This window comes from Pseudomonas sp. 14P_8.1_Bac3 (assembly GCF_025466085.1).
Classification (GTDB): domain Bacteria; phylum Pseudomonadota; class Gammaproteobacteria; order Pseudomonadales; family Pseudomonadaceae; genus Aquipseudomonas.
Genome location: NZ_JANLOD010000062.1, coordinates 1 through 42,379 on the forward strand (window position 1 = coordinate 1; position 42,379 = coordinate 42,379).

Genomic DNA, 42,379 nt, shown 5'->3' on the forward strand with positions numbered 1-42,379 from the left:
AAAAAACAAACACACCCCCCCCCCCCCCCCCCCCCCCCCCCCCCCCCCCCGCTCCCACAGGGATCCATAGCGCTGCGCAGTTCTATGCTCGATCGCAAAAAGAGCACGTACATTCAATTTTCCCCACGCCCACACCGGCACTATCGAATGAGGTCCCGGTGCATCGTCGCCGGCGGTTTTCCAATTGTGCAGGTCACCCATGAACGCTTCGCGATGGGATCAACGAACCCAGGATGCCGGACTGTTTTTTCTGCGGGTCAGCGGCAGTCTGTTTCTGCTGTGGGTGCACGGTTTGCCGAAGCTGCTTAACTACAGCGCTCAACTGCAAGTCATCGAAGACCCGTTTCACCTGGGCGCGAACGTTACGCTGATGCTGGCGATTTTCGCCGAGGTGCTGTGTCCGCTGCTGATCATCGCCGGGGTGCTGGTGCGGTTGGCGTGCCTGCCGATTCTGTGTGTGCTGCTGGTCGCGTTGCTGGTCGTGCACCCGCAATGGAGCCTCGATGAAGGGCAGTTCGCCTGGCTGCTGTTGATCCTGTTCAGCAGCCTTCTTATCGCCGGGCCGGGACGGCTGGCGCTCAATGTCCGATTCGCCGGAGCTTTGCGTTATGCCTGAATCCAACCGTTTCGAAGAAGTCGTGACCCTGGTCATCAAGCACCGGGTCAAGGTCGGCTTTGAAGTGCCTTACGCCGCCTGGTTGCGCAATATCGTCAGCATCGCCGGGCAGCAGGAAGGGCACCTGGGCGTCGACGTGATCCGCGGCAAAAGTGCCGGCCTCGACCTGTACACCTGCGTGCTGCGCTTTTGCACCACGGAAGCGATGCAGCACTGGCTCGATTCGCCGCAGCGCCTGGAACTGGTCAGCGAAGCCACGCCGATGCTCGCCGACGGCGACCAGACCGAGGTCAACCCGATCAACGAATTCTGGTTCGCGCCGCCGGCTGAAACCAACTCGCCGCCACCACGCTGGAAACAGGCCGTGGTCACGCTGCTGGTGATTCTGCCGCACACCTTGCTGGTGCCACTGCTCTGGGGGCCGCTGCTGCGGCTCAACACGTTTCTGTCCAATTACGTAGTCGCCACCTTTCTGATCACGCTGACCATCGTGGTCTCGGTGGTGTACCTGTTCATGCCGATGGCGACACGCTTGTTCGCGCCTTGGCTGTCTTCTTCCACTCAGCCCAAGGAAACGCGATGAACGCCGATCTGATTTTATTCAATGGCCAATTTCATACCGTTGACCGCGAAAACCCGCGCGCCAGTGCCGTGGCCATCCACGACGGCCGTTTCGTCGCGGTCGGCACCGACGCCGAAGCCATGGCCCTGCGCGGTTCGGGCACCCAGGTCATCGACCTTAAAGGTCGATGCGTCATTCCCGGCCTCAACGACTCGCACCTGCACCTGATCCGTGGCGGTTTGAACTACAACCTCGAACTGCGCTGGGAAGGGGTGCCTTCGCTGGCCGATGCCCTGCGCATGCTCAAGGAGCAGGCCGACCGTACGCCGACGCCACAGTGGGTGCGTGTGGTCGGCGGCTGGAACGAATTCCAGTTCGCCGAAAAGCGCATGCCGACCCTGGAAGAGCTCAACCAGGCGGCCCCGGATACGCCGGTGTTTGTGCTGCACTTGTACGACCGCGCCTTGCTCAACCGCGCCGCGTTGCGCGTCGCCGGCTACACCCGCAACACGCCGAACCCGCCGGGCGGCGAGATCGTGCGCGATTCCAACGGTGAGCCGACCGGCATGCTGGTCGCCCGTCCCAATGCGATGATTCTCTATTCGACCCTGGCCAAAGGACCGAAGCTGCCGCTGGAATACCAGGTCAACTCGACCCGTCAGTTCATGCGCGAACTCAACCGCCTGGGCCTGACTAGCGCGATCGATGCCGGTGGCGGTTTCCAGAATTATCCCGACGATTACCAGGTGATCGAGCAGTTGGCCAAGGACCAGCAACTGACCATCCGCATCGCCTACAACCTGTTCACCCAGAAGCCCAAGGAAGAGCTGACCGACTTCAAGAACTGGACCAGCAGCGTGACCCTGCACCAGGGCGACGATTACCTGCGGCACAACGGCGCCGGGGAAATGCTGGTGTTCTCGGCGGCGGATTTCGAGGACTTCCTCGAGCCCCGTCCAGACTTGCCGCAAACCATGGAAGCCGAGCTGGAACCGGTGGTTCGCCACCTCGTCGAGCAGCGCTGGCCGTTCCGCCTGCACGCCACGTACAACGAATCCATCAGCCGCATGCTCGACGTCTTCGAGAAGGTCAACCGTGACATTCCGTTCAACGGTTTGCCGTGGTTTTTCGACCACGCCGAAACGATCACGCCGCAGAACATCGAGCGGGTGAGGGCGCTGGGCGGTGGTATCGCGATCCAGGACCGCATGGCGTTCCAGGGTGAATATTTCGTCGAGCGTTATGGCGCCAAGGCTGCCGAAGCGACGCCGCCGATCAAGCGCATGCTCGCCGAGGGTGTACCGGTCGGCGCGGGCACCGATGCCACCCGAGTGTCCAGCTACAACCCCTGGACCTCGCTGTACTGGATGGTCAGCGGCCGTACCGTCGGGGGCCTGGAACTGCACGCCGAGGGCTTGTCCCGGCAGACCGCACTGGAACTGTTCACCCATGGCAGCGCCTGGTTCTCTTCCGAACAGGGCAAGAAAGGCATGATCAAGGTTGGCCAGCTGGCGGACGTCGCGGCCCTGAGCGCGGACTTTTTCGGCATCGACGAAGAAGCGATCAAGTGGATCGAGTCGGTGTTGACCGTGGTCGGCGGCAAAGTGGTGTACGCCGCCGGTGATTTCGAAAAACTCGGACCGGCCAGCGTGCCGGTGCTGCCGGACTGGTCGCCGGTGGTGAAGGTGCCGGGTCACTGGCGGCCGACCTCGCCGATGCAGGCGCAGGTTCACCATTGCAGCGGGCCGTGCGGCGTGCATGCCCACAGCCATGATCGTGCGCGTTTGTCGAACGCGCCGGTCAGCGATTTCGCCGGCTTCTGGGGCGCCTTTGGCTGCTCGTGCTTCGCGTTCTGACGCTCACAAAAAAGGTGCCGGCCTTGCGTGTCGGCGCCCCGCGTAATACCCATCCATCGAGGAGTTTCACATGAGCAACGTTCCGTACAAACGCCTGAACAAAGACGATGCCGTTGTCCTGTTGGTCGACCACCAGACCGGTCTGATTTCGCTGGTCCAGGATTTCTCGCCGAACGAATTCAAGAACAACGTACTGGCCCTGGCGGACCTGGCCAAGTTCTTCAAACTGCCGACCATCCTCACCACCAGTTTTGAAAACGGCCCGAACGGCCCGATGGTGCCTGAGCTGAAAGAGCTGTTCCCGGACGCGCCGTACATCCCGCGCCCTGGCCAGATCAATGCCTGGGACAACGAAGATTTCGTCAAGGCCGTTAAAGCCACGGGCCGCAAGCAGCTGATCATCGCCGGTGTGGTGACGGACGTGTGCGTGACCTTCCCGACGCTGTCGGCACTGGCGGAAGGCTTTGAAGTGTTTGTGGTGACCGATGCTTCCGGCACCTTCAACGAAACCGTGCAGCAGGCCGCCTGGGCGCGCATGGCAGCGGCCGGTGCGCAACTGGTCAACTGGTTCTCGGTGGCCTGCGAGCTACAAGGCGACTGGCGCAACGACATGGAAGGCCTGGCCAACCTGCTGTCGCCGCGCATTCCGAATTATCGCAACCTGATGAACAGCTATTCGGTGCTGACTTCGAAGTAATCCCGTCAGGAATACTTGTGGGAGCGGGCTTGCTCGCGAAGAGGGTGTCAGGCACTGCCATTGTTGCCTGACACACCGCCTTCGCGAGCAAGCCCGCTCCCACATTTGTTGGTGTTTACACCTGACGTTTTTGCAGCCAGCTGAGAAACCCACCTTTCTTGATCGGCACCGGCTTGGTCATCAGCGCCAGCCGACTGTTCTGCTGCCGCACCGCTTGCAACTTGTTCAATGCCCGACCCACTTCAACCCGTTGTTCCATGCAATGGCGGGTCAGGGATTTGTCGATGCGGTAGATGATGCACGAGGTCAGGGTGGTGAACGTCGCCTGAGACGGCGTGTCGGTAAGGATGCTCTGTTCACCCATCACTTCGCTGGGCCCCATTCGACCGGCTTCGATCATCTGGTTACCGTCGGGTACGGTGGCGCTGACCACCCCCGTGGCGATGATCATCAGGCTGTCCGGCACCTCGCCCAGATTCAGCACCACCTGACCCGCCGCGTACTGCTGCGCCACCATCGACTGCGCCATCTGATCGCGTTCGTCTTCGCTCAGGGAACGGAAGATTTTCACTTCATCGAGCAGCGCCCGGGCGCGGGTCGTGGGTTCGATCACGCCATCGAGTTGCCGCGATATACCGGCCGCTTCAAGGTGTCGGTGCGCCAGGTCGAACAGCTGATTGCGCACTTCGCTTTTCTTGCCCAACTCGGCGATGAACCCGCTGGCCACGTATTCGGACACGGTTTCGCCGGCCTCTTTCAGCACGGCTTTCGGAGCGGGGTTCAACAGCAAACTGCTGCTGCCTTGAAGCGTACGATCCAGCGCATCGAGCACCCGACGCGGACGAACGTGGTTGGGCACTTGAATGCTGATCGACACGCCGTGCATGTTGTTTGGCCGGCTCAGGTTGACGATCTTGGCCTTGGCGGCAACCGAGTTCGGCACCACCGCGGTACTGCCGGCGCTGGTCAGCAGGTGCGTGGCGCGCCAGTCGATGTCGAGCACCTTGCCTTCGACGCCATCGATCACGATCCAGTCGTCCACCTGATACGGCTTGGTGGTGTTGAGCACGATCCCGGAAAACACGTCGCTCAAAGTGCTCTGCAACGCCAGGCCGACGACGATCGCCACCACGCCGGAGGTCGCCAGCAAGCCTTTCACGGGCAGCTCCAGCACATAACCGGCGGCCGCGACGATGGCGACCAGGAACACCAGCGCGCCGATCACGTCCTGCAGCAACCGCCCGCTGTGACCAATGCGCCGCATGAGCACCAGGCCGATGACTTCGGTGAGCACCCGCGCGGCGTACAGCCACCAGAGAATCCCCAGCGCCGTGGCGCCCAGTTGCGCCACGCGGTCATCGGCAAACAGCGGCGCCTGCAACGGGCTGACGCCGGCGTTGATGATCACCGCGCTGAACATCACGAACAGGGCCAACCGCACACCGACCCGCGTGACGCGATGCTGGAACGGCGCGAGGTGCCAGAGCACGGCGTCGATCACCAGCAGCAGGGCGCCGAGGATCAACAGGTGGGCGAGGATGAAGGTCATGGGCCAGACTCCACGATCAATGGGTGCAGACAACTGTAGGAGCAAGCTCGCTCCTACAGAGAGATTATCGAACGGTATCTCAATTCAGATGAGTCTTGAGCTCCATTGCTGCCTGACGCACCGCCGCCTTGACTTCCGGAATCTGGCTCAGCGGATTCAACAGGCCGAAGTCGTGGATCATGCCGTTGTAACGCACCGCCGTGACCGGCACACCGGCCGCATCGAGATGGCGGGCGTAGGCTTCACCTTCGTCACGCAACACGTCGAACTCGGCGGTTTGCACCAGGGCGGTGGGCAAGCCTTTGAGCTGGTCGGCGCTGGCCTGCAACGGCGACGCGTGGATCTGCGCACGCTGGGCCTGGTCGGTGGTGTAGTTGTCCCAGAACCAGTTCATCATGCCTTTGGTGAGGAAGTGGCCTTCGGCAAATTGCTGGTACGAGCCGGTATCGAACTGCGCGTTGGTCACGGGCCACATCAACAGCTGGAAGCGCAGTGCGGGGGTTTTCTGTTCCTTGGCCATCAGCGCCACGACCGCTGCCATGTTGCCGCCGACGCTGTTGCCGGCCACGGCGAGGCGCTTGCCGTCGACGCCGATGTCCTTACCGTGTTCCGCCACCCAGCGAGTCGCGGCGTAGGCCTGGTTGATCGCTGTCGGGTAGTGCGCTTCCGGCGATGGCGTGTAATCGACATACACTGCGACGGCACCGGAGCCGACCACCAGATCATGAATCAGCCGCTGGTGGGTCGGGTAATCGCCCAGGACCCAGCCGCCACCGTGGAAAAACATGAACACCGGCAACTCGCCCTTGACCTTGGCCGGACGCACGATTTTCAGGTTGATGGTTTGGCCGTCGACCTGGATCGCGCGGTCGCTGACCTGCACTCCTGACAGATCAACCTTCACCGAGTTCTGCGCGCCGGTCAGGACCGCACGGGCCTCCTTCGGGCTCAGTTGCTCGAGCGGTTTGCCGCCACCGGCAGCGAGAGCGTCGAGGAAGGTCTGGGTGGTGTGTTCGACACCCGGGCTGCCAGCGGCGAAAGCGTTGCCGATGGAGAGGGCCAGGAGGGAAGCGGTCAGGGTTTTGGTGAGAGCGGTCATTGGGCAAATCCTTTTTGATTAATCGTTTTATAGGAGAGTCGGCGCGCTGTTCGCGCTGTGGTTCAGGCCTCAGCAGCACCGTGGACACAGATTAATAGGGTGCCCGAGAGGGAAAAAGCGGCTATAAAGCGTTTAACTGTCAACCAAGGCGTGACAATGAACCCGTTTGAAGATATGCGTATTTTTTGCCAGGTCATGGACTCTGGCAGCTTTACTGCGGCGGCCGATCAACTGGGGCTGTCCAAGCAGTTCGTCAGCCGGCGCCTGATGCAGCTCGAGGAACGCCTGGGCGTACGCCTGCTCAACCGCTCGACGCGGCGGCTGGACGTCACGCCGTTGGGCCAGAGCTATTACGAGTCGGCCCTGCGCCTGCTGGGCGAAGTCGAACAGGTGGAGCAGGGCATTGCCGGCCAGACCACCGAACCGCGCGGCACCCTTCGGGTGAGTGCGCCGTTGTCGTTTGCGCTGGCGCACCTGGGTTGCCTGCTGCCGGTGTTTTTGCAGCGCTATCGGGAGGTCACGGTGGAAGTGGACCTGAGTGACCGGCCGGTGGACCTGCTGAGCGAGGGCTTTGACCTGGCGCTGCGTATCGGCGTGCTGGAAGACTCGACGTTGATCGCCCGCCGCATCGCCTCGATCCCGCGGGTGTATTGCGCCAGCCCGGCGTACCTGGCGGAGCGTGGCGTGCCGCTCAAGCCCGAGGATTTGCTCGCGCATGACTGTCTGCCGTATGGCCACGGTCGCCAGGTGCAGTGGCGCTTTGCGGGGAGGGGCAAGCCGCTGGTGGTCAACGTGACGGGGCGGATGCGGGTGAATAACGGGGAGTTGCTCAAGGATGCGGCGATTGCCGGCATGGGGATTACCTACCTGCCAACGTTCATTGTCGGGGCGGCGTTGAAGGCGGGACGGCTGGTGCCGGTGCTGGATGAGTTCCGCCCGGAGCCGCTGACGTTGTCGGCGGTGTACCCGCAGCACCGTCAGAGTTCGCGGCCGGTGCAAGCGTTGATCGAGTTTTTGCGGGAGCGGCTGGATCAGTCTGAGGGAGATCTTTAGCTGGCACCGATTCCTGTGGGACGTCAGGACCTTTTGTCATCGCCCGGCTCAACGCCGACGTGCACGCCACGGTCATCGCCCCTGATCCAGGCGGGTGCAGGAGAGAACGGGTGCGTGGTCGGGTCCGCAATCGTCAACGGACAAAAACCATGCAGGGCCGCTATCCTTGCCCCATGCCCCTCAAACAGGTTCGCTCATGCTTCAGGTCCAAGGCGTTTTCAAAAGCTATGCCACCCCGCAAGGTCCGCTGCCGGTGCTGCAAGGCGTCGACCTGACGCTGAAACCCGGCAGCAGCCTGGCGCTGATGGGCGAGTCGGGCAGTGGCAAAAGCACCTTGCTGCACCTGATCGCCGGGCTCGACAAGCTTGATCGCGGCAGCATTCGCAGTGGCGCACAGCAACTGGAGCAGATGAACGAAGCGCAACTGGCAAACTGGCGGCGCACTGAAATCGGCCTGGTGTTCCAGCAGTTCAACCTGATCGGCAGTTTGCGCGTAGAGGACAATCTTGCGTTTCAGGCGCGGCTCGCGGGGCGCCACGATGCGCGGTGGCAGGCGCACCTGGTCAAGCGTCTGGGCCTGGGTGATGTGCTGCGGCGTTATCCGGAGCAACTGTCCGGCGGTCAACAGCAGCGGGTGGCGCTGGGCCGGGCGTTGGCCTCGCAACCCAAACTGCTGCTGGCCGACGAACCCACCGGGAGTCTCGACGAAGCCACCAGCGATGACGTGCTGAAATTGTTGCTGGAGTTGCTCGATGACACGCCAACCACTTTATTGATGGTCACCCACAGCCCGCGGGTGGCGGCACGGCTGGCGGAGAAAGTGGTGTTGCAGCGTGGTCGCCTGGTTGGCGTGGACGAACACTGACGTGCAAGTTTTTTGCGAAACCTTGCGCGCATTGCTCAGCCATTGGCGCCAGCACCCGGTGCAGTTTTTCAGCGTGTTGACCGGACTCTGGCTGGCCACCAGCCTGCTGACCGGCGTGCAGGCGCTGAACAGCCAGGCGCGGGATAGTTACGCCCGGGCCAGTCAGTTGATCGGCGGCGAACCCCAGGCCAGCCTCGCTGCCCCGGGAGGCGGGACGTTTCCCCAGGCGTTGTTCGTTGAGTTGCGTCGCGCCGGGTGGCCGGTGTCGCCGGTGCTGCAGGGCCGGGTGACGCTCAAGGGCCATGAAGACCAACGTCTGCAACTGATGGGCATCGAGCCGGTGTCGCTGCCGGCCGGTTCTGCCGTGGCCGGCCGGGCGCTGGCGATCGAGCAGGTGGTCGGGTTCTTCATCCCGCCGGGGAGTACCTGGATTTCGCCGCAAACCTTGCAGGCGCTGGGGTTGCAGGAAGGCGAACGTCCTACCAGTCTCGACGGTGTGGCATTGCCGCCGCTGCAGGTGCAAACCGACATGGCCCCCGGCGTGTTGCTGGTGGACATCGGTTTTGCCCAGCAGATTCTCGGCTTGCCAGACCAACTGTCGCGGCTGCTGTTGCCCAAGGATTTCAGTGCGACAGTACCCGATCAGTTCAAAGGCCAGTTGCAACTCAGGAGCAGCGGCGAAGAGAACAATTTGTCGCGCTTGACCGAAAGCTTTCACCTCAACCTCGATGCCCTGGGGTTTCTGTCTTTTGTCGTGGGCCTGTTCATCGTGCACGCGGCGATCGGGCTGGCGCTGGAGCAACGTCGTGGATTGCTGCGAACCCTGCGCGCCTGTGGGGTCAGCGCGCGGCTGTTGATCGCGTGCCTCGCCGTTGAACTGGGTGGTCTGGCGCTGATCGGCGGTCTCGCCGGCGTCGCCAGCGGCTATCTGTTGGCGAGCGTGCTGTTGCCGGACGTCGCCGCCAGCCTGCGCGGCCTGTACGGTGCCGAAGTGCCGGGACAGTTGAGCCTGAGCCCGTGGTGGTGGCTCGGCGGCATCGGCTTGAGCCTGCTCGGCGCATTGCTGGCCGGCGCCAACAGTCTGTTGCGGGCCGCACGTTTGCCGCTGCTGGCCCTGGCCGATCCGCAGGCCTGGCATCAGGCCCATGCCCGCTGGTTGCGGCGGCAGGGTTGGGTCGCGGCGCTGGCCGGGGTCATCGCGCTGCTGGCGTTGCTCGTTGGCGACAGCCTCGCCAGCGGTTTCGTGCTGATGGCGGCGCTGCTGATCGGCGCCGCGCTGGCGCTGCCGGTGGTGCTCAATACGGTGCTGAATCTCGCGCTGCATCGCAGTCATTCGGTGCTCGGTCAATGGTTCCTCGCCGATTGCCGCCAGCAACTGCCGGCCCTGAGCCTGGCGCTGATGGCCCTGCTGTTGGCGTTGGCGGCGAACATCGGTGCCGGCAGCATGACCGCCGGTTTTCGTCAGACCTTCAACGACTGGCTCGAACAACGGCTGACCGCCGAGCTGTACGTAAACCCGCAAAACCCGGCCCAGGCCCGAGAGTTGTCCACCTGGCTGAAACAACAGCCATCCCTTTCGGCGGTGCTGCCCAACTGGCAAGTGTCGATCCAGCTGCAGGGCTGGCCGGCGGATGTGTTTGGCGTGATCGATCACCCGACCTATCGCCAGCACTGGCCGTTGCTGGAATCGGTGGGCGATAACCCGTGGGATCGACTGGCCAAGGACGATGCGCTGATGCTCAGTGAACAACTGGCCCGCCGCCTGAAGGTGCGCCTCGGCGATCGCCTCACGCTAGCCACCCCGACCGGGGCGTGGTCGCCGCGCATCGTCGGCATCTACGCTGACTACGGCAACCCCAAGGGCCACATCCTGGTCAACGTCGATCATCTGCTGCGCGGCTGGCCGCAGCTGACGCCGAACCGTTTCAACCTGCGCATCGAGCCGCCATTGATTCCGGCGTTCCTGAAGGCCCTGCAAAGCCGCTTCACACTGGATGACAGCCGCATCGTCGACCAGGCCCGGCTCAAGGGCTGGTCCACCCAAGTGTTCGAGCGCACCTTCGCCGCCACCGCCGCACTGAACAGTCTGACCCTTGGCGTCGCCGGCGTTGCGCTGTTCATTAGCCTGCTGACCCAGAGCCAAAGCCGCCTGGGGCAACTTGCGCCGTTGTGGGCGCTGGGCGTCACGCGGCGGCAACTGATGCTGCTGAACCTCGGGCAAACCTGGCTGTTGGCGGTGCTGACGCTGGTGCTCGCATTGCCGCTGGGCATCGCGCTGGCGTGGTGCCTGGACGCGGTGATCAACGTTCAGGCGTTCGGCTGGCGCCTGCCCTTGCGGGTGTTTCCGTGGCAGCTGGCGCAGCTGATGGGGCTGGCGTTACTTGCGACGTTGCTGGCCTCGGCGTGGCCGCTGTACTCGCTGTATCGCACGCAACCGGCGGATCTGCTGAGGACGTTTGCGCATGAGGATTAAACTCGGCGTGGTCCTGCTGGCCATGCTCCTGAGCGGCTGCGATGACCCGGCGCCGGCTGAAAAAGGCTTCGCCGGCCTCGGCGGTGAGGCGCTCGCCTTTACGCCGGTGGTGCCCGGCCGCGTATTCAGCTTTCCAGCGGATCACGGGGCGCACGAAGGTTTTCGCATCGAGTGGTGGTACGTCACTGCCAACCTCAAGGACGATCAGGGACGGGAGTTCGGCGTGCAATGGACATTGTTTCGCAGCGCATTGAAAGCCACCCCTGAAGTGCCAGGGTGGGGCAACCAGACCCTCTGGCTCGGCCACGCGGCGGTGACCTCGGCGACGACGCATCACGCGGCTGAGCGCTATGCTCGCGGCGGCGTAGGGCAGGCCGGGGTGAACGTCCGGCCGTTCAATGCCTGGATCGACGATTGGCAGTTCAGCAGCCAGGGTTCAGGTGGGCTGGATGACCTTAAACTCAGTGCCCGCGACAAGGGCTTCAGCTACCAATTGCGACTGACGTCCACGGGTCCACTGGTGCTGCAGGGTGACAAGGGTTTCAGCCAGAAATCCGAACAGGGCCAGGCGTCGTACTACTACAGCCAGCCGTTCTTTCAGGCGCGGGGCTCATTGGAAATCGACGGCAAGACCTATCAGGTCAGCGGCCCGGCGTGGCTCGACCGCGAGTGGAGCAGTCAGCCACTCACCGCTGACCAGAGCGGTTGGGACTGGTTTTCCCTGCACCTGGACAACGGCGAACAGGTGATGCTGTACCGCATGCGGCAGAAGCATGGCGCTCCGTATCTCACTGGCACCTGGATCGACGCCCAAGGGCAGACTCGGCTGTTGCACGGCGCCGAGATCAGCCTTACGCCGCAGGACAGCGCAAAGGCTGCCGGGCGCTCGGTGCCGGTGAGCTGGTCGATCAAGATCCCCGACAAGCAACTCGATATCGTCATCACCGCGCTGAACCCTGACGCCTGGATGGATTTGCGCATTCCATACTGGGAAGGCCCGGTGCGCCTGAGCGGCAGCCACGCAGGGCAGGGGTATCTGGAAATGACCGGCTATTGACCCGGAACTCTCGGTGGCGCGGCGTCCTCCTAATTCAACGATACCCGTTCCCAGGAGCCCGCCATGAGCGACGACCTCACACCCCCCGACCTTGCCTCGTGGCAGCGCCTGTTCGAAGACAAGGCCTACTGGCAACAATCCCCCGATGCGCATTACGCCGAATTATTGCGCGTGGCCGACGACTTGCTGGGGCAGGGTGCCATCGACCTCGATCAGTGGCAGGCCTTGAAGACCAAGGCCGAACACTCCCACAAAGACTCGCCTGACGTGAACGTGGCCCATGAAGTTGACGATCCCGAAGCCTGAGGAGAACCACCGTGAAACCTCGTACCCCCGACACTGAAAAACACCCGGACGAACCGCGCCCACCGGGCGAAGTCGAGCGCGACAACGACGCCCTGCGCCCCACCGATCCAGCCCGACGCAAGGAAAGCGGCAAAGGCACTGACAGCGGCGAATCCACCGCGCAAGAAACCGCGGACAAACGCTGAACAGCGTCTATGCTCAACCGCACGGACGGTGCTGAGCCTTGATTCAGAGCCGTCCGCTGCCATTTATCACAGGGAACGTACTGCTTATGAAACTTCACGCGCTGACCAGAGCCATCACCCTCGCCACTGTATTGTCCGCTGCCAGCTTCAGCGTCATGGCCGCGGATATTCCGCTGTCGGCGACCGTGGAAGCCGACCAGGTCACCACCAAAGTCCTCGCCGTCGACGCCGCCAAACACCAGATCGTCCTTGAAGGTGCCGAAGGCCGTCAGGTCCATGTACAACTCAGCGACAAGGCCCAGGACCTGGGCAACCTCAAGGTCGGCGATCAGGTCAATGTCGAAGTGACCCACTCCGTCGCGGCGTTCCTTGATACCGACGTTGACAAAGGCCTGCCAGGTTCCACCGAACGCAGCGGCGAAATCCGCGCTACAAAAGACAATCCCAACCCTGGCGGCGAGGCCTATCGCCAGGTTCAGGTTCAGCTGAAAATCACTCATATCGACCTGGAGAAAAACCAGCTGACCTTCGAAAACCCGGCTGGCCAGTCAAAAACCGTCAACATCGAAAAACCTGAAATCCAGAAAAAACTCAAGGATCTGAAGGTAGGGCAAAGTGTTGTTGTGACTTACACCGATATATTGAAAGTGACCAGCCAGCACGAAAGCTGAATATTAGTTTTATGCGTTGATTGTTCTTGTACAGCTTTTTGTACAGGAATAATCAACGTATTGATCGAACTGGTGAGTTTGGGCGGTGTATGTAAGTCATTCGTTAGTGATATCAAAGTCATCGTTCGATAAATTTCACGTTATAACGCGGACATATTGAAAAAGTTCTACTAAAATGCTCACCGTTCGCCCAGTGGCAAGGCTCTTTACCAGTGCATGGATTGCCGAGGCCATTACACTGGGCGGACACCTTCTTCAAGTGCCACCAGCACTTCAATGATCTCGTCGGAAATTTTTCAGGTTCGCAGTGATCAATTCAATTCAGTGCTACGAAGTGTCAGAGCAAGTGTCACTTAAGTAGTATTGCCTTCAATAGCCGTTTTTTCTTTTGTATTGGTTCAAGGTCAAGACCTGCAGATTGTTTAAAGGTGGCATGTACTCGCTAATGCGCTTTTGCCTGTCTGTGGCGCTTGACAGTGCAACGAACCCCACCGCCCCATGGTCAAACCCAGCGCCAAGATGACTGACTTCCCCCTGATTCAAGGAGCGCGACATGAAAATCCTGATGGTTTTGACGTCCCACGATCAATTGGGTGACACGGGTAAGAAAACCGGCTTCTGGCTGGAAGAATTCGCCGCACCGTATTTCGTTTTCAAAGACGCCGGCGCGCAGCTGACGCTGGTTTCGCCCAAGGGCGGCCAGCCGCCGCTGGACCCGAAAAGTGATGAGCCGGACGCACAAACCGCTGCCACGGATCGCTTCCGCAAAGACTCCGCGGCGCAGTCCGCATTGGCGTCCACTGCGTTGCTGAGCAGCGTGCGCGCCGAGGATTATGATGCGGTGTTCTACCCGGGTGGGCATGGCCCGCTGTGGGACCTTGCTGAAGACAAAACGTCGATCGCCTTGATCGAGGCGTTGTACAAGGCGGGCAAGCCGGTTGCGGCGGTCTGCCATGCGCCGGGGGTGTTGCGTCACGTCAAGGGCGCGGACGGCCAGCCGCTGGTCAAGGGTAAGCGAGTAACCGGCTTCACCAACTCTGAGGAGGAAGCGGTGCAACTGACCAAGGTCGTGCCGTTCCTGGTGGAGGACATGCTCAAGGAGAAGGGCGGGATTTATTCCAAGGGGGATGACTGGGCAAGTTATGTGGTGACGGATGGTTTGTTGCTGACGGGGCAGAATCCGGCGTCGTCGGAGGCCGCGGCGCAAGCGTTATTGGCGCAACTGAAATAAAGCCGTGACCGGTAGGCGCTGTCGAGTCGACAGCTCCTACCGTGATGTGCAGTGCCTCAAGCGTTGAGCGTGGCCAAACACGCTTCGATCGAGCGTCGCTGTGTCTCGGCGTACAACCCCAACTCGTCAATGGTCGAGCGTCCCAGCGCTTTCTCGAACGCTTGCTGGTTCGAGTGCTCGCCATAATGGGTTTGCGCTGCATCCCCCAGGTTCGACTGAAAAATCCCCGCGGCGCTGACCGGCAGGAAATCTTCGTACACCAGCGGCTCCGCCTTCACATGGCCATTGCTGAGCAGATCTTCCAGCGATGCCTGGCGAGTGCCCTCCGCCGACCGTCCTTCTTCCGTCACGAAATAGCGAAAGTACGCCAGTTCCTGTTCGCGCATGCTGTCAAAATTGTCAGGGAATTCGCCAAAGTGCTGGGTCATCAACGCGTTATAGCGTGCGGCGTTGGCTTCGTTGGGGAAGTCCTTGAGTTCGTCGCGGGCAGCGTTGAGCAGGCGGTCATACAGCGCTCGACCTTTGGGGGTAAGGGCGGCGCCGCGTTGTTCGATCTCGCCGAAGCGAGCGCTGTGGCTACCGCGGCTGTCGGCCTGATCCGTGAACGCAACGGGCTCGTCCAGAGCCTTGAAGCTGGTCTGGCGCAGCAGGATCGGACACTGACGGCGTGGTGGGCCTTCGATCACCGCTTTCGGCGTGATGCCATGGGCCGGCATCTGTGCCTGCACGATGTCGATGTCCAGCGTGCGCGGCGTCAGGTGGTTGATGTGCGGGCCCTTGAACGCCACCACATCGGCGATCAGGCGATGTTGGGCGCTGAGTTGCCGGTACTGCTCGGCGGTCACGGTGGCGCTGTGGTGCCAGCGGAAGGTTTCCAGCGCCTGCAGCACGAAATCCTGCGCTTGCTGTTCGGTCAGGCCACCTTGGGTTTCGGCGTGTTCGATGAGAGTCAGCGCCTGGGGCGTGAAGATCGAGCGCTTATCCAGCACCGATTGGGCAAAGTCGCGCAGTTGCGGGTCTTCGATCAGCTCCAGGCGCAGCAGCGAGGTGAACACCCGGAACGGGCTGACCTGCAGAGCGGCTTCATGCACCGCGCGGAACGCCGTGGAATGCACCGGCACGCCGGCCGGGGTCAGGTCGTAATAGCCGACGGGCTGCATGCCCATCACCGCGAAGAGGCGGGCGAGGGTGGCCAGTTCCTTCGCAGTGCCAACGCGGATGGCGCCATGGCGCTCCAGGTCCAGGCGCTGGATTTCACCGGTGCTCTGCAACTGTCGGGCGATCTGCGGATCACTCTCCAGCACCTGGCGGTTGGTGTGTTCCACCAGTTCCATCAGCGCGCCGTACAGCGGCACCTCTTCGCGGTACATGTCGGACATCGCTTTGGAGAAGCGTTGGCGGATCAGGTCGGGGCTGACAAAGTTTGGGTGGCTCATGAAAGAATTCCAGGCGCGGTGACATGAAGGATGGTGGAAAAGATCGCAGCCTTGCGCGACGCCGACAAACGAAGAATCTTACGGACTTCATTCTGCAAAGGACTGCTGACTCAATGCATGCGCTGGTCGTGAGGGCTCTCCGAGCGCTGGGATGCCAAAAACTCCCGATACAGCCGCGCCGCGCCCGCCGGAGCTTCGACCATCGGCATATGGCCCACGCCTTCCCAGATTTCCACCCGCAGGTCTTCAATGCCCTTGCTCCAGACGGCCACGCTGCTGACGTCGATCAGCCGGTCCTTGCGCCCCCACAGCAACAGCGCCGGGCACCTGATGTCGGCCAGTCTCGGCTCCATCGGCGGGCTGGCGCGCAAATCGCGGAAAATTTCTTCCAGCTCGTCCCGGGCCTGTTCGTAACGCTGGGCGATGGCGTCCAGCACGACGCCGGGCACCCATGGCGGCTCGGCCATGGTCATGGCGTAGAAGCTGCGGAATTCTTCACGGGAGTTGATCAGGAACGGGTTATGCCCCTTGGCCAATTGGCGCTCCAGATCACTGATTTCGGGGGCGGTCACACCCGCGGGGTCGATAAGGGCGACCGACGCGATGCGGTCGGGGTATGTCGCCGCGAGCCACGCCGCCATGTAGCCGCCCATCGAGTTGCCGATCACGTGCACCTTCTCGACGCCGCAGACGTCGAGCAACTGGATCATCCGCTTCGCCTGCAGGGGGATGTCATAGCCGCCGCCCTGCTTGAACCCGGTTTCTCCGTGCCCGGCAATGTCGGGAATGATGACCCGGTAAGTGCCGACAAAATGCCGGGCAAAGCGCAGCCAGATGTTCTTGTCAGCGCTGAAGCCGTGCAGCATCAGCACGCTGCTCGACGCTTCGTACGGCCCGCCTTGCCAAGTCGAAACGGTCATTTCAGCAATCGGCACGACGATCTTGTGCAGCCGATACAGCTTGGCTTCGGCCGCCATGTTCAAGTCATAGAGCCAGTAGCCGATGGCCGGGTAGCTCAACCAGCTCCAGGCCACGAACACCGCAATTGCGACAACCAACAAAAGCATCAGGCGTCTCCTTTCTTTCTGCTCAGGACAGGATGTGATCGGCGGGTTTCAGTGACCGGGTCAATCGGTGGTAGCTGAAACTGAACCCCGGAAACATGGCAATCACATGACCGCTCTTGCTTTGATACCAACTGTGGCAGCCTCCAGACTTCCACACCGTGCGTTCCATTTCCCGGTGGATCATTTCAGTGTAGGTATGTTCTGCCTCGGGGCGAACTTCGATGCTGCGCAAACCCTGATCTTTCAGCGTGCGGATGCAATCAAGAATGTAGTTCATCTGGGATTCGATGATGAACAGCGCCGAAGTGTGGCCGATCCCGGTGTTGGGACCGGTGACGATAAACAGGTTGGGAAAGTCTGGCAGGCTGGTGCCGAGGTAGGCGCGTGGGTAAATCGCCCAGAAGTCCCTGAGCTGCTTGCCGTTTCTTCCGCTGACGGGGTAGGAAATCACCCCGTCGGTGGCGTCGTAACCGGTGGACCAGACGATCAAGTCAACATCGATATGCTGTCCGTCCCGGGTGACGATGCCGGTTTCGTCAATCGACGCGATGCCTTGCTCGCGGCTGTGCAACGTCACATTGGGGCGGCCGAGTGCGGGGTAGAGGGTGCTGGAGACAATGACCCGCTTGCAGCCGATGGCGTAATCCGGCGTCAGTTTTCGCCGAAGCTCCGCGTCAGGGACCTGCCGTTTCAGGAACCGCAGGGCGTGTTGCTGGACCATGCGGATCGCCGGTTTCGAGTATTTGAAAGCAATCACGCGGGTCTCGAATTGCCAGTAAATCATCCAGCGCAGCAGTTTGTACGCCGGTTTCAGACCCAGCAGCCAGCGCTGGAACGGCCCAAACGCGCGGTCGGCTCGAGGCAGCACCCAGTGCGGCGAGCGCTGGAACACGTGCAAATGCCCGACATCCGGGGCAATCGCCGGAATCACCTGGGCGGCACTGGCGCCACTGCCGACGATGGCCACGCGTTTTTGCCGATAGTCGTAGGTGTGATCCCAGTTGTTCGTATGAAACGTCGTGCCCTGAAAGCGCTCCTGGCCCTCGAAGTGCGGGATGACGGGTTGGCTCAGCGGGCCGGTGGCATTGATCAGGAACTGAGCGTGGTACGTGCCCTTGTTCGCGGTGTGTACTGCCCAGCGCTTGGCTTCGTCGTCCCATTCGACGCGTTCGACGTTGGCCTCCAGTTCCACTTTGTCGCGCAGCCCGAAATGCTCGACCACGTAGCGGGTGTAGCGGTGCAGTTCGGCCTGTTCGGCGAACATCTGCGTCCAGCGGTACGGGGCGAAAGACAGCGAATAGAGCGGCGAGGGCACGTCGACCGCCGCACCGGGGTAGGTGTTCTGGCACCAGGTGCCGCCAAAGAAGTCCCGCCGTTCCAGCAATCGAAAATCGTCGATGCCCGCCTTGAGCAAATTGATCGCCGCGCACTGCCCGCCAAATCCGCTGCCGATGATCAACACCTGAAAAGTCTGCATGGGCCTCCTTTTTTATCGTCATGGGCTTAACCCTCTCTTCAGGTATAGCCAAACTGGACCGCGACGCATGGGCCTGCAGCCGGTAATGGCAATTTGACGTCGCCCTGTTAGACTTCGTGCACACCAGAACGCCGGTGTCAGCAGGTTCCGTCCAGTGGCGCAGAGGCTCCTATGAGAAAAACGGGAGGAAGAGGACTTTCACTGGCCAGAAGGCTCTATGCATCGCGAACCCTGGGGCTGGCCTTGGGGTTGCTGTGCGTGGGCACCGCGGTGTACCCGCTGGACCCGGCCCCGTGGGTCTGGGTGATGATGCTGCTCAATGCGATCCTCTGGCCGCATGTCGCCTACCTGTGGGCACGCCGGGCCAAGGTTCCCTTTCACGCCGAACACCGCAACATCCTGGTGGATGCTTTTCTCGGCGGATTCTGGGTCGCGGCCATGCAATTCAATCCGCTGCCCACGGCGGCCACGCTGGCCATGATGGCGATGAACAACGTGGCCATCGGCGGCTTGCGATTCCTGCTGGTGGGCACGGCCGCGCAACTGCTCGGCATCGCAGTGGGATGGCTGGTGTTTACCCCGGCCTTCGTGGCGCAGACCACGCCGACGCAGTTGTACGCCTGCCTGCCGCTGCTGATCTTCTATCCGATGGCGCTGGGCTGGATCTGTTTTCGCCAAGCCACCACGCTGGGCCGGCACAAGCGCGAATTGCTGGCGCTCAGTCGCACCGACAGCCTCACTGGCCTGCTCAATCACGGTGCCTGGAAAGACCAGTTGGAGGTCGAATACCAGCGCTGCAAGCGCCAGCATCAGGGCGGGGCGATTGCGCTGATCGACATCGACCATTTCAAAACCATCAACGACACCTACGGTCATGTCGCTGGGGACATCGTGTTGCGCCAGCTGAGCAAAATGCTCAAACAGAACCTGCGGGCGACCGATGTGGCAGGGCGTTACGGCGGCGACGAGTTTTGCGTGATTCTCCCGGACCTGACGCTCGATCACGCTGCGGCCGCCATGGATGCCCTGCGTGATCGCTTCGCCACCCTCGGCTACGAGCAGAGCCCGGCGCTGACCGTCAGCCTGAGCATCGGCCTGGCCGCCTTCAACCCGGCACACACCGAGGCGACGCTATGGCTCAATGATGCCGATCAGGCGCTCTACGAAGCCAAGACCACCGGGCGTAATCGGGTGATTTGCAGCGGTGATGGCAAGCCGCATCATGAGCTGCTCGATTCGGGCTACCCAACTTGCGGGAGTGGGCTTGCTCGCGAAGGCGGCCTGTCAGGCGACCTGAACGCGGGTTGACCCGCTTTTGCGAGCAAGCCCGCTCCCACAAGGGGTTGCATAACCCCTGTAGGAGTCAGCTTGCTGGCGATGATGTCGAAACCCTCAACACCCTTCCCGAACCCTTACTCCTTGACGCTCATGAACTCTTCTGCAAAGCGGATATATTCCTCAGGCTGCGTGTACGTATGCGTCAGTTCCGTCGCATTCAGGTCCGAGGCCTGGGTGAAGATCTGCCGTTGTTCACGCAAGCTGTCGTACGTCGCCTTGATCGCGGCGAAGTAAGCGCCATGCCCGTCGATGACGACACGCACGCCCAGTTCGGCCAGGCGATTGTCGTCGCGCAACAGGGGGTTGCCGTAGGTGACGAGCATCAGCGGCACGCTCAGGTGCTCGGCAATCTGTTCCAGGTGATCGAAATCACGCACGCCCACCATGCAAATCCCATCGGCACCGGCTTTCTGGTACTGCCGGGTGCGGCTGATGACTTCCTGCACCGGCAGGATCCCGGCGTTGGTGCGGGCGACGATGGCCATTTCGTTATCGACCCGGGCTTCCAGCGCGGCGCGAATCTTGCCAACCCCTTCGGCCACGCCGATCAGGTCGGTGGATTTGCGGCCGAATTGCGCTGGCAACAGTGTGTCTTCGATGGTCAGGGCCGCCACGCCAGCGCGTTCGAGTTCGACGATGGTGCGCATGACGTTCAGCGCGTTGCCGTAGCCGTGGTCGGCGTCGGCGATGAATGGCAGTTGGGCCACGCGGCCGATCCGGGTGGCCTGTTCGGCGAATTCGCTGAGGGTGATCAGGGCGAAGTCAGGGGCGCCCAATACCTGCAACGAGGCGACCGATCCCCCCAGAATCCCTACTTCAAAACCCAGGTCCGCGGCGATGCGTGCCGACATCGGGTCGAAGACCGATGCGGTGTGGTAGCACTTGTTGGAAGTGAACAGCTCGCGGAAGTTACGGCGCAAATCCTGATGGGAAAGCCTGGACATATAAGTTCCACCAATACAAAGGAATGGAAAGGCTTGAGCAAGAGTGTCAACGCCGAAGATACAAAAGGCTATCACGCCACAGGGGTAAGAATGATGACGAATTTGCAGCTAGCTTAAACGAATCCGCTGCCGTGGGGCGGGCGCCTGCGCTTCAAGCGGCGACAGCTTGCTGCTGTTGGTTGGGCAACGGCACCGCCCGGACCGAGTTGCCGGGCTGCAATTGCAGGCGTTTGGCGGTGAGCCGGTCGACGATCAGGCTGTCGCCCACCCGCCTTGCCGGGGCAGCGGTGACGCGGCAATTTTCCAGTCGGCGGTTGTGGATCAACCAGATGGGGGCCTGATCGTCCGGCGTGCCGATGGTCAATTCCAGCGCCAGGCTGTCGCGCACGGTGCGGATTTTCGACAGCGGCGCCTCGATCACCGGGCCGGCGTCGAAGATGTCGATGTAGCCCTGGTGGGTGAAACCTTCGGCGGTGAGGATTTTCAACGCCGGTTCGGTGTTGGGGTGCGCTTTGCCGATCACCGCCTGGGCCTGTTCGGTGAGCATGCAGGTATAAAGCGGTTGGCGCGGCATCAGTTCGGCGATGAACGCTTTGCTGCCCAGACCGGACAAGTGATCCGCGTGGCTGAAGTCCATCTTGAAAAAGTGCCGGCCCAGGCTGTCCCAGAAGGGCGAGCAGCCTTGCTCATCGGCGCTGCCGCGCAGTTCGGCGATGAGTTTTTCGCCGAACAGGTGAGTGAACTCGGCCACAAACAACAGGCGTCCCAACGACAGTAATCGGCCGTTGCTGCCCTGGCGTTGATCCGGTCGCAGGAACAATGAGCACATTTCCGATTGCCCGGTCATTTCGTTGTTCAGGAATAGCGTCGAGATCTGTCGCTGGATGCCCAGGTCCGGCGACGAACTGACCGTCAGCCCGACCCGATAGTTGTACCAGGGCTCGCGCAGCCCGACGGCACCCGTCAGTGCGCTGACGCCCACCACTTGCTGGTCGTCATCTTCGAGCACGAACAGGTAATCGGCATCGGCCCGCTCGACCTGTCCGGCGAACGTGCGTTGCGCCCAGCGCACGCGGTGGAGCAGGCGATCTTCGTTGACCGGCAGGGTGGTGAACCCCGGGCCTGCCTGCCGCACCAGTGCCAGCAGGGCGGGCAGGTCGGAGACGTGAACCGGACGGACAATCATGAGGCAATTCCTTCTGCGGGCTGGCGCGGTCGCGGTGCCTGGGGCCGGAGGGGACTCACAGGGCTATCACCCGGACCGGACTGCCATCGGTGACCTTCAACGCGGCGCACATTTCGGCGCTCAGGGCCACGGGGCGTCCGGCGCTGTAGTCCAGGTCGGCGACGATGGCACGATAGTCCTTCAACGAGTCGTTACTTACCAGGTAGCGGCCGCGAGCGTCGATGATATCGACCGCTGTTGCCGTGTCGGTGCGGCTTTGCGCAATGGAGCGGATGCTGGCGAGACGCGCGTACAAGGTCGGGCCGCCGTCGAACAAATCGATGTAGCTGCTGGTTTCGAACCCCTCGCGTTCAAGGATATCGAAGGCGTCCTGGCCGTCGGCATGGATGCGGCCGATGCAGTCCTGTGCTTCCTGGGACAGCATCGGCACGTAGATCGGGTAGTGCGGCATCAGCTCAGCGAGGAACGCCCGGCTCTCCAGCCCGCAAAGACGCTCGGCCTCGACGTAGGGCAGGTCGAAGAAGTGTTTGCCTACCGCATCCCAGAAGGGCGACTGTCCTTCATCGTCGCTGTAACCGACGATTTCGGTGATCACCGCCTCGGCGAAGCGTTGCGCATGGGCGGCGATAAACATCAGCCGCGCCCGTGACAGCAGTTCTGAGGATGGTGTACGTGCCAGCGCCCCGTCGATGTGAAAACCCCGCAGCAAGGTATGGCCATTGAGGTCATGACACAACGACAGTGCCGGCACGCCATGCTTGATGTTCAATTCCCGCGAGGCGCTGGTGAAGTTGCGATGGCGCAGGCTGTAGAAGGGCTCTTTGAAACCGGCCGTGGCGAGGATTTCCGAGCAGCCCGCGAGACGCCGGGTTGTCAGGTCTTCCAGCACGAAGAAGTAGTTTTCCGGGCCATGGGCCTGGACGTTTTTATCGAATGAGGCGCACGAATCGAGAATCCGCTCGCGCAGGCGTTCGCTATCGTCCGGCAAGGACGTGACGCCGACCAGGCTTTCGCGCGCGAGTCGCTGTAGCTGAGGCAGATCGGTTAACTCCACTGGGCGTAAGACCAGCATGGATGCACTCCTGTATCAAAGGGTTCGGCATTCGGCACGAACCTGACTATCACTGTCGGTTTCCACGCGTTGAATCGGCGGTCGCTGGCTGGCCTGGCGCCGCTCTTTTTCTAATCAATCATTATTTGAGACAGCACTCGATCGACCCTCGGAATGTTGAGCGGCCGGTCGGTTTGTCGGCAATGGAGGCGATGTTTCATTTCGCTGAGAGAAGGCATCCGGGCTCCTGCTGGATGGGGGGGGCGTGTGTACATTTCATAATCCGTTACAGCAGTATTTATTTAACCCGCGCCCTATGTCTAGTGAATTTTTGTGCGGTCTTTTCAGCCCTGAAAAAGGGCGAAGTGCCCGTAAGTCGGGACCTACGCACATGTCGATCAATCTTGTAGGCCCGCGCTGACAAGGTCGTCGGATATCACTGTTTTTCAAGCAGACAGGTGGGATTAATCGGTGAAACGAAACGCCCGCCATCGCTTTTCTTACGGCACAATTGCCAATGGATGACAGCTCATGCTGTTGGTTCTTACTTCAACCGAGTGATCTTTTCGTGCAGGCGACCCGTTTAACTCTAATGTGCCACGCTAGAACCGTCGCACAGAAATTGGCGCGCTTTCCTACGGATGAGCCGCTGGAGATGGATTGGCAATCGGCGAAAGATTCCCTCCGTGACCGGTTCAAAAGCGCGCCGCGGCTTTTTAGCGCTCCGGAACGGCGAGCCCGGCAAACCGCCGCGTTGTTTGGCAGCGAGGTGGAGATCATCGAAGCGCTGCGTGATTGCGATTTCGGGCGCTGGAATGGCGTGCGGATCGGCGACCTGCAGAAAACTGAAGCCGAGACGCTGCAGGCCTGGCTCGATGACCCGCATTCGGCGCCTCACGGTGGCGAGTCGGTGGTGCAACTCGGCGAGCGGGTGGCCGCGTGGCTGACGACGCTGGAAGCCACCCCGGGCCACATCGTTGCAATCACCCACCCCTATATCATTCGCGCGGCGCTGGCCCTGGTGTTGCAAAGTCCGGCATCCAATCTGATCGACGTCGAACCGCTGTCCGCCATCGAGTTGCGGTTCAATGGTCGCTGGCGTCTGCGCTTGTCAGGCACAGACCTTGAGGACTTCCGTCAATGAAAAAACTGATGGTCATCGGCATCGGTGCCGGCAACCCCGACTACATCACGATGCAGGCCGTGAAAGCGCTGAATGTGGTGGATGTGTTTTTCCTGATGGACAAGGGCCAGAGCAAGGACAAGTTGATCGACCTGCGTCGTGAGATTTGCGAGCGCTACATCGGCGATCACCCTTACCGTTTCGTCGAAGCCCACAGTCCGGAGCGCGAGCGCGGTGATGTGGACTACAAGGTCAGCGTGGACGATCTGAACCTCGCCAAGCAGTTGACCTTCGAGCGGTTGATCAATGAGGAAATCTCCGACGATCAGTGCGGCGGTTTCCTGGTGTGGGGCGATCCGGCGTTGTATGACAGCACGATTCGGATCCTGCAGGCGATTCTGGCGTCCGGGCGCTGCGTGTTTGAATTCGAAGTAATCCCCGGCATCACCAGCGTCCAAGCGCTGGCGGCGCAACACAAGGTGCCGCTGAACCAGATCGGGCGGTCGGTTGAAATCACCACCGGGCGGCGGTTGGCGGCCGGGCAGGTGAGCGATGCCGACAGTCTGGTGGTGATGCTCGACGCGGAAGATTCCTACCATCAGGTGGCGGATCAGGAGACAGAGATTTACTGGGGGGCTTACCTGGGGACGCCGGATGAGATCCTCATCAGCGGCAAGCTCAGGGAGGTGGCAGATGAAATTGCGCGGGTACGCAAGGCGGCGCGGTTGGCCAATGGGTGGATTATGGATACGTACCTGTTGCGTAAGCCATGAGGCCGCCTTCGCGGCCCTCAGACGCAGCTCAAGTCCCCGCTTTGACTTCCTGCCCGAACCGCTCGCGATACACCGACGGCGGCACCCCCACCACCGTGCGAAACGCCACCCGAAAACTCTCTACCGAGCGATAACCGCAGCGCTCGGCAATCCGGTCGGTGTTCTGCGCCGTGCTTTCCAGCAACTCACGAGCCCGGGCCAGGCGCTCATGTTGTAACCACGCTTTGGGCGGCATGCCGGTGGCTTCGGTGAACCGGCGCAGGAACGTCCGCTCGCTCATGGCCGCCTCGCTGGCCAGGTCGCGAACCTCCAACGGTTCATGCAAGCGCTCCCGGGCCCACTGCATCACGCGGGAAAGGTCGCTGCGCGGCGTAGGACTGACCGGTGTCGGAATGAATTGCGCCTGACCGCCAGTGCGTTGCGGCGACATCACCAGTCGCCGCGCCACGGCATTGGCGACTTGCGTGCCGAAGTCCCGCCCCACCAGATGCAGACAGGCGTCGATGCCGGCCGCGCTGCCCGCCGAGGTGATCAACTGGCCCGAGTCGACGTAGAGCACATTCGGGTCCACCAGAATGTTCGGGAAGCGCTCGGCCAGCTCCGCGGTGTAGCGCCAATGGGTGGTGGCGCCGTGGCCATCGAGCAAACCGGTTGCCGCCAGCACAAACACGCCCGAGCAGATCGACAGCAGCCGCGCGCCCCTTGCATGGGCCTGGCGCAGAGCCGTGATCAAGGCTTGCGGCACCGGGGCGCTGCGATCCCGCCAGCCGGGAATGATGATGGTCCGGGCGTCGGCGAGCAGCTCCATGCCGCCATCGGCCAGCACCTGAATGCCGCCCATGGCGCGCATCGGGCCTTGGTCAACGGCGGCGATCCGGTGCTCGTACCAGGGGAAATCGAACTCCGGCCGCGCCAGACCGAAGATCTCCACGGCGATGCCGAACTCGAAGGTACAAAGGCCGTCGTAGGCCAAAATCGCGACTAATCCAGGGGTGGGTTGCATTTGGCGGAAAGTTCCCGGTGAGTGTCTTGTGCGCCACTTTAGCCACAAGTGACTCGCGGATAAAGTCTTCTCACACCCACCGAGATCTTGGAGTACCGCTTATGACCAGCCTGGTTCGCATGATTCCCGCCGCCCCGTCGGCGATTGCCTTGATGCATTTCAGCAACCGTCTGACCTTCGAAACCGATTGTTCCGACGTCTACGGCAGCCAGCAGTCAGGCGACGTGGATTTTGTCCTGATGGACGTGCGCGGCCCACTGGCTTTCGAACGCGGTCACGTACCCGGCGCGATCAACCTGCCGGGTCGATTGCTGACCGCCGAAACCCTGGCGGGTTATGCCACGTCCACGCTGTTCGTGGTTTATTGCGCCGGGCCACACTGCAATGGGGCCAACAAGGCCGCGGTGAAACTGGCGGCGCTGGGTTACCCGGTCAAGGAAATGATCGGCGGGGTGACGGGGTGGCTGGATGAAGGGTTCGAGCTGAGTACGGAGGTACAACGGCCGGCGACCGTAATTGGCTGCGAATGCTGACGTACGTTCCTCTGTAGGCGCTGGCTTGCCAGCGATGAGGCCATCAAGCGTTGCGCCGCCTCTGAGTGCGCCATCGCCGGCAAGCAGGTTCCTACAGGGGGGCGGGATTCATGGGGTTTTCGTTACATCGCCCGATGCCGCCCACCAATTATCCAGTGTCGCCTGCAGCCATTGAAAAACGGCGGCGTGGGCGGCGTTGTCCGGTTCGCCCCGTGGCAGCGGTGACTCCTCGGCGAAGTACGCATTGAGCGTCGCCACCGATTCGCCATTCCACTCTGGATGAAACTGCAAACCCACTCGCGCAGGCCCTGCGCGGTACATCTGCTCGTCGCACTGATCGCTGCTGGCCAGCAACTGCGCGTCGGGCGGCAGGTCGATCGCGTCTTCGTGCCATTCCAGCACCTTCAATGCCTGGCCATCGGTGAATTTCACGGTGGTCCAACCGGTTTCGCTGCGGTCCATTCGCCGCACATTTCCCCCCAGGCCCAGCGCCAGCAACTGCGCCCCCAGGCAAATCGCAAATACCGCCGCGCCTTGTTCCAGGCAGCCCGTCAACCACTGACGTTCGGTGCCCAGCCACGCCGGACCGGCGTTGGATTCATAAGGCCCGCCTAACAGAATCAGCGGTTGCGCGCTCACCGGCGGTAACTGGCCAAGGTCGGCGCGAAATACGTTCAGCCGCAAGCCTCGGGACGCTGCCCACTCGGCAATCGCCCCCGGGCCTTCAGCGGGATGGTGCTGAATCAGGCTCAATCCGCGACTCCTATCGTTCATTCATCTCGCCTTTTTTATAAGTAATTGTCGCCTATACACAATTTGCCCACCCGAAGCCGCTCTAGACTGCCGGCCACTTCGGTCTTCTCCAATAAAAAAGCTCTGACCGAAAGCTATCAATCGAACGCTGCCAATAAAAGCCTCCGCACTCGGGAGTTATAAATGAAGAAGCTAGTGATGTTCGGTGCCCTGGCACTGTCGATGTTGTCCCTGACCGCCGTGGCCGATGACGCCAAGCCGATCCGCATCGGTATCGAAGCCGGTTACCCGCCATTCTCGATGAAAACCCCTGACGGCAAACTGACCGGTTTCGACGTCGATATCGGCAACGCGCTGTGCGAGCAGGCGAAACTGAAATGCGTCTGGGTCGAACAAGAGTTCGACGGCCTGATTCCGGCCCTGAAGGTCAAGAAAATCGATGCGATCCTGTCGTCCATGACCATCACCGACGACCGCAAGAAGAATGTCGACTTCACCATTAAGTACTACCACACCCCGGCGCGCTTCGTGATGAAGGAAGGCAGCGACGTCAAAGACCCGCTGACCGAGCTCAAGGGCAAGAAAGTCGGTGTACTGCGCGCCAGTACCCACGACCGCTTCGCCACTGAAGTGCTGCAGCCGGCCGGGATTATCCTGGTGCGCTACGGTTCGCAGCAGGAAGCCAACCTGGACATGGTCTCCGGCCGCCTCGACGCGATGCTGGCGGATTCGGTCAATCTCGACGACGGTTTCCTGAAAACCGACGCGGGCAAAGGTTTTGCCTTTGTCGGCCCGACTTATGAAGACGCCAAGTACTTCGGCGGCGGTGCCGGTATCGCGGTGCGCAAGGGTGATAAAGAGCTGGCGGACACATTCAACACCGCCATCACCGAAATCCGCGCTAACGGCAAGTACAAGCAAGTGCAGGACAAGTACTTCAATTTTGACGTTTACGGCCAGTAATACGCCGTAGAAAAAAGTGGCCTCTGTTGACGCATTGGCCACTTTTTTTATGCTTTTTTTTCTATTGGAAACGGGATATCTGAGGAGCAAGTCCGCTCTCAGTGAAACCAGCGCCCCAAGTATCGGAGTTCCCATGCAACGTATCGACCACTCACTGCCCTGGAGTCATCTGGGCACCGAACGTACCCTCAGCGTGTTTCGCTACGGCGCCGGCGCGCGAAAGGTCTACATCCAGGCCAGCCTGCACGCGGACGAGCTGCCGGGTATGCGCACCGCGTGGGAACTGAAGAAACGCCTGACCGACCTTGAAGCCCAGGGCCGGTTGCAAGGCGTGATCGAACTGGTGCCGGTGGCCAACCCCATCGGTCTCGATCAGCACCTGCAAGGCAGCCACATGGGCCGCTTCGAACTCGGCAGCGGCAAGAATTTCAACCGCTCGTTCGTTGAACTGAGCGCGCCGGTCGCTGAGTTGATCGGCGACCAACTGGGCGCCGACGCCGAGGCCAACATCGCGCTGATTCGTCAGACCATGGGTCAGGTACTCGACGGCTTGCCTGCGTCCACGTCGCAACTGGAAGCCATGCACCGCTTGCTGTTGCGCCACGCCTGCGATGCCGACATCACCCTCGATCTGCATTGCGATTTCGACGCGGCCATTCATATTTATGCCCTGCCGCAACACTGGTCGCAGTGGCAGCCATTGGCGGCGCGCCTGAAGGCTGGCGTTGCGCTGCTGTGTGAAGATTCCGGCGGCAGCTCGTTCGATGAGTCCTGCTCTTCGCCATGGTTACGACTGGCCAGGGCGTTCCCCGAGGCGGCGATTCCGCCGGCCAACCAGGCGACTACGCTGGAACTGGGCAGCATGGGCGATACCCGCGTCGATCAGGCCCAGGCCAATTGCGAGGCGATCCTCGGGTTCCTCGCCGAGCAGGGTTTCATCAACGGCACTTGGCCGGCGGCCCCGGGTGAATGTTGTGAAGGCATGCCGTTCGAAGGCACGGAATACCTGTTTGCGCCGCACCATGGCGTGGTCAGTTTTCTGCGTGAGGCCGGTGAGTGGGTGGAGCAGGGTGATGCGCTGTTTGAGGTGGTTGATCCGTTGAACGACCGGGTTACTACTGTGCGCGCCGGGACCAGTGGGGTGTTGTTTGCTATCGATCGTGGGCGTTACACGCAGCCGGGCACCTGGCAGGCGAAGGTCGCCGGGCGTGAGCCGATTCGGGTTGGCAAACTGATCAACGACTGACCGCGAAACCTGTGGGAGCCGAAGTCGAAAGAGGTGGTAGGCTCTGCCCGAATCCTGCGCTGTGTGAAGGAAGGCTCATGTTGAAAGTTCTCGCGTTGCTGACACTCCTGGCGTCCACCGCCGTCCACGCTCAAACCCCGCTGCACACCGATCTGCCGCTCAAATACCTGGAGCAGGCCACCCCCGATTCTGTCAATCAACCCCTGGTGATCTTTCTCCACGGCTACGGCAGTAACGAACAGGACCTGTTCGGCATCAAGGACGAGCTGCCGGCCCGGTACACCTATCTGTCGGTGCGCGCACCGATCGTGATGGAAGAGGGCAGTTATCAGTGGTTTCGCAAAAAAGGCGAAGGTGCCTACAACGGCGAAACAGATGATCTGAAGGCCAGCGGCCACGTGTTGCTCGACTTCGTCGCACAGGCTGCGAAGAAATATCACACGGAGCCGAGCAAGGTTTACCTGGTGGGATTCAGTCAGGGCGCAATCATGTCCTACGAGGTCGCGCTGCGTCACCCCGAGGCGTTTGGCGGGATTGCCGCGTTGAGCGGGCGGATTCTGCCGGTGCTCAAGTCCGAACTCAAACCGGATGAAAAACGCCAGTCACTGGCGATTTTCATAGGCCACGGCACGGCGGACAAACGCCTTCCCTTTAACGACGGCACCGAGGCCGACAGCCTGTTGCAGCGGCTGTCACTCAAACCCGAGTTCCATGCCTATCAGGGTGTCGGCCACACCATCAGCGCCACCGAGATTCAGGACCTTGGCGCCTGGTTGCAGCGCCTCAACCCTTGACCCTCACTTGCCGGAAACGATCTGCTTGACCAGCGCTTCGTGGCCGGCATTGTCGCTGAGGCGGGAAATGACCTGCACCAGCGCCATGCGCGTGCCCGAGGCGGCCATCACGGTGGTGTCCAACGTTTTACCGCCGCCCTGAGTGGCGCTGCTGTCGATCTGCCGCAGCCCTAAACCCGTGCCTTTCTGGGTGATGCTTTTCTCACTGAGCTTGGTAAAGTCCGGCAGCGCCTTGGCTTGTTCGGTGGCGAAGTCGGACGCCGTAGTGTCGAGGAACTCACCGTCGTTGTCCTTGGCGTTGACGCCACCGGGGATGGTGTTTTCTGCGGCGATCACCACGGTTTTGGTGGTTTCGTTGGTGTACATGGTGCCCGTTGCACCGGTCGGGCTCGCAGGTAACGGATTGGCAACGAAACCCTTGGGCAGGGTGAATTTGAACTTGTTGCCCAGCATCGAAACGGTTTGCGTCGACCCCGTTTCCTTGGCCACGGCCTTGGCAGCCTGCGCATTCAAAGCCCCCAGGCTGGCAACCGCCAGCAACAGGACAACGGCTTTTTTACTCAACAGTGACATTCCAAATCTCCAGGGTTCTCGCGGTGGAGGGCGATCATCCCATGGCGGGTGTGACGCATCCAGTGTGGGGTAACGGACGGTCGGGTCCCGGTGAGTCAGCCGCCGTCCCGATCACGCTCGCTTGATCAACCGAGTATCCAGCCCGAAGCGCTCCTGGGAAACCAGCTGGAACTTGTCCGCTGCCAGATCACAGCTCACCAGTAGATTCCATGAATGACCGCTCACTGCCGAAGGGAGGAGCACGAACGGATGCTCGGCCAGTAATTCATCGAACTCGGCTTTCAGCACCAGTCTCTCTTCCAGACCCTGGGCGCGTTGCGCGGCCGGGCGGGCGCTGATTTCGTCGAACAGGCGTTTCACGTTCGGGTACGCGGCCAGGCCGTTTTCGCCAAGGATGTACGGCGTAGCTGGCCCAGCCCCAGAGTGCCATGTCGGCGATGCTGTAGGTGTCGCCGGCGAGGTACGGATGATCGGCGAGGCGCTGGTCGAGGACGCGGTAGTGACGTTCGACTTCCTTGAGGTAACGGTTTTTCGCGTAGGCCAGGTCTTCCGGGGCGTGGTGCAGGAAGTGCACGGCCTGGCCGGAGAAGGGCGAGAGGCCGATTGACGCGCGAGGTTGTTGCTCTACTCGTTCGAAACAGTGGAATGAGTTGTCGGGCCGGTCGTCGGTTTGGCCAATAGTCGCCTGGTGATACCGAGCATGGCCACGGACACCGCGACGCCAAGCGCGAACCCGCTCAGGCCCATGACGGGCAAGGCCAGCGCCAGCACCAGGCAGAACGCAGCAAACGAATACATGCCGGTGGCCGTGGCGCGCAGCAACGCCGCGGTAAACGCCGGTCCGCGGGTTTGTTGGGAGAACACTGCCATCACGCTGCCGAGTACCGGGAACACCGCGAGCAGGCCACTCCAGCGTTCACCGACGGTGCTCGCCAGCCAGGTGACCGCGAGGGTGAGCAGGGCACCCGCGATCATGCGCAGCAACAATTTATCGGACTTCGGCGCGGGGCCGGCAATGATGGGCCGCACGGCTGGAAACAGATACGGCGCCGCCAGCAGCGCCGTTGCGGCGGTGATCACCGAGAATGTCAGCGATGGCGGGATCACCGACAGCACGACCGCGACGGTCGTCCAGACCAGCATCGCAACCGCCAGCGCCCACGGCCATCCTGCTCGCTGGGCGACCTGGGCGTAGGTGACGCAGAAGGCGATCATCGCAAACATCGCGGATAACGCTGCCGTCGCCGATTGCGCGGCGAACACTTCACCTTGTTCGATGGCCAGAAAGAACAGAATCGGCCCGACCACTACCGGCAACCCCGACAGCCATCCGGCGACGCTCGGCCCCCAGCGCTTGCCCGCCAGCGAGATCAGCAGAAGGAATCCGGGAATAACCAACAGTTTGAGCAGTAGCACGCCTGTACCTCCGACCTGTGTGAGGGGCAACGTTAGCACTCCGCGGGGTAGATTGCTCTACAAACTGCTGGTTTTTGTATACAGAATCCATGCTGCTAATAATTGTACAAAACAGTAATTTACGTATAGGTTTTTACAGAGACCCCGGATGACTCGAACACCATGGCCAGAGCACGATTGCGCTTGTATCACAGTGTGTTGCTGTTGGGATTGTTGTGCACGCAGGCCTTGGCCAACTGGCAGGAGGCGGTGCCCGGCGCCAAGATCATCGGCGTCGGTGAGTTTCGAGTATTCGGCTTTGAGGTCTACGACGCTCGGCTGTGGAGTGCCACGCAGCCCCTCTTGCCTGATCAGCCTTTCGCCCTGGAGTTGATCTATCAGCGCAACGTTTCGCGGGACGATCTGGTTCAGGCCAGCGTCGACGAAATCAAGCGCTTATCCGGCGCAGCAGTCAGCGCCGATCAGCTTGATCGCTGGAAGCTCCAGATGCAGCAGTCGTTTGTCGATGTGCAGGCCGGCACCCGTATTACCGGTGTTTATCTGCCGGGGCAGGGCGCACGGTTTTTCGTAGGCCAGCATCAGCAACATGAAATCAACGACCCGCAATTCGCCCGGGCCTTTTTCGCTATCTGGCTCGATCCACGTACGCGTAATCCCGAATTGCGCCAGCAGTTGCTGGGCACCGGTAAAAACTGAGGGCATGGTCATGCGCAAGCGCTTACTGGTGTTGTTGTTCGTTTGCCTGGCCGGTTGCGGCGGCGTCGATGTGCGGCAGTACAGCGCACAGAATCCCAAGCTCGACTTGCCCGGATTCTTCGTCGGTCGGGTGGACGGTTGGGGAATGTTCCAGAAACGTTCGGGGGAGGTGATCAAGCGCTTTCATGTGCTGATCAACAGCCGGATGGACGGCCAGAATCTGATCATGCATGAGGACTTCACCTACAGCGATGGCAGCAAACAGACTCGGACCTGGACGTTGCACCCCGACGGCCCCGGTCGCTGGCGTGGCACCGCAGGCGATGTGGTCGGCGAGTCCAGCGGCGAGGTGGCCGGCAACGCCCTGCACTGGCGCTACGTACTGAGCCTGCCGGTGGACGACAAGGTTTATCAGGTGCATCTGGACGACTGGATGTACTTGATCGATGAAAACACCATGACCAATCGCTCAGCCATGACCAAGCTCGGCATCGAAGTCGGCCAGGTGACGTTGTTTTTCCGTCGACAAGGCGCCTGATACCCGGCTATTTGCCCCTTGGGTGCCGCGACCGAAACGTCTAAGCTGCGCCTTTCCACCTGTCGACGGACGTTTGCGTGAAACTCAGTTTGCCCAAGATCGCCACTGCACCGTTTTGCCCTCCGGAAGTGGCGGGCAGCGTCGCCGTTGATCCGCGCGCGTCATTCTTTAAGCGTGTCTTGCGTTTCGCCGGTCCGGGTTTGCTGGTGTCCATCGGCTACATGGACCCGGGCAACTGGGCCACCGCCATCGAGGCCGGTTCACGGTTTGGCTACAGCCTGTTGTTCGTGGTGCTGCTGGCCAGTCTGGCTGGGATGGTGGTGCAGTGCTTGTGCTCGCGGCTGGGCATCGCCACCGGGCGGGACCTGGCGCAGTTGTCCCGCGAACGCTACAGCACGCCGGCCGCGCGGACCCAATGGGTGCTGGCGGAAATCTCGATCATTGCCACCGACCTCGCCGAAGTGCTCGGCTGCGCGCTGGCGTTTCATCTGCTGTTGGGGTGCTCGCTGACTGTCGGCATCGCCCTCACGGCGTTCGACACGTTGCTGGTCCTGGCCCTGCAAAACCGTGGTTTCCGCCGACTGGAGGCGATCATGCTGGTGCTGGTGAGCACCATCGGCGTGTGTTTCTTCATCGAGCTGCTGTTGATCAAACCCTACTGGCCGGACGTCGGCCGCGGTTTCACGCCCTCGCTGTCCGCCCTGGGCGATGCCGCGCCGCTGTATCTGGCCATTGGCATTCTTGGGGCTACGGTGATGCCGCATAACTTGTACCTGCACACCTCGATCGTGCAGACCCGGATGATTGGCGAGGATCTCGCCAGCAAACAGGACGCGGTGAAGCTGGCGCGCATCGACACCATCGGTTCCCTGGCGCTGGCACTGCTGGTCAACGCGGCGATCCTGATTCTCGCAGCCGCAGCCTTTCACAAAACCGGGCACACCGATGTCGTGGACATTCAGGACGCCTATCACTTGCTCGACCCGCTAGTGGGCGGGGCGCTGGCCAGCGTGTTGTTCGGCGTGGCGCTGCTGGCATCCGGCCAGAGTTCGACGTTTACCGGCACCATCGCCGGTCAGGTGATCATGGAGGGTTACCTGAACCTGCGGATTCCGTGCTGGCAACGGCGGCTGATTACCCGAGGACTGGCGCTGATCCCGGCGTTCATCGGCGTCTGGCTGATGGGCGACAACGCGATCGGGAAATTGCTGGTGCTCAGTCAGGTGGTGTTGAGTTTGCAGTTGCCGTTTGCGCTGTACCCGCTGATTCGCATGACCAACGACCGCACGTTGATGGGGCCGTTTGTGAACCGGCTGCCGACGCGGGTGCTGGCATGGGGGCTGTTTGTAGTGATCAGCGGGGCGAATAGCTGCTTGATACTGCAGTTTCTGGCAGGTTGAGCCCCTGAGCGAGCTTGCTCACGATGGTGTGTCAGATCGGCACACGCTAACTGACACCTCTTCGCAAGCAAGCTCGCTCCTGCAGAATGCAAAAAAGAACCCGGTGACACCAAAGGTGCACCGGGTGTTTTGCCAGGCGGCGACGGATCTTCGTGGGTCCCCGCGCCGCCTGTTGAACGCTTTAAACTCGTTCGAGCGCCAGCGCCACGCCCTGGCCACCACCGATGCACAGGGTGGCGAGGCCTTTCTTGGCGTCACGCTTGATCATTTCATGCAGCAGGGTCACCAGCACCCGGCAACCCGAAGCACCGATCGGGTGGCCCAGGGCGATGGCGCCGCCGTTGACATTGACCTTGTTCAAGTCCCATTCCAGGTCCTTGGCCACCGCCAGTGATTGCGCGGCAAAGGCTTCGTTGGCTTCGATCAGGTCCAGTTGGTCGATCGACCAGCCGGCCTTGTCCAGGCAACGGCGAGTGGCCGAAACCGGGCCGATGCCCATGATCGCCGGGTCGACGCCAGCGTTGGAATAAGCGGCAATTTTCGCCAGCACTGGCAAACCCAGGGCCTTGGCTTTTTCCGCGCTCATCAGGATGACCGCGGCAGCGCCATCGTTCAGCGACGAAGCGTTACCGGCGGTCACCGAACCGTCCTTCTTGAAGGCCGGTTTCAGTTTGCCCAAGGACTCGGCAGTGGTGCCCGCACGTGGCTGTTCATCGGTGGCGAAGGACAAAGGATCGCCCTTGCGCTGCGGGATCAGGATTGGCGTGATCTCATCGACAAAGCGCCCGGCTTCGATGGCGGCCGTGGCTTTCTGCTGCGAAGCGGCGGCGAAGGCATCCTGTTGCTCGCGGGTCAGGCTGTATTTGTCAGCCAGGTTTTCCGCAGTGATGCCCATGTGGTAGTCGTTGAACGCGTCCCACAAACCGTCGCTGATCATGGTGTCGACGATTTGTGCGTGACCCATGCGCAGACCGGTGCGCGCGCCCGGCATCACGTAATTGGCCAGGCTCATGTTTTCCTGGCCACCGGCAATGATCACCTCGGCGTCGCCGCAGCGAATCGCCTGGGCACCGAGGTGCAAGGCCTTCAGGCCTGAGCCGCAGACCTTGTTCAGGGTCATGGCCGGAACAGCGAACGGCAGGCCGGCCTTGATCGACGCCTGGCGCGCGGGGTTTTGCCCGGCGCCGGCGGTCAACACCTGGCCCATGATCACTTCATCGACTTCGGCCGGGTCCAGGCCGGTTTGCGCCAGCAATTGGCGGATCACCGCAGCGCCGAGGTCAACGGCGGACACATTGGCCAGCGAGCCCTGGAAACTGCCGATGGCGGTACGGGTGGCGGCGACAATGACGACTTCTTGCATGGAATGATTCCTCACTGGGCAGCGAACTGCATTTCCGGCACGTGATCAGGCACGATCAGCTTGCCGGCGGTCTTGGCGACGATTTCTTCAACGCTGACGCCGGGTGCACGTTCCTTGAGGATGAACGCGCCGTTTTCGATTTCAAGATAAGCCAGGTCGGTCAGCACGCGCTTGATGCAACCGGCCCCGGTCAGCGGCAGGCTGCATTGGGACAGCAGCTTGGACTCCCCGTCCTTGGACGCGTGGGTCATGATCACGATGATGTTGTCGGCACCCGCTACCAGGTCCATCGCGCCGCCCATGCCCTTGACCAGTTTGCCAGGGATCATCCACGAGGCGATGTTGCCTTGCACGTCGACCTCGAAGGCGCCGAGCACGGTCAGGTCGACATGGCCACCGCGGATCATCGCGAAGGACTCGGCCGAGGAAAAGATCGACGCGCCGATACGCGCGGTCACGGTTTGTTTGCCGGCGTTGATCATGTCGGCGTCGATGGTTTCTTCAGTCGGAAAAGGACCCATGCCGAGCAGGCCGTTTTCCGATTGCAGCATGACTTCCATGCCTTCGGGGATGTAGTTGGCGACCAGGGTGGGGATGCCGATGCCCAGGTTCACGTAGAAGCCGTCCTGCATTTCGCGGGCGACGCGTTGAGCCATTTGTTCGCGGGAAAGTGCCATTGTTGTTATTCCTTCATTCGGTCCGGGGGCAGGGGATCACTTACGCACGGTGCGCTGTTCGATGCGCTTCTCGAACGTGCCGCAGATGACCCGGTCGACGTAGATGCCAGGGGTATGGATCTGCGCCGGGTCCAGCTCGCCGGGTTCGACGATTTCTTCGACTTCGACCACGGTGATCTTGCCCGCGGTGGCGGCCAGCGGGTTGAAGTTCTGGGCGGTGTGGCGATAGATCACGTTGCCGAAGTGATCGGCTTTCCAGCCTTTGACGATAGCGAAGTCGCCGGTGATGGATTCTTCCATCAGGTATTTGCGACCGTGGAATTCGCGCACTTCCTTGCCTTCGGCGACCGGGGTGCCGACGCCGGTGGCGGTGAAGAAGGCCGGGATGCCGGCGCCGCCCGCGCGCATTTTTTCGGCGAGGGTGCCTTGGGGCGTGAGGATGACTTCGATTTCGCCTTTGAGCAGTTGCTCTTCGAACAGCTTGTTCTCGCCGACATAGGAGGCCACCACCTTGCTGATCTGCCGGTCCGTCAGCAGCACGCCGAGGCCGAAGCCGTCGACGCCGCAGTTGTTGGAGACCACAGTGAGGTCGCGTGTGCCCTTGCGCTTGATCTCGGCGATCAGGTTTTCCGGGATCCCGCACAGGCCGAAGCCGCCGGCGATCACGGTCATGCCGTCTTCAAGACCTGCCAGAGCTTCCTCGTAGGAACTCACGCGCTTGTCGAAACCTGCCATATGCACCTCTTTTATTCTTTGTGGGCGGCTGGCTAGCCGTATGGGATGAGTGTCTCGCCGGAGTATTCATTTGTTAAGTTGATTTTTAAGGTTGATTGATAGATAAAACTCACCAATCGACCTTGTTGGGGCGAGCCTGCTCGCGAGGCGATCAATGAGGCGCCTTCCCCTTCGGTGACACCTGTACTTATTACTGGAGCAGTCAGTCTATGACAGTCAAGCAGATCCGCGCCTTTCTGGCCGTGGCCCAGAGTCTGAGCTTCGCCGTGGCCTGCGAGCGGTTGCACCTGTCGCAATCGGCATTGAGCCTGACCATCAAGGCGCTGGAGGATGGGCTGGGCGGACGGCTGTTCACGCGCAACACGCGCAACGTGGCGCTGACGGCCGAAGGCGAGTCCCTGCTGCCGCTGGCCCGGCGCCTGATCGCTGACTGGGACAATGCCGAGGACGAGTTGCGCCAGCGTTTCACCCTGCAGCGCGGGCGCGTGACCCTGGCGGCGATGCCGTCGTTCGCCGGCAACCTGCTGCCGCCGATCCTCAAGACCTTTCGCGCGCGTTACCCAAAGGTCAACGTCACCGTGAATGACGTGATCAACGAGCAGGTGCTGGAAATGGTCCGTGACCGGCAGGTGGAGCTGGGGGTGGCCTTTGAGCCGATGCAGAGTTCGTCGCTGGAGTTCACCCCGTTGTACCGCGACCGGTTCGTCGCGGTGGTGCCGTTCGATTCGCCATTTGCCGAGCGCGAAGCCATCGATTGGCAGACCTTGCTGGAGCAGCCGTTCATCACCTTGCAGCGCCCGTCCACGGTACGGGTGATGCTGGAGGAGCACTTGCAGGCGCGCGGGATGAAGCTGCCGGTGGAGTTTGAAAGTCACCAGTTGGCGACCGTCGGCCGCATGGTTGCCAGTGGCCTGGGGGTGAGCGCGGTGCCGGCGTTGTGTGCCGGGCAGATGCGCGAACTGGGCGCGCGGTGTATTACCCTGCGCGATCCGGTGGTGGAACGGGCGATAGGCGTGTTGACCAAACCGGGGGTGGAACTGTCGGCGGCGGCGCAGGCGTTGTTCGATATCCTCAAGGCGCAAGACCTTGGGACGCGTCTGCGCGGCTGAACAAACCCAATCAAAATCAGGTCAGGTGGACAGCCGTTGAGCCAGCAACGGCAACAGCTGTTCACACGACGCTTCGATTTTCAGATCGAGGATGTCATCCGCCCGGGTCTTGCCAAGGTTGATCGCCAGCAATGGCTTGCCCTGGTCCGCCACCGCCCGGCACAAGCGAAACGCCGAATACGCCATCAACGACGACCCGACCACCAGCAACCCCGCGGCTTTCTCGACTGCCGCCATCGCTTTGGCCGCCGTCTGCTGGGCCACGTTCTCGCCAAAGAACACCACATCCGGTTTCATCCGTTCCCCCGCGCAATGCGGGCAATGCGGCACTTGAAAGCGCGCCTCGAACGCGGCATCGAGCAACGTGTCGCCGTCCGGTGCCTGCACCGCGTCGACGCCGGCCAGGTACGGGTTCTGCGCTTCCATCAGCTTCTGGATCGAATCCCGCTCGCTGCGCTGCCCACAGTCCAGGCACAGGACCCGGTGCAGGCTGCCATGCAATTCGATTACGTCGTGACTGCCGGCCTGATCGTGCAGGGTATCGACATTTTGGGTGATCAAGCCGCTGATCCGCCGGGTGCCTTGCAGGGAGGCGAGGGCTTCATGGGCCACGTTCGGCTGGGCCAGACGCACCCGCGGCCAGCCGAGCATCGCCCGGGCCCAATAGCGCCGCCGGGATTCCGGAGCGGAGAGAAATTCCTGATACATCATCGGTTGCCGGCCGCGACGCACGCCCTGATTGTCGCGGTAGTCCGGAATGCCCGACGGGGTGCTGATACCGGCTCCGGTCAGGACCACGAACGGTTGGTCGGCCATGAGTTGCTGGAGGTGGTCGAGTCGTTCGCGGGTGCGGCTGTCGAGCATGGTCAACACTCCGATGGGGGCTTGGATGTTTGCAGGGTAGCACTGAACCCCGTAGGCGCCGGCTTGCGGGCGATGGCGATTTTGCAGGCGCCATCGCCAGCAAGCCGGCTTCTATAGGAGCAAAAGCTTACTTGCGGGCTTCGAGGATGAGGTTGAACGGGGTTTCGGTCGCCCGACGGAACGTGCTGAAACCCGCCTCGGTAAACACCTTGCGCAGCCGCGCCTCACCGGCCTGGGCGCCGAGCCCGAGGCCGACTTCCTGGGACAGCGAGTTGGGCGTGCAGATGAAGGTTGAGGCGGCGTAGAACAAGCGTCCGACGGGCGTGACGTTATCGTCCAGTTGGTCGTTGGCAAACGGTTCCACCAGCAACACCGTACCGTCTGGTTTCAGCGACGCGTAAGCGTGCCGCGCCGCGCCCACCGGGTCGCCCATGTCGTGCAGGCAGTCGAAGTAACAGATCAGGTCATAGTCGTCGCCGGGGTAGCTTTTCGCCGTGCCCTGGTAGAACCGCACCCGCCCGGACACACCGCCTTCTTCGGCGCGTTGGGTGGCGACGGTGACGGAGGGGGCGTGGTAATCGAAACCGACGAAGCGCGAATCCGGGAACGCCTGCGCCATGATCACCGTGGAGGCGCCGTGGCCACAGCCGATGTCGGCGACCTTGGCGCCGGCTTGCAGTTTGGCGACCACACCGTCCAGCGCCGGCAGCCATTCGGCGACCAGGTGCGCTTTGTAACCGGGGCGGAAGAAGCGTTCGGTGCCACTGAACATGCACGGATGGTGATCGCCCCAGGGCAGGGCGCCGTTGCCGCGCATCGCTTTGATCAGCTTGTCCTTGTCATGGAAAAACGACGCGACCACCCCGATGCCGCCTGCCACGTAGACCGGCGAGTCTTCGATGGCCAGCGCCAGCGCCTGCTCTTCGGGCAGGCGGAACTGGCCGTCGCGGTGTTCCATGTAGCCAGACGCGGCGTGAGCGCTGAGCCATTCGCGTAGCAGGCGGGGGTTGCAGCCGGTTTTGTCGGCGAGGGCTTCCGGGCTGGTCATTTGACTGTCGGCCATGGCCCGGTACAGGCCGAGCTCTTCGCCGAGGATGACATTGGCGAGCATGGCCGCGCCGCCCATGTCGTTCACCAATTTGCCCATGAAATCGTTAAGTCTGGCCTCGTCCATCACGTGTGCTCCTTTGGCAGGATCACGGTCCAGAGGCGAGGTTTTTCGAGGCGTTCAGCCCTGGGCGGTGGTCGTGGGAATGAACAGGACGCCAAGTGTCCTGGGTCCATTCAGTTTAGTTCGCAGCCCATGCGGCGGCCAGTCTGTACCACAGTGTGTACAGGGCCGTCGGCGATACAAACGCGACGATTTTCGGCCAAAGCGGAACACAGGCCCGATACACCGCTGCGATTCACTGTGAATACGTTCTGACCACTTGAGATCGAGATCATGCAGACCCCACTCACAGCCACCAAGGCCAGCGTCGGACTGGGCTTGCGCCGCGGTTTAATGAAGGACCTCCAGGCCGCCCCGGTGGGCGATTTCGATTTTCTCGAAGTCGCGCCGGAGAACTGGATCGGCATCGGCGGCGCCCATGGTGCAGCGCTGCGCGCCCTGGCCGAACGCTATCCGCTGTCCTGTCACGGTTTGTCGCTGTCTCTGGGCGGGCCGGCGCCGTTGGATGTCGGGTTTCTCCAGGAGGTCCGTGTGTTCCTCGATCACTACAACGTGCCGCTGTACAGCGAGCACTTGAGCTATTGCAGCGATGACGGTCATCTGTACGACCTATTGCCGCTGCCCTTCACCGAAGAAGCGGTGCACCACGTCGCGGCACGCATTCGCCAGTCCCAGGACATCCTCGGTCGACGGCTGGCGGTGGAGAACGTCTCTTACTACGCCGCGCCCCGGCAGGACATGGACGAGCTGATGTTCACCAATGCGGTGCTGCGCGAAGCCGATTGCGACCTGTTACTGGACGTCAATAACGTGTACGTCAACTCGATCAACCACGGCTTCGACCCGCAGGCCTTTCTCGCGGGTATCGATTCCGGCCGGGTGGTGGCGATGCATGTGGCCGGGCATTTCGACGAGTCCGACAGCTTGAAAATCGACACCCACGGCGCGTCGGTGAAACCGGTGGTCTGGTCGCTGCTCGCCGAGGCTTACGCGCGATTCGGCGCGCAGCCGACGCTGCTGGAGCGGGATTTCAACTTCCCTGCGTTCGCTGAGCTGGTCGCCGAGTTGCAGACCATCCGCCGCTTGCAGGCCGAGGGGGTGAACCGTGGATAACGCCGCGCTGTTTCAACAGCAGAATGCTCTGGGGCACTACCTGCGCGACCCCGATCACTGCGCGGCGCCGGCCGGAATGGACCTGACGCGTGCGCAGGTTTATCGCGACCTGATTTTCAACAACCTGTCGATCCTGCTCAGTGGCACTTTTCCGGTGCTGATCAAGGTGCTCGGCGATGCGCGCTGGCGTTCGCTGGTGCGGATTTTCCTGCGGGATTACCGCGCGCGCACGCCGAAATTCGGTGAGATCGCCCAGGAATTTGTCGAGTTTCTGGCCTCGCAGCCGCGGGCGCTGAACGACGGGCCCTGGCCCCCGTTCATGGTGGAGCTGGCGCATTACGAGTGGGTGGAGATGGCGTTGCAGCAGTCTGAGGCCGAGCCGTTGCCGGCAACAGATGTCGGCATGCTGCTGGAGCGACCTTTGCAGGTTTCAGCGCTGGCCTGGCCTTTGGCGTATGCCTGGCCGGTGCAACTCGTGGGGCCGGATTATCAGCCGGAAGCCCCACCGGCCCAACCGACGCTGCTGTTGGTGCGTCGCTCGGAGGACTGGAGCGTAAAGTTTTCCGAGCTGAGCCCGTTGGCCTGGCGGTTGTTGCAGCGGATCGGAGAATTTCCCGGGTTGAATGGGCGTCAGCAACTTGAAGGTTTGGCGGTCGAGGCGGGGGCCGCCGGTTCGCAGGATTTCATGGACAGCGGCGCGGCATTATTGCGCCAGATGCAGGGGGAAGGGGTGGTTGGCGTCATGGACTAAGCGCGAGCCGCAGAACACTGTGGGAGCGGGGGGGGGGGGGGGGGGGGCGGGGGGGCGGCCCCCCCA

The 42,379-nt window shown here is 61.8% G+C and carries 41 protein-coding genes and 3 pseudogenes; 25 read left to right on the forward strand and 19 right to left on the reverse strand.

Annotated features, from left to right (window positions below; all coding sequences use genetic code 11):
* Nucleotides 1–199: 199 nt before the first annotated feature.
* The 4 genes from NTD84_RS19485 (at nucleotide 200) to ycaC (ending at nucleotide 3,731) form a co-directional block, all read left to right on the forward strand.
* On the forward strand, nucleotides 200–616 hold the full coding sequence (locus NTD84_RS19485) for a DoxX family protein (RefSeq protein ID WP_262168727.1): 417 nt from the start codon (nucleotides 200–202) through the stop codon (nucleotides 614–616).
* Nucleotides 609–1,199 carry an antibiotic biosynthesis monooxygenase gene (locus tag NTD84_RS19490; protein ID WP_262168729.1) on the forward strand — a complete coding sequence of 197 codons (591 nt, stop codon included), beginning with the start codon at nucleotides 609–611 and terminating at the stop codon, nucleotides 1,197–1,199. The genes NTD84_RS19485 and NTD84_RS19490 overlap by 8 nt, the downstream gene beginning before the upstream one ends.
* On the forward strand, nucleotides 1,196–3,034 hold the full coding sequence (locus tag NTD84_RS19495; protein WP_262168731.1) for an amidohydrolase: 1,839 nt from the start codon (nucleotides 1,196–1,198) through the stop codon (nucleotides 3,032–3,034). Before NTD84_RS19490 ends, NTD84_RS19495 begins: the two co-directional genes overlap by 4 nt.
* A 70-nt stretch (nucleotides 3,035–3,104) precedes the next feature.
* Nucleotides 3,105–3,731, forward strand: a complete 627-nt coding sequence (gene ycaC, locus NTD84_RS19500) for an isochorismate family cysteine hydrolase YcaC (protein ID WP_123434523.1) — start codon at nucleotides 3,105–3,107, stop codon at nucleotides 3,729–3,731.
* 115 nt (nucleotides 3,732–3,846) lie between these two features.
* Here ycaC and NTD84_RS19505 read toward each other — a convergent pair whose 3' ends face one another.
* Together NTD84_RS19505 and NTD84_RS19510 are read right to left on the reverse strand one after the other, a co-directional pair.
* Nucleotides 3,847–5,280 carry a mechanosensitive ion channel family protein gene (locus NTD84_RS19505; RefSeq protein ID WP_262168735.1) on the reverse strand — a complete coding sequence of 478 codons (1,434 nt, stop codon included), beginning with the start codon at nucleotides 5,278–5,280 and terminating at the stop codon, nucleotides 3,847–3,849.
* 79 nt (nucleotides 5,281–5,359) lie between these two features.
* Nucleotides 5,360–6,379 (reverse strand): alpha/beta hydrolase, encoded by a 1,020-nt coding sequence (locus NTD84_RS19510; RefSeq protein ID WP_262168737.1) that lies wholly within the window; start codon nucleotides 6,377–6,379, stop codon nucleotides 5,360–5,362.
* 156 nt (nucleotides 6,380–6,535) lie between these two features.
* Between NTD84_RS19510 and NTD84_RS19515 the strand changes: the two genes are divergently transcribed.
* From NTD84_RS19515 to NTD84_RS19550, 8 genes are all read left to right on the forward strand, one after another.
* Nucleotides 6,536–7,432 carry a LysR family transcriptional regulator gene (locus NTD84_RS19515; protein ID WP_262168739.1) on the forward strand — a complete coding sequence of 299 codons (897 nt, stop codon included), beginning with the start codon at nucleotides 6,536–6,538 and terminating at the stop codon, nucleotides 7,430–7,432.
* Nucleotides 7,433–7,628: 196 nt separating this feature from the next.
* Entirely contained in the window at nucleotides 7,629–8,297 is a 669-nt protein-coding gene (locus NTD84_RS19520; protein ID WP_262168741.1) for an ABC transporter ATP-binding protein, read from the forward strand.
* A gap of 1 nt (nucleotide 8,298) precedes the next feature.
* Complete coding sequence (locus NTD84_RS19525) at nucleotides 8,299–10,770, forward strand: ABC transporter permease (RefSeq protein ID WP_262168743.1); 2,472 nt, start codon at nucleotides 8,299–8,301, stop codon at nucleotides 10,768–10,770.
* Nucleotides 10,760–11,827: a lipocalin-like domain-containing protein gene (locus NTD84_RS19530; protein ID WP_262168745.1), complete on the forward strand. Its 1,068-nt coding sequence runs from the start codon at nucleotides 10,760–10,762 to the stop codon at nucleotides 11,825–11,827. The genes NTD84_RS19525 and NTD84_RS19530 overlap by 11 nt, the downstream gene beginning before the upstream one ends.
* 63 nt (nucleotides 11,828–11,890) lie before the next feature.
* Nucleotides 11,891–12,133 carry a hypothetical protein gene (locus tag NTD84_RS19535; RefSeq protein WP_262168747.1) on the forward strand — a complete coding sequence of 81 codons (243 nt, stop codon included), beginning with the start codon at nucleotides 11,891–11,893 and terminating at the stop codon, nucleotides 12,131–12,133.
* An 11-nt stretch (nucleotides 12,134–12,144) separates the two neighbouring features.
* Entirely contained in the window at nucleotides 12,145–12,318 is a 174-nt protein-coding gene (locus tag NTD84_RS19540) for a hypothetical protein (RefSeq protein WP_262168749.1), read from the forward strand.
* An 86-nt stretch (nucleotides 12,319–12,404) separates the two neighbouring features.
* Nucleotides 12,405–12,989, forward strand: a complete 585-nt coding sequence (locus NTD84_RS19545) for a hypothetical protein (protein ID WP_262168751.1) — start codon at nucleotides 12,405–12,407, stop codon at nucleotides 12,987–12,989.
* 553 nt (nucleotides 12,990–13,542) lie between these two features.
* The gene (locus NTD84_RS19550) at nucleotides 13,543–14,220 is read left to right on the forward strand and encodes a type 1 glutamine amidotransferase domain-containing protein (RefSeq protein WP_262168753.1); all 678 of its coding nucleotides are present in this window, start codon (nucleotides 13,543–13,545) and stop codon (nucleotides 14,218–14,220) included.
* A 56-nt stretch (nucleotides 14,221–14,276) separates the two neighbouring features.
* On the opposite strand, the gene NTD84_RS19555 is transcribed toward NTD84_RS19550, so the two are convergent.
* From NTD84_RS19555 to NTD84_RS19565, 3 genes are all read right to left on the reverse strand, one after another.
* Nucleotides 14,277–15,656, reverse strand: a complete 1,380-nt coding sequence (locus NTD84_RS19555) for a VOC family protein (RefSeq protein ID WP_262168755.1) — start codon at nucleotides 15,654–15,656, stop codon at nucleotides 14,277–14,279.
* A 110-nt stretch (nucleotides 15,657–15,766) separates the two neighbouring features.
* Complete coding sequence (locus NTD84_RS19560; RefSeq protein WP_262168757.1) at nucleotides 15,767–16,723, reverse strand: alpha/beta fold hydrolase; 957 nt, start codon at nucleotides 16,721–16,723, stop codon at nucleotides 15,767–15,769.
* Between the two features lie 22 nt (nucleotides 16,724–16,745).
* On the reverse strand, nucleotides 16,746–18,200 hold the full coding sequence (locus tag NTD84_RS19565; RefSeq protein ID WP_262168759.1) for a flavin-containing monooxygenase: 1,455 nt from the start codon (nucleotides 18,198–18,200) through the stop codon (nucleotides 16,746–16,748).
* Nucleotides 18,201–18,371: 171 nt separating this feature from the next.
* Here NTD84_RS19565 and NTD84_RS19570 point away from each other — a divergent pair.
* Nucleotides 18,372–19,439: pseudogene (locus NTD84_RS19570) on the forward strand (diguanylate cyclase); the annotation flags it as partial.
* A 173-nt stretch (nucleotides 19,440–19,612) separates the two neighbouring features.
* On the opposite strand, the gene NTD84_RS19575 reads toward NTD84_RS19570, so the two are convergent.
* The 3 genes from NTD84_RS19575 to NTD84_RS19585 form a co-directional block, all read right to left on the reverse strand.
* Entirely contained in the window at nucleotides 19,613–20,482 is an 870-nt protein-coding gene (locus NTD84_RS19575) for an oxaloacetate decarboxylase (protein ID WP_262168763.1), read from the reverse strand.
* Between the two features lie 151 nt (nucleotides 20,483–20,633).
* Nucleotides 20,634–21,668: an arginine N-succinyltransferase gene (astA, locus tag NTD84_RS19580; RefSeq protein WP_262168765.1), complete on the reverse strand. Its 1,035-nt coding sequence runs from the start codon at nucleotides 21,666–21,668 to the stop codon at nucleotides 20,634–20,636.
* A 55-nt stretch (nucleotides 21,669–21,723) separates the two neighbouring features.
* The gene (locus NTD84_RS19585; RefSeq protein WP_262168766.1) at nucleotides 21,724–22,740 is read right to left on the reverse strand and encodes an arginine N-succinyltransferase; all 1,017 of its coding nucleotides are present in this window, start codon (nucleotides 22,738–22,740) and stop codon (nucleotides 21,724–21,726) included.
* 547 nt (nucleotides 22,741–23,287) lie between these two features.
* On the opposite strand from NTD84_RS19585, the gene NTD84_RS19590 reads away from it, so the two are divergent.
* A complete protein-coding gene (locus tag NTD84_RS19590) occupies nucleotides 23,288–23,863 on the forward strand; it encodes a histidine phosphatase family protein (RefSeq protein ID WP_262168768.1) in 576 nt (191 codons plus the stop codon).
* Nucleotides 23,860–24,615 carry a precorrin-6A synthase (deacetylating) gene (gene cobF, locus NTD84_RS19595; RefSeq protein WP_262168770.1) on the forward strand — a complete coding sequence of 252 codons (756 nt, stop codon included), beginning with the start codon at nucleotides 23,860–23,862 and terminating at the stop codon, nucleotides 24,613–24,615. Before NTD84_RS19590 ends, cobF begins: the two co-directional genes overlap by 4 nt.
* A 28-nt stretch (nucleotides 24,616–24,643) precedes the next feature.
* On the opposite strand, the gene ftrA is transcribed toward cobF, so the two are convergent.
* Nucleotides 24,644–25,618: a transcriptional regulator FtrA gene (ftrA, locus tag NTD84_RS19600; protein WP_262168771.1), complete on the reverse strand. Its 975-nt coding sequence runs from the start codon at nucleotides 25,616–25,618 to the stop codon at nucleotides 24,644–24,646.
* A gap of 101 nt (nucleotides 25,619–25,719) precedes the next feature.
* On the opposite strand from ftrA, the gene NTD84_RS19605 reads away from it, so the two are divergent.
* Nucleotides 25,720–26,151 (forward strand): rhodanese-like domain-containing protein, encoded by a 432-nt coding sequence (locus tag NTD84_RS19605; RefSeq protein WP_262168772.1) that lies wholly within the window; start codon nucleotides 25,720–25,722, stop codon nucleotides 26,149–26,151.
* Nucleotides 26,152–26,259: 108 nt separating this feature from the next.
* On the opposite strand, the gene NTD84_RS19610 is transcribed toward NTD84_RS19605, so the two are convergent.
* Entirely contained in the window at nucleotides 26,260–26,925 is a 666-nt protein-coding gene (locus NTD84_RS19610) for a type 1 glutamine amidotransferase (protein ID WP_262168774.1), read from the reverse strand.
* A gap of 162 nt (nucleotides 26,926–27,087) precedes the next feature.
* Between NTD84_RS19610 and NTD84_RS19615 the strand changes: the two genes are divergently transcribed.
* The 3 genes from NTD84_RS19615 to NTD84_RS19625 all read left to right on the forward strand — a co-directional run bounded on the left by NTD84_RS19615 (nucleotide 27,088) and on the right by NTD84_RS19625 (nucleotide 29,907).
* A complete protein-coding gene (locus tag NTD84_RS19615) occupies nucleotides 27,088–27,867 on the forward strand; it encodes an ABC transporter substrate-binding protein (protein WP_262168776.1) in 780 nt (259 codons plus the stop codon).
* Between the two features lie 133 nt (nucleotides 27,868–28,000).
* The gene (locus NTD84_RS19620; protein ID WP_262168778.1) at nucleotides 28,001–29,113 is read left to right on the forward strand and encodes a M14 family metallopeptidase; all 1,113 of its coding nucleotides are present in this window, start codon (nucleotides 28,001–28,003) and stop codon (nucleotides 29,111–29,113) included.
* Between the two features lie 77 nt (nucleotides 29,114–29,190).
* On the forward strand, nucleotides 29,191–29,907 hold the full coding sequence (locus tag NTD84_RS19625) for an alpha/beta hydrolase (RefSeq protein WP_262168780.1): 717 nt from the start codon (nucleotides 29,191–29,193) through the stop codon (nucleotides 29,905–29,907).
* Nucleotides 29,908–29,910: 3 nt separating this feature from the next.
* Here the strand turns inward: NTD84_RS19625 and NTD84_RS19630 are convergent, their stop codons facing one another.
* The 4 genes and pseudogenes from NTD84_RS19630 to NTD84_RS19645 all read right to left on the reverse strand — a co-directional run bounded on the left by NTD84_RS19630 (nucleotide 29,911) and on the right by NTD84_RS19645 (nucleotide 31,896).
* Complete coding sequence (locus NTD84_RS19630; protein WP_262168782.1) at nucleotides 29,911–30,480, reverse strand: hypothetical protein; 570 nt, start codon at nucleotides 30,478–30,480, stop codon at nucleotides 29,911–29,913.
* A 111-nt stretch (nucleotides 30,481–30,591) separates the two neighbouring features.
* Nucleotides 30,592–30,750 (reverse strand): annotated as a pseudogene (locus tag NTD84_RS19635) (RES domain-containing protein); the annotation flags it as partial.
* A pseudogene (locus tag NTD84_RS19640) lies at nucleotides 30,745–31,081 on the reverse strand (glutathione binding-like protein); the annotation flags it as partial. The pseudogenes NTD84_RS19635 and NTD84_RS19640, both read right to left, overlap by 6 nt.
* 23 nt (nucleotides 31,082–31,104) lie before the next feature.
* Nucleotides 31,105–31,896 (reverse strand): hypothetical protein, encoded by a 792-nt coding sequence (locus NTD84_RS19645; protein WP_262168787.1) that lies wholly within the window; start codon nucleotides 31,894–31,896, stop codon nucleotides 31,105–31,107.
* A 162-nt stretch (nucleotides 31,897–32,058) separates the two neighbouring features.
* Here NTD84_RS19645 and NTD84_RS19650 point away from each other — a divergent pair, with 162 nt between their 5' ends.
* The 3 genes from NTD84_RS19650 (at nucleotide 32,059) to NTD84_RS19660 (ending at nucleotide 34,530) form a co-directional block, all read left to right on the forward strand.
* Nucleotides 32,059–32,592 carry a chalcone isomerase family protein gene (locus NTD84_RS19650; RefSeq protein WP_262168789.1) on the forward strand — a complete coding sequence of 178 codons (534 nt, stop codon included), beginning with the start codon at nucleotides 32,059–32,061 and terminating at the stop codon, nucleotides 32,590–32,592.
* Between the two features lie 10 nt (nucleotides 32,593–32,602).
* Nucleotides 32,603–33,130 carry a DUF3833 domain-containing protein gene (locus tag NTD84_RS19655; protein ID WP_262168791.1) on the forward strand — a complete coding sequence of 176 codons (528 nt, stop codon included), beginning with the start codon at nucleotides 32,603–32,605 and terminating at the stop codon, nucleotides 33,128–33,130.
* A gap of 77 nt (nucleotides 33,131–33,207) precedes the next feature.
* Nucleotides 33,208–34,530, forward strand: a complete 1,323-nt coding sequence (locus tag NTD84_RS19660; protein ID WP_262168793.1) for an Nramp family divalent metal transporter — start codon at nucleotides 33,208–33,210, stop codon at nucleotides 34,528–34,530.
* 181 nt (nucleotides 34,531–34,711) lie between these two features.
* Here NTD84_RS19660 and NTD84_RS19665 read toward each other — a convergent pair whose 3' ends face one another.
* The 3 genes from NTD84_RS19665 to NTD84_RS19675 are packed head-to-tail and all read right to left on the reverse strand — an operon-like array spanning nucleotide 34,712 to nucleotide 37,305.
* The gene (locus tag NTD84_RS19665; protein ID WP_262168795.1) at nucleotides 34,712–35,893 is read right to left on the reverse strand and encodes an acetyl-CoA C-acetyltransferase; all 1,182 of its coding nucleotides are present in this window, start codon (nucleotides 35,891–35,893) and stop codon (nucleotides 34,712–34,714) included.
* A gap of 11 nt (nucleotides 35,894–35,904) precedes the next feature.
* The gene (locus tag NTD84_RS19670) at nucleotides 35,905–36,570 is read right to left on the reverse strand and encodes a CoA transferase subunit B (protein WP_057399619.1); all 666 of its coding nucleotides are present in this window, start codon (nucleotides 36,568–36,570) and stop codon (nucleotides 35,905–35,907) included.
* Nucleotides 36,571–36,606: 36 nt separating this feature from the next.
* Nucleotides 36,607–37,305 (reverse strand): CoA transferase subunit A, encoded by a 699-nt coding sequence (locus NTD84_RS19675; RefSeq protein WP_218436408.1) that lies wholly within the window; start codon nucleotides 37,303–37,305, stop codon nucleotides 36,607–36,609.
* A gap of 209 nt (nucleotides 37,306–37,514) precedes the next feature.
* On the opposite strand from NTD84_RS19675, the gene NTD84_RS19680 reads away from it, so the two are divergent.
* Entirely contained in the window at nucleotides 37,515–38,414 is a 900-nt protein-coding gene (locus tag NTD84_RS19680; RefSeq protein WP_262168805.1) for a LysR family transcriptional regulator, read from the forward strand.
* 21 nt (nucleotides 38,415–38,435) lie between these two features.
* On the opposite strand, the gene NTD84_RS19685 is transcribed toward NTD84_RS19680, so the two are convergent.
* Both NTD84_RS19685 and NTD84_RS19690 read right to left on the reverse strand, forming a co-directional pair.
* The gene (locus NTD84_RS19685) at nucleotides 38,436–39,278 is read right to left on the reverse strand and encodes an NAD-dependent protein deacetylase (protein WP_262168808.1); all 843 of its coding nucleotides are present in this window, start codon (nucleotides 39,276–39,278) and stop codon (nucleotides 38,436–38,438) included.
* A gap of 127 nt (nucleotides 39,279–39,405) precedes the next feature.
* Nucleotides 39,406–40,452 carry a class I SAM-dependent methyltransferase gene (locus NTD84_RS19690; protein WP_262168811.1) on the reverse strand — a complete coding sequence of 349 codons (1,047 nt, stop codon included), beginning with the start codon at nucleotides 40,450–40,452 and terminating at the stop codon, nucleotides 39,406–39,408.
* Between the two features lie 270 nt (nucleotides 40,453–40,722).
* Between NTD84_RS19690 and NTD84_RS19695 the strand changes: the two genes are divergently transcribed.
* Entirely contained in the window at nucleotides 40,723–41,562 is an 840-nt protein-coding gene (locus NTD84_RS19695) for a DUF692 domain-containing protein (protein WP_262168814.1), read from the forward strand.
* Nucleotides 41,555–42,313, forward strand: a complete 759-nt coding sequence (locus NTD84_RS19700; RefSeq protein ID WP_262168817.1) for a DUF2063 domain-containing protein — start codon at nucleotides 41,555–41,557, stop codon at nucleotides 42,311–42,313. The genes NTD84_RS19695 and NTD84_RS19700 overlap by 8 nt, the downstream gene beginning before the upstream one ends.
* Nucleotides 42,314–42,379 lie beyond the last annotated feature (66 nt).

Excerpts from the sequence above, each read along its gene's own strand:
- cobF (WP_262168770.1), top strand. The coding sequence starts at position 23,860 with ATGAAAAAACTGATGGTCATCGGCATCGGTGCCGGCAACCCCGACTAC.
- astA (WP_262168765.1), bottom strand. The coding sequence starts at position 21,668 with ATGATTGTCCGTCCGGTTCACGTCTCCGACCTGCCCGCCCTGCTGGCA.
- NTD84_RS19520 (WP_262168741.1), top strand. The coding sequence starts at position 7,629 with ATGCTTCAGGTCCAAGGCGTTTTCAAAAGCTATGCCACCCCGCAAGGT.
- NTD84_RS19615 (WP_262168776.1), top strand. The coding sequence starts at position 27,088 with ATGAAGAAGCTAGTGATGTTCGGTGCCCTGGCACTGTCGATGTTGTCC.
- NTD84_RS19685 (WP_262168808.1), bottom strand. The coding sequence starts at position 39,278 with ATGCTCGACAGCCGCACCCGCGAACGACTCGACCACCTCCAGCAACTC.
- NTD84_RS19550 (WP_262168753.1), top strand. The coding sequence starts at position 13,543 with ATGAAAATCCTGATGGTTTTGACGTCCCACGATCAATTGGGTGACACG.
- NTD84_RS19560 (WP_262168757.1), bottom strand. The coding sequence starts at position 16,723 with ATGCTTTTGTTGGTTGTCGCAATTGCGGTGTTCGTGGCCTGGAGCTGG.
- NTD84_RS19490 (WP_262168729.1), top strand. The coding sequence starts at position 609 with ATGCCTGAATCCAACCGTTTCGAAGAAGTCGTGACCCTGGTCATCAAG.
- NTD84_RS19670 (WP_057399619.1), bottom strand. The coding sequence starts at position 36,570 with ATGGCACTTTCCCGCGAACAAATGGCTCAACGCGTCGCCCGCGAAATG.
- NTD84_RS19605 (WP_262168772.1), top strand. The coding sequence starts at position 25,720 with ATGACCAGCCTGGTTCGCATGATTCCCGCCGCCCCGTCGGCGATTGCC.
- NTD84_RS19565 (WP_262168759.1), bottom strand. The coding sequence starts at position 18,200 with ATGCAGACTTTTCAGGTGTTGATCATCGGCAGCGGATTTGGCGGGCAG.
- NTD84_RS19610 (WP_262168774.1), bottom strand. The coding sequence starts at position 26,925 with ATGAACGATAGGAGTCGCGGATTGAGCCTGATTCAGCACCATCCCGCT.
- NTD84_RS19655 (WP_262168791.1), top strand. The coding sequence starts at position 32,603 with ATGCGCAAGCGCTTACTGGTGTTGTTGTTCGTTTGCCTGGCCGGTTGC.
- ycaC (WP_123434523.1), top strand. The coding sequence starts at position 3,105 with ATGAGCAACGTTCCGTACAAACGCCTGAACAAAGACGATGCCGTTGTC.
- NTD84_RS19555 (WP_262168755.1), bottom strand. The coding sequence starts at position 15,656 with ATGAGCCACCCAAACTTTGTCAGCCCCGACCTGATCCGCCAACGCTTC.
- ftrA (WP_262168771.1), bottom strand. The coding sequence starts at position 25,618 with ATGCAACCCACCCCTGGATTAGTCGCGATTTTGGCCTACGACGGCCTT.
- NTD84_RS19630 (WP_262168782.1), bottom strand. The coding sequence starts at position 30,480 with ATGTCACTGTTGAGTAAAAAAGCCGTTGTCCTGTTGCTGGCGGTTGCC.
- NTD84_RS19515 (WP_262168739.1), top strand. The coding sequence starts at position 6,536 with ATGAACCCGTTTGAAGATATGCGTATTTTTTGCCAGGTCATGGACTCT.
- NTD84_RS19485 (WP_262168727.1), top strand. The coding sequence starts at position 200 with ATGAACGCTTCGCGATGGGATCAACGAACCCAGGATGCCGGACTGTTT.
- NTD84_RS19625 (WP_262168780.1), top strand. The coding sequence starts at position 29,191 with ATGTTGAAAGTTCTCGCGTTGCTGACACTCCTGGCGTCCACCGCCGTC.
- NTD84_RS19495 (WP_262168731.1), top strand. The coding sequence starts at position 1,196 with ATGAACGCCGATCTGATTTTATTCAATGGCCAATTTCATACCGTTGAC.
- NTD84_RS19510 (WP_262168737.1), bottom strand. The coding sequence starts at position 6,379 with ATGACCGCTCTCACCAAAACCCTGACCGCTTCCCTCCTGGCCCTCTCC.
- NTD84_RS19535 (WP_262168747.1), top strand. The coding sequence starts at position 11,891 with ATGAGCGACGACCTCACACCCCCCGACCTTGCCTCGTGGCAGCGCCTG.
- NTD84_RS19585 (WP_262168766.1), bottom strand. The coding sequence starts at position 22,740 with ATGCTGGTCTTACGCCCAGTGGAGTTAACCGATCTGCCTCAGCTACAG.
- NTD84_RS19665 (WP_262168795.1), bottom strand. The coding sequence starts at position 35,893 with ATGCAAGAAGTCGTCATTGTCGCCGCCACCCGTACCGCCATCGGCAGT.
- NTD84_RS19575 (WP_262168763.1), bottom strand. The coding sequence starts at position 20,482 with ATGTCCAGGCTTTCCCATCAGGATTTGCGCCGTAACTTCCGCGAGCTG.
- NTD84_RS19675 (WP_218436408.1), bottom strand. The coding sequence starts at position 37,305 with ATGGCAGGTTTCGACAAGCGCGTGAGTTCCTACGAGGAAGCTCTGGCA.
- NTD84_RS19545 (WP_262168751.1), top strand. The coding sequence starts at position 12,405 with ATGAAACTTCACGCGCTGACCAGAGCCATCACCCTCGCCACTGTATTG.
- NTD84_RS19680 (WP_262168805.1), top strand. The coding sequence starts at position 37,515 with ATGACAGTCAAGCAGATCCGCGCCTTTCTGGCCGTGGCCCAGAGTCTG.
- NTD84_RS19620 (WP_262168778.1), top strand. The coding sequence starts at position 28,001 with ATGCAACGTATCGACCACTCACTGCCCTGGAGTCATCTGGGCACCGAA.
- NTD84_RS19695 (WP_262168814.1), top strand. The coding sequence starts at position 40,723 with ATGCAGACCCCACTCACAGCCACCAAGGCCAGCGTCGGACTGGGCTTG.
- NTD84_RS19530 (WP_262168745.1), top strand. The coding sequence starts at position 10,760 with ATGAGGATTAAACTCGGCGTGGTCCTGCTGGCCATGCTCCTGAGCGGC.
- NTD84_RS19690 (WP_262168811.1), bottom strand. The coding sequence starts at position 40,452 with ATGGACGAGGCCAGACTTAACGATTTCATGGGCAAATTGGTGAACGAC.
- NTD84_RS19505 (WP_262168735.1), bottom strand. The coding sequence starts at position 5,280 with ATGACCTTCATCCTCGCCCACCTGTTGATCCTCGGCGCCCTGCTGCTG.
- NTD84_RS19650 (WP_262168789.1), top strand. The coding sequence starts at position 32,059 with ATGGCCAGAGCACGATTGCGCTTGTATCACAGTGTGTTGCTGTTGGGA.